Here is a 57,671-nt window from a genome sequence, read left to right as displayed (position 1 = left end):
TCTGAAATAGTTTGCATAATACTTTCAAAGCGGCTTTCATCCTTACTAGAAAGCATCGATTTAATATCTCCACCCGCAGAAAAACCACGTCCATTCCCGCATAATACAACAATATGAACGGAACTTTCCGCTACTTCTTTCAACTTTGCTAATAATTCTTTAAGCGTCGGCTCATCTAACGCATTTAATACTTCTGGGCGATTCACCATAATTGTTGCTACTCGTCCTTCATATTTCACAACTACAGACTCTGCTTTACTTTTTACTTCCATTGTATATCCCTCTCTTATCTAAAGATTATATTTATATAATTAAAGAAAAGAGGTGGAAAACCCTTCTTTTTTCTTAATTTTCTGTCTAATAATATCGAAAATGTGACTTTATCCCCTGTGAAACCATCTTTTATTTATCCTTATAAATATTTACATATCTCATTATAAAGTTCTCCAACACGCTCTTTATAGAATATGCCTTTATCCTCTATTTTCAGTTGCGCTATAGAGGTCCCACCCCATCGCCATTAACTTAAGAAATTGATTGTTTCCCAAAACGAAAAAAACGAGCTAAGAACTATTGTTAACTAAGTAAAACACCTTTTCAGTCTAAATCATTTTTTTAATAAGACATTAGTAATCTTTGTAGTATCTCGGCCGAACCCCATTCACTTCATCATGCTACTTTTAAAAGTTGTTCCTCTATCTTTCAAAAGGCCTTTATTCTTTACTAGTTTATAACTCTTATCTCTCCTAAATTAGCTGTTAAATTAAATTTATAAAGTTGTTCTCCTGATAATACAGCATCTATTGCACACTTTCTAACCCCGCGTTTGTTTATTTGGACATTAGCCTTTGGTGGAATCTTAATATAAGCGCCTGCTGCACCACATGAACAGTTCAAATCTCCACCTATCTCATTCATTTCCAAATTAATCTTCCCTGAAATAGACTTAACATTAGTATGCTGAATTTTTCTTAATAAACGTATATCTGCAGGACGACTCCCAATCTTTAAATCTAAAGAATCACATAAGACATCATTTACAACCAACTTTGCAGTCTTCGTGTTAACTTGTATTTTTTTACCTTGAAGGCCCTCAAGAGTCAGTTCACCAAGATCCTGATTAATAGCTAGGTCTTCCATCATCTCTTCTGGAATACCTATATCGAAATAAACTGATTTTGGAAATCCAATCATAAGAATTGGAGTAATGCGAACTTCTTGTTTTAAAATTAAACGATTCGCTAGTTGTTTTATTTCTATCCCCTTACAATGTCGTCCTAATGATCCATTAATAACTAATTTTGTTCCTTTTATTGCATGACAAAAAACAATTCCTCCTTTAATCTGAATTTCTATTTTAATTCTTTCATTTAGCTCAACTGTTTCCTGATAGTTACTCATTGATCTCCCTCCTAAATTAATCTATTTCCATCCGATTTACTCTCTGCATCAATTCAAGAGAAACTAAGATTCCACTAGCAGCAATTATTGCTAATATAATGACACCTAACATAGGATTATCATAACCAGATGCCACAGTATTCCCTAAAAGGGCAATTAAGCCGAAAGAAGAAATAATTGTAATAGGAATTGATTTTTTAATAAAACCTATTCTCATAGCAATAAGGGCTACCATACTAGTTATAAAAGCAGTAATTACAATCATTAACAATGTAGAAAAAATATCTTCCTGTGAAAGAGTATCTGGAACAATAGGAGAAATTTTTTCTGTTAAACTAAAAATAATGATAGGTATGGCACTGCAAATAATCATAGCCACCGTAGTAAAACCACTTACAATAAGTAATTTTACAAGTAAAACTTTCTTCCGATTGACAGGATAAGAAAATAACAATGTAATTTGTTTTCCTTTGTATTCTTCAATAATAAAGCGAGTATACATTACAGATGATATAGTTGAAAAAACAATCATCCCCATTAATATAGTAAATTTATGGATATTGGCATAATTCTGAAATTGAATCTCATTTGTTTGTTGTGCAACAAATGCAACAAAATAGATAAACGCAAGCAAACCAATACTCGAAATAGCACTTGCTAAGATAAACGTATTTATTTTATTTTTTCCAATTTCAAGTTGGATTAAATTAAGCATGTACTTTTCCTCCTGACATAATTTTGAAGAAATATGCTTCTAACCCCTTCGGAGATTTTTTCTTTACTTCTTCCAGAAGTGCTTCCTCTACCACTATCCCATTTACAATGACTCCAATTGAATCTACAATGTGTTCCAGTTCACTAAGGATATGACTTGAAATAAGAATGGTCATCCCATAATTTTCAGATAGATCTTTAAATAACATCCTCATTCCTTGAATCCCCAGTGGGTCTAATCCATTTACTGGTTCATCCAAAATTAAAAGTTTAGGTTTATGAATGAAGGCACGTGCTATGGCTAATCTTTGTCGCATTCCTAATGAAAATTTAGAAACTGGTTGATCACCTGTTTGAACAAGGCCTACCATTTTTAATACTTTAGAAATCTCAAATCCTTCAGCATCCATATAAGCCAAATGAAATTTCAAATTCTCAGTTGCTGATAAATGCTCATAAAATACCGGAACTTCAATTAAAGTTCCTATACTTTTTAGTATCAAATCGCGATCTTTCGTTACGTCCATTCCAAAAATTTCAACCTTCCCAGATGTAGGAAGCAATAAGCCTGATAAAATTTTAAATACTGTCGTTTTACCTGCACCATTGGCACCTAAAAATCCATAAACAGTATTAGCTGTTACTGTCATCGTACTTCCTTTAATGACCTCTGAACCATCAAATACTTTTACCAAGTTATGTGTTTTTACGGCAACATTATTCATTAATACCACCCAGTTCTATATTTGGATAATGACTCATAAGTTCTTTTATTAATTGATCACTTACAATATCAACCCCTAACTGTCTCATCATATGTTGCAAAAACTTTATCCGATTAATTGTTTCTGATTTTTTACGATTAAATAGGATTGGGTTCGTCCAAACATCCATCAAAAGCATAAAGACTTCTGCACATTCATTGGGATATTCCGTTGTAATGGAACCATCTGCTATCCCTTGTTTCATGATTTCCGTAAATATTAACGCTTCTTTATTTACACTTGCTTTTATTCCTTGCACAATAAACTGTGGATTTTTTATTTGGTAATTCAAAATATCATCCATAGAGTGAATGTTTTTATCTGATGCAATTCTTTCTAAAATTTTTGTTAACTTATCCCTACTATTTACTGAATCAATACTATGAACTAATTGCTCCAACATCTCGTAAGTATAATTAAACTGCCGTTCCATGACTGCTTCTAATATATCTTCTTTCGATTTAAAATGATGAAAAATAGCTCCTCTTGACATTCCAAGAGAATCAACAATATCTTGTATGCTCGTTTTATCAAATCCCTTCTCACTAAACAGCGTTGCTGACACCGTTAATATTTTTTCAATTGTTTGCTTTGAATCTTTACTTCTCATTTAAAAACCCTCTTTCATTACAGATACCGGACATCGGTATGTTTAGACTAACATTACAATATTTGTATGTCAACACGATATATTAACGAATAGTCTAAATTTTTCAACACAAAGTCTCGCCCCACCACCATCAAGTTAAGAAATTCATTATTTCCTAAGACAACAAATGAACCAGATTCCCATAGACAACTATGAAGAGATAAAATTTTCGTTTTGGGGAGACTTCAAAATCTTCGCTTGATGTGTATAGGGCGATAACCCTATACACAAGATTGCAAGTATTACCGCTGCATCAAGCTGATAAAATCCCCTTAAAGTAAAATAATATTCTTTTTGTAGAATCACCGGAAAGAATATTATTTTTGATGAATCACATGTTATAATGAACGGATAAAATCTTTTACTATATATTTGGAGGCATTATGCTAACTTTTGAAGAAAAACTATCGATTATCGAATCTTTCCCAGAGTTGGAAAGAAAGAACGTATCATTAAAACGTGTGAACTTTCACTTTGAAGAAAGCCGCCTAGACAAAAAGAACGTTGTGTATCATTTACACCCAAATGGGAATGGCTTTGTATATGCGAGCGGTATTAAAGGTTATAAAACAGACGATAAAGGCATGGTTAACATCCGTGAATTTTCAGCAGATGAACTACGCTCACTAATTCAAAAATCAATTGAACGATTATCTCAGGAGCCAGAAGAAATCGTAGCACAAGCTGAACCTGCTAAAGAAGAAGAATGGCATAATGAAGATGGACATATCCTTACTCTTATCCAAGAAGACGATATGTGGAATGTGTACGCTGGCGTAAATTTAGACGGTACATTTAATTCTTATCCAGAAGCTGCAGAATACCTTGATGAAGAAGGTTTCTCACGCAAATAATAGCAATGGTTATCGATATGCGATGGTGAGTGAAATTTTACTTTATCAGCGATTTTTCAAATATATCGACTGTTTCTCTCAATATATCGGCGATTCGACAAAGGATATCGACCAACCGACAAAGAACGACACAAAAACAAACTAGAGAAAGCATAGTCAGCCATGACTATGCTTTTTCTTTACACTTTCTTAGCACCTTTTAGAGTTTCTCTCAGCACAAACTTCTGCAATTTCCCGCTCGCATTACGAGGCAGTTCATCTGCAAATACGTAATGACGCGGACGTTTATAGTCAGCTAGTTCATCACTTTCTTTACAATAACTTTCTAAATCGGCGGCCGTAATATGCTCGTCCTTTTTCACCACTACCGCAACAACACGCTCACCCCATAATTCATCCGGTTCACCAAGTACCGCTACATCTAATACACTAGGATGACTATGGAGGAAATCTTCAATTTCACGTGGATAAATATTTACCCCACCGCTTATAACCATATCATCAACACGATCTGCAACGTACAAATACCCATCCTTATCTAAATACCCTAAATCACCTGAATGATACCATCCTTTATACAAAGACTTTGCTGTCGCTTCTTCTCGATTATGATATCCTGCCATCATACATGGTCCGCGTAAAATAATTTCTCCCACTTCATATGGTGGCAGTACATCATCTGGTTCTGCTGGTCCTTCTTCATTCGGTTTTACAATACGAATTTCATGGCTAAAACAAAGCGTTCCAGCTGAACCAGCTTTCGTAATTTGGTCTTCTTCGACTAAAAATGCAACAACTGGCCCCATTTCTGTCATTCCATAAATTTGGACAAGATCAATATGCAGACGCTCTTTACATTCTTTGACGAGCGCTGGTGCCATCGCAGCTCCGCCGTATATTCCTATTTTCATCGAGCGGAGTTCATATTGTGATAAATTCTCTTGTAACATCATATTCCACATCGTTGGTGCAGCGAAGAAAGTCGTGATTTTTTCAGTTTCAATTGTATGTAATACCGTCTTTGTATCAAAGTGATGTAATATAATATTTTTCCCGCCAACTTGAATGCGTGGTAAAATACCAGCATTTAATTCACCGCAATGATATAACGGCGCTACTGCAAGGCCAACGCTATCACGGTTATATTTTAAAAAGTAAGTACAAATCATACTATGCTCAGCAATCTCACGATGACGATGCAGCACCCCTTTTGGATGCCCTGTTGTACCACTTGTATAGAGCATGGAACAATAATCTGTTTCTTCAATAACAATGTCTAACGCTTCAGATGAAGCTGCATTTACTTTTTCATGATATGAATTCGCGTATAAAGGCGTATCATCTTCTATATACCAAAAAGAGCTGCTTGGGAAATCTCGTTCAATCGCAGCAACTGTCTGTTTAACAGCTTTTTCAAATACAACGACTTTGGAGGATGCGTCTTTAAGGATATACGCTACTTCTTTTGCTTTTAAGCGGAAATTAATTGGATTGAAAATCGCACCAATTTTCGCACAAGCGAGGTAAACGTTTACAAATTCATGACAGTTATATAAATAAACAGATACAGTATCTCCTTTTTTCACACCTTCTGCTAATAAAGCATGCGCCGTTTTATTGATCTGTTCATCCCACTCCTCATATGTCCAGCGAATGTTCTTTTCTGGTTCTACTAACGCTTCTTTGTGCGAATACTTCCCAACTGTTAAATCAAAAATCCTCCCAATCGTCATGTACATGTCAAAATATGCCCCCTTTTCACTTTCATAAATCTATCATTTCGCCTATAAGTAGACATTTCCTCTACATTTTTACCTTCTTTTTCTGATCATTCTCGACACTGTTTTACAACATACAAGTGGCGGCTATGAAACAAAAAGGAACTAAAAAAAGGCTGATACCTAAAGCTTCGCAACATGCGAACCTTTAGGCCAGCCTTTTAAGAGAATAACTCTTTTAAAATTTCAAGCTTATCTTCTGTATATTTAATATAACCATCATTATATGATTTCGGATCTTTCGGATTTGCGAAATGCGTAATTGCCCCTGTTTTTGGATGAACAAATTTACTTGATGCACCGCAGCCAAGTCCGATAATCGATTGTACTTCTTCCATAATTACGATATTATAAATACTTTCTTGCGACGGGATCGCGTAGCCAACATTTTCTAAGTTACCTAAAATGTTCTTTTGGCGATATAAATAATAAGGCACGTAGTTATGGTTTTTCGTCCATTCTTCTGCTTCATGCATCATCGCTGTAATTTCTTCTCGGCCTGCGACTTTATATTTACGTTTATTTTGCGTCATCTCTGAAGCACGTTTAAAAGATAATGTGTGAACGGTTAACGATTCTGGCATTAACTTTTCTGTTTCATCTAACGTATGTTTAAAGATATCTAACCCTTCACCAGGAAGACCAATGATTAAATCCATATTAATATTGTTCATTCCCATTTTACGTGCTAAATGATACTTCTCAATCGTTTCTTCTACCGTATGATGACGTCCGATTGCTTTTAGCGTTTCTTGGTGGTATGACTGCGGATTAATACTAATACGGTCAATGTTCCATTTATTTAACACTTCTAGTTTTTCCGGCGTAATCGTATCAGGACGACCTGCCTCAACAGTTACTTCACGTACTTCTTTCACATCCGGAAATGCTTGGTACATTTCTTCATACAACATATCCATCTCTTCTGCTGTAATACTTGTTGGTGTACCACCACCATAATAAATCGTGGTAACTTTAATTCCTTTTTCCTTTAAAAATTGACCGATTTCACGAACTTCATAATGTAAACCGCCTAAGAAAGAATCAACCGACCCTTGACGTCCATTAATCGCATAAGCCGGGAAGGTACAGTATGCACATTTTGTTGGACAAAATGGAATACCGATATAAATGCTCACTTCTTCTTTCAAACGATACAAATCTGGAACAACCGCTAATTGACAGTCAACAATACGCTGCAGTAGTTCAATTTTTTCTTCATGAATTAAATAACTTTCACGAAGTTCTTTATGTGCTTCTTCTTTTGTCATCCCATTTTGAAGCATTTTATGAAGAAGCTTCGTTGGACGTACTCCCGTTAAAATCCCCCAGCTCTGCTCAATTCCAGTTAGCTGCTGCAAAACAGAAAGATATACATAGGAAACAACGTGTTTCACTTGTTTCATCCGCTCTTTTTCTACTGTGAAGGAAGATAAATCTTTTTCAAACGTTTCTTCATATACATTTCCTGTTGCAACGTCTGTTAAACGCGCGAAAGCTGTCACATTTCCTTCTATCTTTATTTCAACAATAAGATTCGCATCTTCCTGCTCAAATCCTATCGTGCTCTCTTCAAAAAATAAGCCGCTAATATTTTGTAGCGGACGTAAAAAACGATCATCTTGTAATGTTTTTATTGAAATTAACAACGCTTATCACCTTTTCATTTGTAAACTCTCTTTAGTTTACTTGAAGGGCGTTTTTAGGTCAATACAGAAGCTTTTTCCTTATTTCTTCCACTAATGAAAAAGCACAAGAGATATTATAATCCCTTGTGCTTTTTATTAGTATTAACTTCTTTTTGTGATAACTCTAAGACGAATTCCTAACAGAATTAAGATGCTACCAAGAAGCGGAAGCCAATTCGTAGAATGACCTGTCGCTGGTAATTTTTGTTCACCATTAGAAATTTGTTCACCTGATGATTGATCTCCATTCACGTGACCCTCTGATGAAGTTCCACCTTCTGGTTTACCTGGATTTTCTGTTCCTTCTCCCGGCTTACCTGGATCTGTCGTTTCTTCTCCTGACTCACCTAGATCTGTCGTTTCTTCTCCTGACTTACCTGGATCTGTCGTTTCTTCTCCTGACTTACCTGGATCTGTCGTTTCTCCTCCTGACTCACCTGGATCTGTCGTTTCTTCTCCTGACTCACCTGGATCTGTCGTTTCTTCTCCTGACTCACCTGGATCTGTCGTTTCTTCTCCTGACTCACCTGGATCTGTCGTTTCTTCTCCCGACTCACCTGGATCTGTCGTTTCTTCTCCCGACTCACCTGGATCTGTCGTTTCTTCTCCCGACTCACCTGGATCTGTCGTTTCTTCTCCCGACTCACCTGGATCTGTCGTTTCTTCTCCTGACTCACCTGGGTCTGTCGTTTCTTTTTCATTCAATACTTCTTGTTTTACTACTTCGTTCGCCACGACATTCACTTCTACTGTCGCATTTACTACTTTGTAGCCTTTTGGTGCTTTCGTTTCTTCTAACGTATATTTGCCTGGTACTAAGTTGTCGAACTTGATTACGCCGTCTTTATCCGTTACTTGATCTGCTTCTACTACTTGACCGTGCTCATCTTTTAATTGGAATTCAGCACCCTCTAGAACTTTTCCGCTTTCCGCATCTTTTTTGATGACTTGTAAGCTTCCTAGTTCTTTTGCATTTTCTACTTTTACTTGAACGACTTTATCTGTCTCAACAACTACTTCAATTTCGTTTCCAAGTAATTTGTAGCCTTGCGGTGCTTTTGTTTCTTTTAATGTGTATGTGCCTGGTTCTAATTTTGTAGAGATGACTTTACCTGTGTTATCAGTTTTTAGCGCCTCTACTTTCTTAGTTCCTTTGTACACGTCAAATTCTGCATCTGCAAGTAATTTCGTTTCATCGTTTGCATCTACTTTGATGATTTCAAATTGACCTACTTCTTTTTCGTTCAGCACTTCTTGTTTCGCTACTTCGTTCGCTACAACAGTTACTTCTACTGTCGCATCCACTACTTTGTAGCCTTTTGGCGCTTTCGTTTCTTCTAACGTATATTTTCCTGGTACTAAGTTGTCGAACTTGATCACGCCGTCTTTATCCGTTACTTGATCTGCTTCTACTACTTGACCGTGCTCATCTTTTAATTGGAATTCAGCACCCTCTAGAACTTTTCCGCTTTCCGCATCTTTTTTGATGATTTGTAAGCCTCCAAGCTCTTTTGCATTTTCTACTTTCACTTGGACTACTTTGTTCGCTTCAACGTTGACTTCAATTTCATTACCAAGTAATTTGTAGCCTTTTGGTGCTTTTGTTTCTTTTAATGTGTATGTGCCTGGCTCTAATTTTGTAGAGATGACTTTACCTGTGTTGTCAGTTTTTAGCGTCTCTACTTTCTTAGTTCCTTTGTACACGTCAAATTCTGCATCTGCAAGTAACTTCGTTTCATCGTTTGCATCTACTTTGACGATTTCAAATTGACCTACTTCTTTTTCGTTCAGCACTTCTTGTTTCGCTACTTCGTTTGCCACGACATTCACTTCTACTGTCGCATTTACTACTTTGTAGCCTTTTGGCGCTTTCGTTTCTTCCAATGTATATTTACCTGGTACTAAGTTGTCGAACTTGATCACGCCGTCTTTATCCGTTACTTGATCTGCTTCTACTACTTGACCGTGCTCATCTTTTAATTGGAATTCAGCACCCTCTAAAACTTTTCCGCTTTCCGCATCTTTCTTGATGACTTGTAAGCTTCCTAGTTCTTTTGCATTTTCTACTTTCACTTGGACAACTTTGTTCGCTTCAACGTTGACTTCGATTTCATTGCCAAGTAATTTGTAGCCTTTTGGCGCTTTTGTTTCTTTTAATGTGTAAGTGCCTGGTTCTAAAGTTGTAGAGATGACTTTACCTGTGTTGTCAGTTTTTAGCGTCTCTACTTTCTTATCACCTTTGTACACATCAAATTCTGCATCTGCTAGTAATTTTGTTTCATCACTTGCATCTACTTTGATGATTTCAAATTGACCTGTCACTTTTTTATTGAATGCTTCTACTGTAACAATCTGATTTAGTACGACATCAACACGAACAGAATTAGATGATAGTTCATAACCTTTCGGTGCTTCCGTTTCTTTTAATGTATATGTGCCGATTGGAAGTTGTTTTGATACAGCTTCACCTTTTTCATTTGTAGTGATTGTATCAACTACATTTCCATCTTTGTCGTGCACATTAAACTTCGCACCCGCTAGAAGTTGACCTGATTCACTATCTTTTTTTAGTAATTTAAATTGGCCATTTTCTACTTTTTTCGTATTTTCCATAACCATTTCAACCACTTTTGTGCTATCAATCGTTACTTTTACAGGTGTATCACTCGTCACATACCCTTCTGGTGCTTTCGTCTCTTTTACAACGTAATCACCAAGCGGTAAGTCTGGCACTTCTGCTAGACCATTTTCATCTGTCGTAACAGTAGCTACAACTTTATTGTTCTTATCGACAACATTAAATGTTGCACCTTTTAGAACAATATTTTTATCGCTTGCATCAACTTTTTTAATTTTCAACTGCCCTTTTGGAGCGGCTGGATTTGGCCATTTTGCCCAGTTGAATTTAAAGTTATGGACTTCAAATCCACCTCTTTGGTGTAAACCTCCAACGAATGCTTGTCCGTTAATAGATCCACCTTGCGTCTCAACTACCGCATTCGGAGCAAATACACTTCCGATTATACCGTAGCCCTTTGTTGAAATTTTTGTAGCATTTGGGAAAACCCAAATGATTTTACTCGTTAATTCCGTAAACGTTGAATTTGGATCATATGCTTGAGACGTATTAATTAATTCGGTAGCTGCCCCATCATTATTCTTATCGTAAAGAATCGCACCGTTACCGAAAGTCACTTCCGTCGCATCTGAATAAATCACGATAAAGTCTTTATCATCAGCATTCGGAAGAAGAACATCTTTCACATCTAACCTTGGTTGCCCTGTTAACCCAGAAGAAACAAAGATATTAGGGTTATTCACATCTTCACCAAGTCCAAAACTCATATTCGGTTTTGGTGCATTTGTCTGCAGCTTTCCTGCATCTCCAATTACACCATCTGTAGCTGCTCGAAACTCTTTAAATTTAGCATCAATTTCAGCCTTTTCTTTATAAGCGATGCGATCATAAGATGATGTAAGTGATCCATTTGGATCTCCATCTTTCGTCATAACGACAGTGCCATCTTGGATAATAACTTCACCTTTTCCGGCTTTTGTAAATTGACCACCTAACATTAAAGATGGGTACCCTTCATCAGTCCATGTTGCACCAGCTAAGTTCGATGCACCAGTTGCTGCTGCTGCAACTGTATAACTTGACGCATTCATATTTCCTTGAACTGCCATGGCCCCTTCAATATCCGCACTCGTCGCGCTATGATCTCCAAAAATGACTGCATTGTAATGAGCAACGTCTCCTAGACCTTTTAACTCTTGTGTAGCTGCTTCTGCTTTATTTGGTAAATGGATTAAAAAATTCGTACATACAAGTAAAAAGACTATAAAACTAAGCATTATTTTTCGTATTGTTTGTTGTAATGATTTTACCAATAAAATTCATTCCTCCTTCGCAAAATTGTAATAAACATAAAAAAACCTTATGAACAGATTTAACTTCTTCATAAGCACTATATTTCCACATTTTTGATATAATTGTAAGACAATCCATTTAAACAACTAGAAGCATTTAGCCTAACGTTCATCTATAAAACTATTACAATTCATTTTCAGAAAAAAGATATAGAAATGGCAATTCCCCTATTTATAGCAGTCTGACAAAGGCACTATAAATGCTCTTGAACTGATGTTAAAATAATTGCAGCATCATCCACTTTACACCACCAAACTTAAACATTCAAGCGAATTGTATGCATTTAACAAAACATTGTTAATTATCAAAAAATCCATTTATTAAGATTTTAATATATTAATCTTCACGAAGCGTACTTTTACGAACAGCAAACAACACTCTTTTTGTTGTTATTTGCAGAATCGATTCACCAATGAATTTCAAAAATTTCTAATATGAATTTTACTTACGATTTCAAGGTTACGCTTTTCCATAACTGTAAAAAACGTAGCTTAAAAGCTACGTTTCCTAAGTAATTCGTCATCGTTTATGAACCTGAGAATGATTTTTTAGAAATGGAAGTGGAAATTGCTTTCGAAAATGTTCCTTAATCATATACTCCACTCCGTTTTCACTATTAGAACGCGTAATCCAATCCGCTGCTTGTTTGAGTGGAATAGGTGCATCTCCCATTGCAACTCCTAACCCAACACCCGCAATGACATCTACATCTTCCAAACTATCTCCAATCGCCACCATTTCATTCAATTCTATACAAAGATGTTCCCCTAGTAATTGCAATCCTCTTAATTTCGATACGTGCAGCGGAAGAATTTCTACTTTCCCTCCATCCGATTCTATATATTCAACGTCTCCAAATGCTTTTTTCAACGTTTTAAGCGCCCGTTCTTTTTCTCCTCTACTTGTAAAAACTATATCAATTTTCGGAGCTGCAACAGGTTGATCCCGCAGTGCGTCACCTAATGAATCGACAAATTGAACGGGATAAAATAATGGATCAGTACTGGATAAGACCGTGCGTGCAATTAAGTTCGGTGTATTTCGCTCACGATTACCAATAGAAAAACGTTCATGTGAAATCCGGATATTACATTCAAAATGTTCTAGCACTTGCACGATGTTAAACGTCTTTTCTTCTGATAATCGTTTTTGAACGAGCGGTTTATCTAATGAAGCAGAAATAAATGCACCGCTATGCGTAACTAATATAGAATCTAGTTTTAATGACTTCGCTATTTTATGAGCTGATTGAAAATGCCGACTTGTAAACAACGTAACATATACACCTTTCCGCTTTACAAACTCAATGGCCTCTCGTGTTCCCTTTGCTATCTTCCCATTTTTTTGCAGAAGTGTTCCATCTATATTAAGAGCCAATAAGCGATAAATCATGACGCATTCCTCCTCTTAGCTGCTTTTCCTCTATCCATAATTTATGAAAGAAATTTATTAATTAGAACGAGTTAGAATTCCGCACACAAATTTGGTTTAATATATACATATATCATCAGAAAAGGAGCTACCAAAATGAAAACACCTCCTTCTTTTTATGAGGGCGACACATTAGAAGTCGCTCACAATTTACTCGGTCATAAACTTGTACATATAGTAGATGGAATAAAACGTAGCGGAATCATTGTAGAAACAGAGGCGTATAAAGGACCGGATGATAAAGCAGCGCATAGTTATAGAGGAAAACGGACGAAGCGAACTGAAGTTATGTTTGGTGCACCAGGACATGCCTATGTATACCTTATTTATGGTATGTATCATTGTTTTAATATCATCACCGCTCCAGTTGGCATGCCTCAAGGCATTCTCATTCGTGCAGTAGAACCGATTGATGGAATACAAGAAATGAAAATAACACGCTATGGTAAGACAGACCTTACGAAGGCACAATATAAAAACTTAACGAACGGACCCGGAAAACTATGCCGTGCACTTCAGATTACTTTAGAACAAACCGGGTTATCCTTACAAAGTGATGAATTATATATTGAATTGGTGCCAGAAATAGAACATCTATCTTCCCAATATGAAATTACAGCAGGCCCACGAATTAACATCGATTATGCTGAAGAAGCTGTTCATTACCCGTGGCGTTTTTATTTTGAACGCCATCCATTCGTGTCTAAATAAAAAAGAAGCCAATTTGGCTTCTTTTTTACTCTGCGCCTTCCGCAGTCGCAATATCATTTTCAAGGTTTTCCCTCGATAAATCCGCCGCCATAAAATCAGCTGTTTCTGGAAGAGCTAAATGCAAATGTGCTTTTTGACAGATTTGGATTGTACAATTTTCCACAGTGAAGTCAAAAACATGTCCGCCTCCACTTCGATCATCATCAATATAATGTAAATGAAAACCTGCTACTCCAATACCTTGTGCATAATCTGGCGTCCAGAATCCTGCCAATGTGCCCTTCGTATGAGAGAAAGAAAAAATCGGCTGTGATTTTGTCACTTCTACAAGCGGTGTATACGGTTTTTCTTGACGTGGAACGGTTCTTGTTCTTACTTCACGGAACGTTCCATCCATGCGAATTGCGTAAAATAAATTTTTACTTGGCATTAATTCGTGCAATAAAGCTTCTACTTCTTCACGATTCATCGGGTGATTCATTGTATAACTCATCTCTTTTTCAAAAAATGTTACAGTGGAAAATGGCGTTGTTTCTTCTGGCTCTACCATCTCTGCTGAACCATCTGAGCGTAAATGATAAAAATCTCCATCAAAAGCAATCATTTCACCATCTAATTGATCAAACGTACCAATGCCAAAATCACCGTGCTCTTTTAATTTCTCAAAGTTAATAATTCCATCATATATGCCATCTAATAAAGCTAACATCGTTGATGTTTGATAGACTTCATTATTCATTTTCATCTTTTTTGCATCAATGTCTAGTAATTGCGCGATACTCATATCTATTCCACTCCTTTACCATTAGTTCAATTGGTTCGGTAGTAATTTTTCACTTAACTTAATGTTATCGCGGTAATCAATTGGAATATCTACAACTACAGGACCTTCCGCTTCCATTGCTTCTTGTAATACACTTTCTAACTCTTCTGGTGTATTCACACGAAGACCAATAGCACCGAAGCTTTCTGCATATTTTACAATATCAACATCACCAAATTCTGTCGCTGATGTTCTGCCGTATTTCATCATTTGTTGGAACGCCACCATATCATATGTACCATCTCTCCAAACAAGATGAACAATTGGAGCATTGAGACGTACTGCTGTTTCTAGTTCCATTGCAGAAAATAAGAAACCGCCGTCTCCAGAAACAGAAACCACTTTTTTACCTGGTTCCACTAATGTTGCTGCAATTGCCCAAGGAAGTGCAACACCTAATGTTTGCATACCGTTACTAAATAATAATCGGCGTGGTTCATAAGAACGGAAACATCTTGCCATCCAAATATAATGTGAACCGATGTCACATGCCACCGTTGTTTCATCATCAATTAAGGAACGAAGTGTACGGATTACTTGCAGTGGATGTGTAAGCCCTTGTGAATCGCGAACTGGCACTTCGGCTTGCTCTGATAATTTCGCACGCAATTGATTTAAAATAGCTTCTGATTGTGTTGATAAAATAAGTTTTGATAATTGCTTCGCGATACTATTTACAGTTAATGCAATATCACCAATTAATTCACAACTTGGTTGATAGTCATGATCGATGTCTGCTTGATGATCATCAAGGTGAATAATCGTTCTGTCACCTAACTTATTCCAAAACTTTGGATCATACTCAATCGGATCATAGCCAATAGATAACACAAGATCGGCTTCTTCAAGTAGAATATCACCTGGTTGATTTCGGAATAATCCAACACGTCCAAAGAAATGATCTTCTAATTCACGTGAAATTGCTCCAGCCGCTTGATACGTTTCAACAACTGGTAACTGTGTATTAGCGATTAACTCACGAACTGCTTTTGTTACTTCATTTGTGCTTGCTCTCATCCCCAGTAAGATAACTGGTAGTTTTGCAGATTTAATTTGTTCTACAACTGCTTCAATTTTATATATGGGAGCGATACCAAGCTGCGGCTTAGAAAGCGCGCCAATAGATGATACTGTCGTTTCAGCAGTCATAACATCTTGCGGAAGACTAACAAGCGTTGCTCCTGGATGAGTAGAAGTTGCACTACGAAATGCATTTGTAAGTGCTTCTGGCACATTATCAGGATGCTCTACTTCTACGCTATATTTTGTGATTGGTTCGAATAGTGCAGCATTATCCATAGATTGATGCGTACGTTTCAAACGATCTGTACGTGGCACTGCACCTGCCAAAGCAACAACGGGATCACTCTCTGCCGTAGCAGTAACAAGACCTGTCGCTAAATTCGATGTTCCTGGCCCTGATGTAACAAGACATACACCTGGTTTTCCTGTCAACCTTCCAACAGCTGCTGCCATAAACGCTGCGTTTTGTTCATGACGACAAACAATTAACTCTGGTCCACGCTCCTTTAGCACATCAAACACAGAATCAATTTTTGCACCAGGAATACCGAAAACATGCGTAACCCCTTGCTGGATTAAACAATCGACAACAAGATCGGCTCCTTTTGTTGTTGTTTTCACGTTGTTTGCTTTTACTTCTGTACTCAAACTAATCATCCCTTTATATCAAAATCGTGTACAATAAAGCTTTTGATGTAAAACACAAGGTATTACACCTAGTTAATTAATGTAGTGTAATACTTACTGTTAATTATTATATTATAAATGGATTACTTTTCCAACAATATGAATTTGACATTATTTTGACAATACAGAATGAAAACCCTTACGAATTTAATTGTTTTAAAATAATATAAACTATATTCTCATTCCTATCACATATTTTTAACATACTTCGAAAAAGCATTTCTTTCTCTAGCTCCACTTCTTCCTCATAAAGTGAAGTTTTAATTTTCTACAATAGATTAATGAATACAAAAAGACGCTTCCTATTGTTTCAGGAAACGCCTTTCTCATTAAGCTTGATATGCACTATATAATTCTTCAAGTGGCTTCATAATAATTTTGTTAATATCGCCAATCACAACATTTAAGCGTTGCTCTGCTTCCATTAACTTTACGATTTTTGGATCTTTTTGAATAAGTGCTACAACTTCTTGTGCTTTTTGATTATCTTCTTCAGTAATCTCTTGCCCTTGCATCATTTTTTGTTGTAAGCCCAGTTGCATTGTACGGAATTGATCAAATAGTTCTTTTGATGCTGCATCTCCTTGTACTTCTGCATAACTTGCTTTTAAAGCTTGAAAATCTGTATTTTCTGCGATTGCATTTTGTAATTCGTATGCAACATCATGAATGTTTTTTGTCATTGTATTCTTCCTCCTCTAGTGGGCTCGATCTATTGTCCTTACCCATCATTAAGTACCTTTTGATATATACTCTTTTACAATATCAAACTATGCACGAGATGTGAAGAAATTTCACCTTATTTATCAATATGTAGTTTTTCAACATATTTAACCACATATATATAAATCCAAATTAAAAAACTAACATCAAACCATTCTTTTCAGATGGATGAGAGCATCCGGCCGTGGATAGAAGCGGTCAGTCCTTTTTTAGCCCCATTCCATGTGAAAACAGAAGGAGAAAATGAGTGAAGGTCTCTGTCTGTTCTTCATAACCATCATGTATCTGTTAGAAAATCAAATTGGATTTATATATAAATCCAATTTGAAAAAATGAAATAAAACCATTCTTTTTAGGTGGGAGAGAGCATCCGTCCATGCATAGAAGTGGTCAGTCCCTCGTCCTGCCCCATGCCAAGTGAAAACAAAGAGAGAAAATGAGTGTAGTTCACTTTTTGTTCTTCATAGCAGTGGGTTATGTGCCCTAAAATCAACATGGATTTATATATTCATTACAATATCATCCTTCCATTTCTCCAAATATATAAATATTTTACTATAACCTATTACAAAAATAATATGGAAGTAATCGTCAGTAGAACTTCATCAAATTCCGTCCAAAACTTTAGATACCCCAAAAATAGAATATCATCATACAGACAACAGTATAATGGTATGGAAGTATGTTTGCAATGTATATAATAAACCGCTCTGCATCCCTTTTTACAAATGATAACTTTCTACATAATAGATAACGAACGCCTGTGTAATTCAGTCATCTCTTGAAAAAACTAGCTTTTATTCAGTATGGTGCTTCACCGAGCAACGAACGTTCCTAATGCTCATTTACATTGTAACAAAAAGGAGTGACTATCGCATTGAAAGATCATATTTATACCTTACAAATTTCTATGGATCATCCCACCGCTTTAACATTACCTTATATATTTTCTAATACTTCTTCTTTACAGTTCCTTTCCTTTGGGTTAAAGCATGTAACATGTGAAAATATTGATATTCATTATACGTATGCTCACGAAATTATAATTGGAAAACAGATCGCAGAGCAGCTGTCTCTTCCCTTTTCAACTACCATGCACGCTTTTATTCAAAATGAAACACTTATACTTGGACCGTTAATCGGTATTTTCACAACAGGTTTTATAGAAACAACTGCTCATCCTATAGGCAACCGCTCTACCAGTTTCCAGGAATTACTAACCCCACCAGACTCTTTACACCCTGTGGTTTTCTTATTTGGTGCACAACATATACATTGGGATGACGAAACGATTGATGGATACTTTTTCACAGAAGGAAACTGGGTACAATGTAACATTCCTTTCCCAAACGTCATTTATGATCGCTTGCCTAATCGGCAAGCAGAAGTTTATAAACCGATCGTTCGCGCCAAAAAACAATTACAATCAAAATACGCTATTCCATGGTTTAACCCAGGATTTTTTAACAAATGGAAAATACATCAGCTCCTAATCAATGAAAAAACAGTCGCTCCCCTTTTACCGCGAACAGAAACCTTTCAGCACTTCGAACAAATAGAGCATTTCTTGTCATCATACAAACATATTTATATGAAGCCCGCACACGGTAGTTTTGGACGAAATATTTATCAAATTTTTTATTCTACTTTAGAAAATGGTTATTATTGTCGCTTCCGCGAAGAAGAACAAAATAAATTACGAAAATACCGCTCTTTAGAAACACTAATGAATCACATTATGCAAGGTCATGATTTTAAAAAATTTATTGTTCAACAAGGAATTGAATTATTACGTGTAGATGGGCAACCAGTAGACTTTCGCATTCATACAAATAAAAATCGCTTTGGTAACTGGAGAATCAGTGCCATCGTTGCCAAAGTGGCCGGGAAAGGCAGCATCACAACCCATGTAAATAGCGGCGGAGAAATCAAATTACTCCAAGATATTTTTTCTGATGCAACAGAGCGTGTTCGAATTACCACTAAATTAACAAATGCCGCCTTACAACTTAGCTCTATTTTAGATGGACACATGGAAAAAACGATCGGAGAAATCGGTTTCGACTTAGGTATAGATAACAATGAAAAGGTTTGGCTATTTGAAGCCAATTCCAAGCCTGGAAGAACGATATTTCAATCCGAAAACTTACAAGAATACAGCGAATTGACGAGACAACTATTTTACGAATATGCCATCCATTTAACAGAAAACCCTTCTTCTCATTCAAAAAAAGTGTTACTAGAAGAAAAAACTTCCACCCTGTAATAGGTGGAAGTTTTTTCTTACACAAGTTTCACCCTTTTCTCGGTTTGAATGCCACACGCCCCGCAATAGAAAACATGGACACAATATTGCTCTGCATTTTCCCCCGTTAAACCATCTACTGCTCTTAATAAATCTTGATCCATATATGCACTATAATCATCGATATAGTCTACAACTTTCCCATAATCTTGGAGTACATTCATACAAGTTTGACAAGAATATATATGAGCATCTAGCGCATTACAAAGCGGACACATTCCCATTTACAACTCCTCCTATAGAGGTTTCATATTTATCCCGATTCGTGAGGACTGATAAGCAGTGGGAGATAAAGACCTTACTGCTTAAAGTTTCACTTTATGATTAGTGTGACCTTCTTTTAAAAAAATACAAATGAAAAACGTGAAATCAACGCTGCTTTTTAAACAAGTGAGAGCATCACGTCATATTCACCTTTCGTGATCTATAAACGCGACTTATATTTTTACAAAATTTACAAATTATTATTTCGCATATCTTTCTACGTAACATCCATACTATGAATACACTCACCACAAACGATGGATTGGCGCCAAACGGGGCGATAATCTGGTTCAATTCCAGCTAATCCAACCAAAAAAATTTTTATACTCTAAGGAGGATATATTCCTATGGCAAACCAAAATAATCCATTAGTAGTACCAGGTGCAACAGCTGCAATCGATCAAATGAAATACGAAATCGCTCAAGAATTTGGTGTACAATTAGGAGCAGATTCTACAGCTCGTGCAAACGGTTCTGTTGGTGGCGAAATTACAAAGCGTTTAGTAGCAATGGCTGAGCAAAGCCTTGGCGGATTCCACAAATAAATATATATGGCAAAAAAGGTCTCAGGGCATTCGCCTTGAGACCTTTCTTTCTACTGTAACATTTGAAGGAATTTCTTCGTCCGTTCTTCTTTCGGACTTGTAAATACTTCTTCCGGTGTACCTTGTTCCACAACAAGACCGCCATCCATAAAAATAACGCGGTTTGCAATTTGATGAGCAAAACGCATTTCATGCGTTACAATGACCATCGTCATTCCTTCATTGGCAAGTTCCTTCATTACTTTTAGGACCTCTTGTACAAGTTCTGGATCTAATGCTGACGTCGGTTCATCAAATAATAAAACCTCTGGTTCTATTGCAAGCGCTCTAGCAATTCCTACGCGCTGCTGTTGTCCACCTGATAGTTGGAATGGATATAGATTCATCTTGTCACCAAGTCCAACTTTTTCAAGGAAATACGTCGCTTTTTTCTTCGCGTCTTCTTTCCTCATCTTTTTCACTGTAACAAGCCCTTCCATGACATTTTGGATTGCTGTTAAGTGAGGAAATAAATTATGGTGCTGGAACACCATACCTGTTTGTGTACGAAGATTTACAATATCATTCTTCGTGATTTTTTTTGCGAAATCCAGTTCTTTGTCACCAATACGAACAATACCTGCATTTGGTGTTTCTAATACATTCAGGCAACGTAAAAATGTCGTCTTACCAGATCCGGATGGCCCAATAATAACAACAACTTCACCTTTCTCCACTGATAAATCAATCTGCTTTAGTACAGTGTTCTCACCGTAACTTTTTTGTAAATGTTGAATTGAAATCATAAAAACAAAAACTCCTTTTATAAAAGGATTATTTTAAAGTATAACGTTCTGAACGTTTTTCTAACATTTGTTGCACGATAGATAATAAGAAACAAATCACCCAGTAAATGAGACCCGCTTCAAAATAAACAATTAAAAACTCATAGTTCGCCGCTGCAATTTCCTGTGCTTTTCGGAACATTTCTGTTACTAAAATTAGTGATGCTAATGAAGTATCCTTCACTAAACTAATAAACGTATTAGAAAGCGGCGGAATCGATACGCGTGTCGCTTGTGGTAAAATAATGCGTTTTAGCGCTTGTGGATATGTCATCCCAATTGTATACGCTGCCTCCCATTGTCCTTTCGGAATAGACAAAATAGAAGCACGAATAATTTCAGATGCATACGCACCCACATTTAATGAAAATCCAATAACGGCCGCTGTAAATGGCTCAATCTCAATTTGCAGCGTTGGAAGCCCATAGAAAATAATAAACAATTGTACAAGAAGTGGTGTTCCGCGAATAATAGATACATAGATACGAGCAATCCATTGCAGCAAACGACTATTTGAAATACGAGCTAACGCTGTTAAAGTTGCTAATATAAGACCAATTACAAATGTAATAAGCGTTAATGGAATCGTCGTAAAAATAGCTTCCTTCAGCATAGGCGTGAAGGAAGTTTGCATAATATCGATCCATGTAGACAATCTGTCTGAAGTCACTACACTACTTAGAAACATTTTCACCGAACCATTTTTTCGCTATTTTGTCATACGCACCATCTTTTTTCATATCTTCTAACGCTTTATCTACTTCTTGTACTAATTTATCGCTACCTTTACGGAATAAGAATCCACTTTGAGATGCTTCTTTTTCTGTATCTACAATTTTAATGTTTGCATCTTTTTTCGTTTCTAAATAATTTAACACTGATAATTTATCATTAATTGTGAAATCAACGCGGCCAGAATTTAATAATTCTGCTGCTTGGCTAAATCCTTCTACTCCTTGAATCTTCGCACCATTTTTCTTCGCAAGATCCGCATAGTTACTTGTTAAAGATTGCGCTGCTGTTAAACCTTTTACATCCGTAAACGTAGCTGGTTTATCTTTATCTTTTGCAATTACAAGTGCTGCTGAAGAAGAAATATACGGTTTAGAGAAATCATATTTCTTTTGACGGTCTTCACGAATACCAACTTCATTTGCAACCATATCAAAACGTTTTGCATCTAATCCAGCAAGTAAACTATCCCATTGCGTTTCTTTAAATACTGGTTTCACTCCTAAACGTTTTGCAACTTCTTCTGCTAGTTCAACGTCAAATCCAGTTAGTTTCCCGCTTCCATCATGGAATGTAAACGGTGCATATGTACCTTCTGTACCAACGACAATTTCACCGCTTTGTTTTATTTTTTGTAAAGCATCTTGCTTAGCTGTATCTTTTTTCTCTTCTTTGCCACAGCCTGCTACAATACCAACTGCTAGTGTAGTTACTGCGAGCACTGAAAATAATTTTTTCATGACGTTAATCCTCCAAGTATTCAGATAGGAATTTAAAAACTATATTGATTGTATTCAATCTTGAACAATTTTTCAATGAAAATGTTCAAGATTAGTGTATCCTTTTTCTTCATAATCAAACAGAATGATAAAAAACCAACACATACAAAAGATAAGTAACATTATTAAATATAGCACTCATAGAAAAAAAGGTAAAATATAAAACCTTCCTTTTTGGGTGGGAGAGAGCGTCTGACCATGTATAGATGCGGTCAGGAGTTTTCTTTTGTCCTTCATATTCGGAATTGAGTTGCTAGAAAATCAGTAAATGAAATTTTATCAGCGATTTTTCAATTATATCGACCAACCGACAAATACCGACGAAGTCACCCTATTAAAAAGAGCTTGCTACATAAGCAAGCCCTCTTCCGCACAATAATAAAAGTCACGCACTCTGATTTCCTTCCATTTGTGTTTTATACATTTCATAATAACGACCTTTTTTCTGTATTAATTCATCGTGAGATCCTTTTTCTAGAATCGTCCCTCGGTCGAGTACAATGATTTGATCTGCGCTCTTAATTGTAGAAAGCCGATGCGCAATAATAAATGTTGTTCTCCCTTTCTTTACAACTTCTAGCGCGGACTGAATCATCGCTTCTGTTTCTGTATCAACACTTGAAGTTGCTTCATCTAGTACTAAAATAGCAGGATCAAACGCGAGCGCACGCGCAAAGGATATAAGCTGACGCTCCCCGGACGAAAGCGCACTTCCTTTTTCTGTAATTTCTTCTTCTATATTGTTAGCAAACCGCTCTGCTCCTACATCGTGCAATGCTTTTACAATTCGATCCTTTGAGATATTCGGATGTTGTAAGCTTACATTTGACGCCACTGTACCACTAAATAAAAATGGATCTTGCAGTACAATCCCCATATGCTCACGAAGGGCTTGCTTTGGGATGTCTTTCACGTCATGTCCGTCGATTGTCAGTTTTCCTTTTTGAAACTCATAAAATTGAAACAGTACATTCATAATGGAACTTTTTCCAGATCCCGTATGACCAACTAAAGCAACCGTCTCTCCTTTTTTGGCCTCAAAAGAAATATGTTTTAACACTTCATCTTTTCCATTATACGAAAATGAAACATCATCAAATCGAACATTTCCATTCAGACGCGGTATTCGCTCTTCTTGAAGCACTTCTCCTTTTTCATCAAGCAATTCAAATACACGTTCCGATGCAACGCGTGCTTGCTCTAAATTCGCAAGCTGATTCACCATATTTGTAATGGGCGAAAAAAGCCTTGTTAAATAATCAACAAATGCATAAAGCACACCTAAAGAGACAATTCCAGCAGCACTCAAAGAAGCGCCTCCGAAATACCAAATAACCCCTGTAAAAGCAATGTTGCGCAAGACACCTACTAAATTGTGTGATGTCGCTGCATTTAAATGTAAAATTTTATTTTGATACTTAAAGTAATCTTCATTTAACTCTTCAAATTCTTTCTTTGTTGCGTTCTCTTGACGAAATGCTTGGATAATAGGCATTCCTTGAATCGATTCATTTACTGTACCATTAATATCTGATAATCGAGAACGCATTTTATGATTGTATACTGAAGCATATTTTCGGTATAAACTAGCCCAAATGATTAAAATTGGTACAATGAGTAAACATAATAACGCTAACTTACTATCCAGTAAAAATAGGGCGATAAAAATGCCGATAATATAAATAAAACTAGAAACAAACGTCGCTAAAACTGTTACATATAACTCCCGGATTGCCTCTGTATCATTCGTTACACGCGATACAATCTTCCCCGCTGGTAAATGGTCGAAATAACGAATCGGTAAAGTTTGAATATGTGAAAAAACATCTTCACGCATAATTTGAATGATTTTATTCGATGCCTTTTGTAGATAAAACTGTTTACCATATGCAAATAAAGATACAACTAACAATAATGCAAAATACCCTCCGCCAAGTAAAAGCAATCGTTTCATCTCTGGTTCATAAAATGAATATACTTCTTTCGCTGTTAACATTTTCGCTTTATACACTTGCGTCGCTTTCCCGTTTTGAACTGTAATCATATCGCCTTTTACAGAGCGCGTTCCCTCTGCTGCAATTTTGTTAGGTACAAAATAATACGTGAAACCAACTTGTATAACATGAACTTCTTTTCCTTTTTGTTCTCCTTGTTCAAAACGGTCGCTTCGCTTATACCAAGCCCCGTTATACAGTACAGCATCCTCACCTTGCTCCGTTTCATACCAAGGCTTCTCAATTCCAACAATATGATCATCAATCATTACCTTTGCCACAAATGGGCCTGCAAGTTCTGCAATCACGAAAATAAATAACATTGCCAGCGCCGCAAAAATAGTTCCCTTTACTTTCATCGCGTATTCAAATAACCGCCTTGAAACACTCATATTTTCACCTCACCCTCTATATCTTCACCTTGCTGCCTTTCAAACTGCTCTTTATACCAACCATCATTCGAAACGAGTCTATCATGCGTTCCTTCTTCTATAATTTCACCATTATCCATAACGAGAATCCAATCTGCATGCTGCACAGCTGATAGGCGATGCGTTGTTATAATCGTTGTTTTCCCGCTTCTTTCGCTTCTTATATTTTCAATAATCGCTGCCTCCGTCCTAGCATCTACAGCTGATAAGGAATCATCTAAAATTAAAATGTCTGGATTTTGAATCACTGCTCTTGCAATCGAAATTCGCTGCTTTTGCCCGCCAGATAAAGAAACGCCTTTCTCTCCAACAAGCGTCTCTAACCCTTCCGAAAGAAACTCCAAATCTTTTTTAAATGCTGCAATTTCAATCGCCTTTTCAAGTTCCTCCTGACTTGCTTCCCTATTTCCAAATACAATATTTTCGCGTGCTGTTTTTGAAAAGAGAATGTGCTCTTGCGGGACATACCCAATCCAATCCCTTACGTTTTCAGTCGAAATTTCGTCAAGTTTTACATCCGACACTGTAATATTCCCTTCTCCAAGTGGATACTGGCGAAGGAGTTGGCGAACGAGGGTCGTTTTACCACTTCCTGTTTTACCAACAATGCCTAGCGTTTCTCCTTGTTTTAATGAAAAAGAAATATTTTTCAAATGCATATCAGATGAATGTGGATACGAAAAGGAAACTTGATCAAAGTCGATATACGCTGGTTCGTGTACACGCGCTGGCTTTTCTACGTTCTTCACATCCGGCTCGTAAGCTAACGTTTCATTCACACGATCTAGCGAAGCATTTCCGCGCTGCATAACATTAATTAATTCACCAATCGCAAACATCGGCCAAATCATCATCCCAAGGTAAACGTTAAAAGAAACAAGCTCACCAAGCGTAACCTTTGATTGAAAAACTAAAAACGCTCCGTATACAAGACCAATTAAATAACTAAGACCAACTAGCATCTTCACCGTTGGCTGAAACAGCGCATCAATCCTTGCAACTTTCATATTTTTTTCATATACATCTGTTCCGAGCCCATGGAATCGTTCTTCATCCGCTTTTTCCTGTACATACGCACGAATAACCCGCACACCCGCGATCGATTCGAGTACTTTATCATTCATATCACCAAACGCATCTTGCGCAACCGTAAAACGTTCATGTAACTTCTTCCCATATATATTCATCGCATATGCCATAATTGGCAAAGGAAGAAGTGCTGCAATGGTAAGTGGCCAACTAATCGAAAACCCCATCATAAAAACAATCGTTAACATATACAAACTAGAATCTACGAGTGTCAAAATTCCGAAACCAGCGGTCATAGAAAGCGCCTTTAAATCATTTGTCGCCCTTGCCATTAAATCACCAGTACGATTTTTGTGATAAAAGGTCGGTGTCATTTTCAGTAAGTGCCCCATAAATTTGGAACGCATCGTTCTTTCCAGTACGAATGCCCCGCCAAATAATTGATGCTGCCATACATAAGTGAGTATATATCCAGCTATTGTCGTCACGATTAACACCCAAATATATTTCATAATGACTTCACTCGTTAAGGATCCTATTTTGATATGATCAATCGTTAAACCAATTACCTTTGGAGGAATAATCTCAACTATATTTACAATTAAAAGTGCTCCAATCGCGATACTATACCTCTTCCAGTGTTCTTTAAAAAACCATGCTAACTTTTGTAATACCGAAAACAATGAAATCTCTCCCTTCTCAATTTTGTTTCACTTAAGTTTTTTTATCCACTATCAAACCCCCCACTTTACACCGCGCCAACTATACTGTCTCATCATAACTTCTCACCTTTCGTAATGTTCTACCTGAACCATACGACGTATGGAAACAACCAAAAATAAGGACAAAAAAAGCATACCGCCGCTCGACGATATGCGTAAAAGCGCATAAAAGCGTACGTCACGATATACGCAACGTACGCTTTTAAAAAACAAAAAGCACTATCTTTCCGTACGGTTTGCGTAATGATATGAATATTTTCCACCTTGTAATGCAGCTACACCAGTCATATTTACCATTACAATCATTACGCACACCTCCTTCATTTATTTTCCATTTTTTATTTTATAACTTAAAAGAGTTTTCTGTCAATTATTTTTTCACCTTAGAATAAAATAATCAATAATCACAAAAAATGAAAGAAGTGCAATACAATTTTTCAGCATAATATAAATCCTTTTTCATTTCATGAACAATTAAGGAAAAATACTGTAAGAAAAGGCATACAAAATAAAAATTACATAAGAAATCGTTTCCATAAACATTTTATTTGAAAAATATTATCAAACACCCTACAATCACCATATACTCACTCTTACAAGTTGCTATTTTTAGGAGGATTAATCATGACAACTAGCAATACGTACAAATTTTATTTAAATGGAGAATGGAGAGAAAGCTCTTCTGGAGAAACAATCGATATTCCATCTCCATATTTACACGAAGTAATTGGAAAAGTACAAGCGATTACTCGCGCGGAAGTTGACGAAGCAATCGCTTCAGCACAACAAGCTCAAAAAGAATGGGCTGAGGCTTCGCTTCAAGATCGTGCAAAATATTTATATAAATGGGCTGATGAGCTCGTAAATATGCAAGATGAAATTGCCGATATCATCATGAAAGAAGTCGGTAAAGGTTATAAAGATGCAAAAAAAGAAGTTGTTCGTACAGCAGATCTTATTCGTTACACTGTAGATGAAGCTCTTCATATGCACGGAGAAAGCATGATGGGTGATAGCTTCCCTGGTGGATCTAAATCTAAACTTGCAATTATTCAACGTGCACCACGTGGCGTAGTTTTAGCAATCGCACCATTTAATTACCCTGTAAATTTATCTGCTGCAAAACTTGCACCAGCTCTTATTATGGGGAACGCTGTTATCTTTAAACCAGCAACACAAGGCGCAATTAGCGGTATTAAAATGGTAGAAGCACTTCATAAAGCAGGTCTTCCAAAAGGACTTGTAAACGTAGCAACTGGACGCGGTTCTGTTATCGGTGACTACTTAGTAGAACATGCTGGTGTAAATATGGTATCGTTCACAGGTGGTACAAATACAGGTGCTCATTTAGCGAAAAAAGCAGCGATGATTCCGCTTGTATTAGAACTTGGCGGAAAAGATCCTGGTATTGTACGCGAAGATGCTGACCTAGAAGAAGCTGCAAAACATATCGTAAGCGGTGCGTTCTCATATTCTGGTCAACGTTGTACTGCAATCAAGCGCGTACTTGTACATGAGAATGTAGCAGACAAGCTCGTTAGCTTACTAAAAGATCAAGTAGCTGCATTATCTGTTGGTTCTCCAGAAGAAGACAGCACAATCGTCCCATTAATCGACGATAAATCTGCTGATTTCGTTCAAGGGTTAGTTGATGATGCAGTAGAAAAAGGTGCAACAATCGTAATTGGTAACAAACGCGAGCGCAACTTAATCTATCCAACATTAATTGACAATGTAACGGAAGAAATGAAAGTTGCTTGGGAAGAGCCATTCGGTCCAATTCTCCCAATCATCCGTGTTTCTTCTGATGAAGAAGCAATTGAAATTGCAAACAAATCAGATTTCGGTTTACAAGCAAGTGTCTTCACAAAAGACATTAACAAAGCATTTGCAATTGCAAACAAAATCGATACTGGTTCTGTTCAAATTAATGGACGCACAGAGCGTGGCCCTGACCACTTCCCATTCATCGGTGTGAAAGGTTCTGGTATGGGAGCACAAGGTATTCGTAAGAGCCTTGAATCTATGACACGTGAAAAAGTAACTGTATTAAACTTAATGTAATATGTTAGAAGCTGATCTCAGATTGTAGATCAGCTTCTTTTTATATAAACCATTCTTTTTAGGTGGGAAGAGAGCGTCCGGCCGTGGATAGGAGCGGTCAGTGCCTTTTTTGACCCCATGCCAAGTAAAAACAAAAGAAGAAAGCGAGTGGAGATTTCCTTTTATTTTCATTGCCACGACGTAAATGCTTGAAAATAAAATAGGTACATGTATGTGTTAAAAAATCAAGTTGAATATATATTCTTTCCTTCACTTACCTCATATGTTTTAGGGCTACTATTTATTACCCAATCCGTTACATGCCCCAATAAAGGTACATCATAACGACGTTGTTTCTCATCATTCAAGTTAGACAAAATCTCAAAAATACTTTCTACATTTTCTTTAATACTAACCGCATCTATAAAATGAACAACCTCAGGCGCAACAACATTCATATGTTGAAAATACTGTTTTTGCGGTTCTATAAGACTTAGATGTTTTTCAAAGTTACTTCGTCTTCGGGTAGTATCATTTTCTTTCCTTTTTCTTAATTCGGTTGCGCTTGTAGAAAGATGAATGTACCTATCCGGAAATCCTATATGTTTTTGTTTCATTTGATTTACATAAAACTCTTTCAAAAACGGTAAAGTTTGTGGAAACTCCCCCTCATAAATCCAGTTATACCAAATGGGCTGAAAAATATCTCCATCAAATAGAACGATATCATACAATTTTCGTTTTTCTTGTGCGATTTGCCACCTTTCAACTTGCCTTTCGAGATACCAATTTTCCGGTTCAGGATTAGGGCGCTGAAATAAGAAATTTACTTCTGGAATCACATAAGCATTGTATAATTCTGCAATCTTTAGGCACGTTGTCGTTTTACCAATGCCACTTGCGCCTTCCAAACAAATGAAAGTCATATTGTACCTCCGTTCCTTCATACTGTTTCATTATTCTACCTCATTAATTTCACAAAGTATTCCCTATAATCTGATTATTACTATATCCATTGACGTATAAAAATTCATTTGTTACCCTTGATGATGTGAATTGAATATATAAATCCTCATTCGTATCTCGGTGAGGTAGAGGTTGCAGTCATTAAGAGTATCATTTCAGGAGATGTAGTGGCATCGATGAATGAATGAGAAAGGAATGGTTGCCGAAGTGAGAAGTGTCCCACTGTGCATTCTTGCTGGGTCTGCTATTTAATAAGTGCAGAACTGTCACAAACAACTTGTTTGTGGAGAGCTATCGAGAGGTATGTCGTGGGTTTCCTATAAGATAGAAAGCACGTTACGACAATGACACGTGCTTTTTTTGTTTTGTATGAGACTTACCTTTCTTCCCTTTCCGGAAGACATACATATCTCCTCGCTTGACTTGGTTATACTAACTTTGGAGGTATTTTTTATGCAACAAAAAAAATGGGGCTTTTGGGTACTAACAGCTTTTGTTGTCGGTAACATGGTTGGCGCTGGTATTTTTATGGTGCCAAGTACGTTAGCACAAACAGCAAGCCCGCTCGGTGTTACATTAGCTTGGTTAACAACAGGGTTTGGTGTTTTAATGCTAGCTCTTGTTTTCGGTAATTTAGCAATTCGTCGTCCTGATTTAACGACAGGACCACAAAGTCATGCATATGCTTTATTTTCATCACCAAAAACGAAAAAAATGGCCGGATTTAGCATGGTATGGGGCTACTGGGTTGCAAACTGGGCAAGTAACGTTGCCATTATTACATCGTTTGCAGGTTATTTATCACTCTTTTTCCCAATTATGAAAGATACACGTGTCCTATTTGCAATCGGCTCTTTCGATGTAGAAGTTGGAAAACTGATTACATTCTCGATTTGTTCTTTCTTACTATGGGGAACACATATCATCTTAACAAACGGTGTAAACGGAGCTGGGAAATTAAACTTCTTAGCAACAACAACGAAAGTAACTGGATTCCTTCTATTTATTATTGTTACTTTATTCGCATTTCAAGCTTCAAAACTTGGCCAATGGTACACGCCAATCATTGATAAAGAAGGCGCTTCACACGGACTACTGTCACAAGTGAATCTAGCTGCCCTTACAACATTATGGGCCTTTATCGGGATTGAGTCAGCTGTCCTTTTATCAAACCGTGCTAAATCTCCAAAAACGGTAAAACACGCAACTGTAGCTGGATTATTGGTAACTATTTCTATTTATTTAGGAATTACAATTTTAACAATGGGTGTTCTTCACATTGATACATTGCAAGCTTCTGAACGTCCATTAGCGGATGCACTAAATGCTGCAATGGGTCACGGCGGCGGGAAATTAATGGCCTTACTTGCGCTTACTTCCCTTTTTGGTTCTATTTTAGGCTGGATTTTATTAAGCTCAGAAGTACCGTATCAAGCAGCAAAAGAAGGATTCTTTCCTTCCTTCTTTGCAAAAACAAACAAAAAAGGAAGTCCGATTTATTCACTAAGACTGACGAATATTATGTCGCAAGTCTTCTTGTTCTCAACACTATCAGGGACAATTGCTGAAGCCTATACATTCGTTATTACAGTCTCAACTTTAGCTTACTTAATCCCTTATCTCGTCTCACCAATCTTCCAGTTAAAACTAGTCGCAACTGGTGAAACATATAAAAACGAAATGGGTTCACGAATTATAGATGGTATTATCGCAGTCATAGCGCTTTGTTATGCACTATGGGTGATTAAAACTGGGGCTTCAGATATTAAAACATTCCTGCTTGGAATTGGTTTATTCGCAATCGGTTTTGCGTTCTACCCATTAATGAACCTTGATAAAAAACGAAATAAAAACGAGCAAGTTGCATAAGCAATTTGCTCGTTTTTATTTTTAAACCTGTATAATAGAAGCGAGAGGTGAAAAATATGTCAATTGAAACATTATGGAGCACTCGTTTTCAAAAACATTTTCAAAACGTCATCATGTATTTTACGCGTATGATTAGCGGTTTACTATACAGCTTCATCTTTATCTCATGTGTAGGCGCATATTATTATGCGGAGTTGCTTAAAACATCTCCTTCTAAAGAAATCTCGTTATTACTCATTATAACTGTGCTTACAATCATAATAACGAGATGCCCAATCCGTACGTTTATCCAAAAGCCTGACGCCGTCTATTTACTGGCGCTTGAAGAAAAATTAACATCTTATTTCAAACAATCTCTTCTATATAATTATGTCATGCAGCTATTTCCATTGCTATTTACTTTTCTAATCATTGTTCCATTAGCAATGCAATCATTACAAATAACGATACCTTTTTTATGTACTATATTTTTTATTTTAATGCTTATTAAAGCCTGGAATATATACATACACTGGATATGGCGCGATCAATATAATGGACAAATTTGGTTTATCATTCGCATCACTTGCAATGCATGTATTTTGTACATGCTCTTTCAATCTGTATCAGTTATATTACTAGGTGCCGGTTTCTTACTTCCAGTCTTTCTACTTATTTATACAATGAAACAACCAACAAAACGAATCGGCTGGGAATATATCATTGAACAAGAAGAAAAAATGGACATGCGCTTTTACCAATTTGCAAACTTTTTCACCGATGTCCCACAGCTCAAAAAACAAGTAAAACAAAGAAGATGGTTAACAAGTTGGTTAGAACAGATATTACATAAAAAACAATCTACTTTTTTATATTTGAACACTTTATCATTTTTACGTGCAAATGATTATTTTGGCATATATATGAGATTGACCATCATCGGTTCTTTCATTTTATATTTCGTACCAAACATATATGCAAAAGGCGCTATCACTTGTTGTCTCTTATATATGACCTCTATGCAACTTCGTACGTTATGGAAATATTTTTCGGGAAATACTATTGTAGCATTATATCCTATCTCGCACGCTACACGGATGAATCAATTTCTTACTCTTATATTTTCACTAACAATCGTTCAGTTAACCATATTTGTAGTCATCTTACTTATGAGTGTACAGTCGCTTTTTCATGCTGTTTTTATCGCCTTAATCAGTATGCTTTTTATTAAATTTATCATTGTACCAAAAACAAAAAAACGAATTTCTTCTTTTTAAAATGAAATTCCCTATTACATGTACAAAACAGGAGCTAGAGGGCTCCTGTTTTTTGTTAGCTAGTCGATATATTTGAAAGATCATTGATAAAATTTTATTCACCACTTTATCCAATACACTCCCGCTAATTTCTAATCACTTTTTTAGGCATTTCTCATATAGTGAAAATGACTAAAATTTTCTTGATCGTATGAATCATCCATCAGTTACAAAATGTTTGACCACATATATAAAAGATGGGAGCCTGACTATGAACAACACTCAAACTTCAACGCCCCCAAACCACTCTGAGGAAAATAAAAGAGAAATTAGCTTACAAACGTTACGGGTCATTGGACTCATTGTATTAATTAGCGGTTATATCCTTGTCGCTCTGTCTGAAGTAGGTGAGCTGAAAGATCTTTTAACAAATCCAAGTGCTGGAAATAACCTATTTCAAAAAGACGTTTTGTAAAAAAAGAGGACCTATCCACCTTCTTTAAAAAACGTAACCATTTATTCCTTTGGCTGGACAGACTTTTTGAAGTTATGGACTCAACTAAAGAACTATGAAAACTGACGTAAAAGGTCAACCTTATTTTCTGTACATACTAAGGTTGGCCTTTTAAGAGTTATTTATTTTCAAAATTTAAGAAAGCTTCACTACTTCTTTTACATGCATATCAAGTTCTGCTAAGAACGTATCAATCTTAGGATTTTTAACGACGTCATAGCATGCAAAACTTTTCAAAGGACTCATGCCAATAAATTTCTGTACTCGGTGCAAATGACTGATTGTATCTTCTAAGCTCTCACCTTCAAAAAATTGTGCGTGATTCTGAAATGCTTCTTTTGGTGCATTCCACGTTGTAGAAAACATATATTGTTTCTCCGTCAATAATCCTCCTGCCCCGTATTGCTCTCCTCCTTTAAAAAAGAGACCGTATTCATACACTTCATCCATATACGTTTTAAATAACCCCGGAATACTAAACCAATAGATTGGTGTTTGATAAATAATAACATCTGCCCATAAAAACTTTTGTTGTTCTTCCTTAACATTGTATCCGTCTTGAATAATTGTAGTTTTCACATGATTCTTTTCACTAAGTAAATTGACCATGCGATCAACTAACGTTGCATTTAATTTCCCTCCTTCTGCACTATATTTTTGATGACCATTTATGATTAGTATGTTTTTCATCTTATTCGGCCCCTTTATTTTTATTGAATACAATCATTTAATTTTCAGCTACTACTCCAAGCTGCTGCATAAGAGTAAGGTTGTCTTCTAAATGCCAGTCTTCCGTAATTTTCCCATCCTTAATACGCAAAATATCAATTGCGAAAAAGTTAATTGGTTTCCCATTATGCGTTCCTGTAAAGGATAGACGAGCTGTAACCTTATCACCAACTACTAGTAGATCTTCAATCTTACAGCGAATATCTGGAACAGCTTTACGAACGTTTTTTGCCGCAAACGCTAAACCTTCAGGACCTTGTGGGCGCCCTTTCGGTAACGTATTATCAACGAATCTCTCCGTAACTGTTTGTGGAATAAGCTTCTCATTACCAGTATCCCAAAATGTATAGAAACGCTGAGCAGCATGCACCATTGATGTAGCTTCCTTTTGACTTAAGGATGGAGCGATTGTCATTGTTTTCGGTTCTAAAGACCCTTTCAATAATTGAATCTCACTTTTTGAAGCAGACGTTTTTTGATTACTACATGCAGTAATTACAATACCGATTGCCACGAGACAAATGATAAGAAAACAAAACGAACGCCAAGACTTGCTAGATTGACTTGTTCTTTTCAAAATAGTCACCTCCTTCATAAAAAAGTTTTGTAATCCTTGATGCTATTGTATATGCAGTAAATTCCCTTTTGGAAGTAGTGATATTTTTTTCATATAGTTACCTTTTAGATATCTTTGTGATAATATAAAGCAAATTAATAAAAAAATTTTTATGGAGGCTATTTTCATGGATACGATTGATCCAATTATATTGACGAAAGGTTCACCCGGTATACCTTGTCCGATTGCTAAGACACTCGACGTAATTGGAACAAAATGGACATTTTTAATTATTCGTGATCTTCTTATTGAAGGAACATTACGATTTAGCGACTTACTAAAATCAATGGATGGAATTAGTCCAAAGACACTCTCCCTACGCCTTAAAGAATTAGAAAGTCAAGGTATTGTAACAAGAAAAGTATACCCTGAAGTTCCTCCCCGGGTAGAATACACATTAACGGATAAAGGCAAACAATTAGAAGGTATTTTCATTGAATTAAAGCGTTTCGGCTTAACTTTATAGAGTACCAATGTAGCGTAATCGCAAATAGTGAGATAAAAAACAAACAGGAAATCTAACAAAAAGCCCCACCTTAAGTACAAAACTATAGGTGAGGCTTTTCAAAATACGACTAACATTTTAAATACATAATATTATATTTTTAAGATTCAAAAGAGAAATACCTTCCAGATAACATACTAATGGTCCTTACCCTCTTTATTTTATCGGTACGCAAATTTCACAATAATCACGATCAACCTTTTCCTTAACATACCTTTCAAACATCGGTCTACTATCAATTTGATAGCCACAGTTTAGTAGTTCAGAAAAAATATCAGTCCATGCTTTTTGAATGTCTTCTGCTACATGTTTAACCATGTAAATAGCGTATTTCCCCCCGGATAATTCACCTTCACTAACTACCTCATCAATTTGATAATCTGTTGAAATTACAATGCCAGCATCATAACGACAGTTCTCAGGATTAGTTGTTTCTGGGTTGTCATGTGAAATTCCAAGTATGATTGACGTTTCTACAAACAGGTCATTCTCCTTAGCCCAGTTTTTTAATTTTTTCATCGTCAAGACATTATTTGGACCATATGGCCCCACCTGCCTAACATAAGCAACTCGATACTTTGGTAACTGTTCAACCTTGATATTCATATACTCATTCTCCTTTATATCAATATTTACTACATATCCAAAGTTATCATGATTTAAAATGATATTCATCTGAATTTTTAAAAAATATAAAAATGTACACTTAGCAGCCCTACACTACAAAAACTTTCAAAAATGTAACTTTATGAAATAAATATCACTACTTCCCATACTAAATTTTTGGGATTACAATGATGGCAATCAAAATAAATGATACAAATAGGGGGCATATAACATGCTAGAAGGAAAAAAAGTAGCGATTATTGGCGGAAGTTCTGGTATTGGTTTCGAAACAGCACGATTAGCATTAATGCAGGGGGCACATGTTATAATCGCTAGTCGATCAGAAGAAAAATTACAAGAAGCAAAAAAGGTACTAGTGGGAAATGTAACAACTTACTCACTTGATATAACAAACGAACAACAAGTTCAATCATTCTTTGAAGAAATAAATATAATTGACCATTTAGTTATTACAGCAGCTGAAACTTCCGGAGGGGATTTCCTTCATACAGAAGTAAGTAAAGCACGTCAATTATTTGAAAATAAATTTTGGGGACAATTCTATGCTGCTAAATATGGCGCGCCTAAAATTACGAAAGACGGATCCATCACCTTATTTTCAGGCGTAGTTGCCTATAAAACAATGACTGGTTCAGCTACACTCGGCGCAGTAAACGCAGCTGTCTCTAACCTTGGAGAAACATTAGCATTAGAACTTGCTCCTATTCGAGTAAATATTGTCTCCCCGGGCATTATTGATACACCGTCACGCAGCAAAATGCCCTGCGAAGCACGGGACAAATTTTATAAAGAAATAGCAAATAAACTCCCTGTCAAACGAGTTGGTCAAGCAAAAGATGTTGCAGACGGCGTGTTATATTTAATTCAAAATAAATTTGTCACTGGAACAACGCTTCACATTGAAGGTGGGCATATATTAATTTAATGAAAGAGGAGATTTTCCTCCTCCTTTTATTTTCACTTGGCATGGAGCTACGCTTCTACGCACGGATTGACCCTCTCTCCCACCTAAAAAAATATTTTTTATTACTCTTCCGAATCCCGTATCGGTAACACGGTAGAATACTTAATTTCACGGAGCGCTAAACTCGTTTGAATCCGCGTAATCCCTAGCTTATTTAACTTTCTAATAAAATGCTCCAGTTCCTTTCGATCACGGTTCGCAACTTTTAATAAATAATCGTACTCACCTGTTAAACAATGACACTCTAACACTTCAGGCATAGATTCAAGTTCTCGTTCCAATACTTCAAGTTTTTCAGATTGATGAATATTCGTACTCATGAAAATAAAACACAATAAATCAAATCCAAGTTTTTCTTGATTTAAAATTGCGACTTGTTTATCAATAAACCCTTCACTTTCTAATCTTTTTACCCTAGCATGCGTAGCAGGTGGTGATAAATTGACCATGCGCGCAAGTTCCGCATTGCTTACTTGCGACTTCTTTTGTAAAATATCTAAAATTTGTACGTCCAAATCATCTAACACTTTAATAACAGATGACTCCATAAAAATCCCCCTTTTCTTTACCGACGATTCTTCGAAAAAATGCATCATAACCGTAGTGAAATTAAATAAAATTCCGCAATTACAATCTTAAACAAAACATTCTATTGAATTTTCATCATTATACAAAAGAATATATTAGATAACAAAGAAAAATGCTAAAATTATTTACAATTCATTCTTACTTTTACAAAGGAGTTTAAACTATGCCTTATTTCTATGTCTTTTTACTACTACTAACAAGCTTACTATGGGGCGGAAACTTTGTCGTCGGAAAATCACTTGTGGATCATGCTTCCCCGATGACCCTTACAAGTTTAAGATGGCTGATTGCGATTGTTTGTCTCTTACCGATTGTTTGGTTCAAAGAAAAGAAACTTCTCCCGCCGCGCGCCGCAATTCTACCCTTACTACTCATGGGAATCACCGGCGTTGCTCTCTTTAACATTTTTCAATTTTTAGCATTAGAACAAACTTCAGCAACAAATGTTGGACTTATCTCTACATTAAATGCGATCTCTATTGCATTATTTTCATCTGTATTCTTAAAAGAAAAAATAAACATACTGCAAATTCTTTCGATGGTTCTTTCTTTTTTCGGTGTTATTCTCGTTCTTTCAAAAGGAAATATCGCACTTTTATTTTCGTTACATTTTAATAGCGGAGATTTATGGATGATTGCAGCCGTTTGTATTTGGGGGATTTATTCGGTTTGTAGTAAATGGGCGACAAAAACGACAACACCAATGATAGCAACTTTGTATTCAGGAGTTTTTGGCGTTCTCCTATTGCTTCCATTTAACATACCAACCTTTACTGTTTCACATATAGATGCTTCATTTATCACTTCACTACTATATACAGGCTTAATTTCAACTGTAGTCTGTATGGTATTTTGGAATATTGGCGTTCAAAAATTAGGAGCAACGACGTCGGGAATCTTTCTAAATTTCAATCCTATTTTCACTGCCATTTTAGCATTCCTGTTCCTCGGTGAAGAATTAACATGGATTCAAATTGTTGGTACTGTAATTGTTGTAACTGGCTGTTATTTATTCTCTCACTTTAAAACAGCTATCCATCAGCCAAATGCGACCTTTGCACGTAGCCATTCTTAATGAAACAAAATTAGTGGGGGAACCTTATCCCCCACTAATTGACATCAAATATTAGGATTGTTTAAGTCCTTATTTTCAGGTAAAGAAGTATTTTTCTCCTCTTGAACTTCTTCGATGCACTGCTCCATCTTATGAAGATAAGTAGCTGCAAATTCTTTCCCGCCAAGACCGAAGGCTAATCCAAAAGCTAAAGCCAGTCCACCTAAAATTAAAATGAAAGCAGCGTTTACAATTGAAGCAGCAACGCCAAGCTGATCTAAAGCCATAAAAAACGCTAACGCGATAATTGTATATTTTGTAATGGACGCGATAGGATTGTATCCTTGTTTTGGTAAGGTATTTGCTAACATTTTTTGAACAAAATTACCTAAATAAAAACCAACACTTAAAATAGCGAAGGCGACAACCAATTGCGGTAAGAACGAAATGACCCCTGCTACAAGCGTCACTAAGAAGTTGAGTTTCACAAGTTGCAGTGCCTCAGCCGCAAACAGCAGTACAACAAAGATTTGAAAAATATAACCGATAATTCGAGAATACGTCACATTCCCTAGTTGTCTCATTCCAAGTTGATTCATGAATGAATCAACTCCTAGACGCTGACAAAGATTTGTAATGAACGTATTCAGTCGTTTACTAATAAAAATTCCCACTAGTAATAACAAAATTGCGATTACAATATTCGGAAGCATCGCTAATATGTTATTCAGCATAACAATAGCCGGTTGTGAGATTCCGCTAATATTCAGTTGATCAAGCGCTGATACAACCGTTGGAATCAAAATGAATATAAATGCGATTGTTCCAATAATAGAGGAGACACTCGTTCCTTTAAATACATCAGTTAGTCCTAGTTTTTGTATACATGTATCCGTACCAATACTTTGAAGGAAGTTTGAAATAATATTTCTAACAATTTTTGCAATCATCCAGCCGACGAATACAATTAGCGCTGCGGCAATGATTCTAGGAACAAACGCAAGTAAACTTTGCGTCATTGTTTCAAACGGCTGAGAAATTCCCGTTAATCTTAAAGCGGATAAAACGGCTGGAAGAAACAGTAATAACACTAAATAAAAAACAATTTTTGCTATCTGATCTACTACTTTTTCTGGATCTTTCTCCTGTTGAATCACATTCCATTTATGAAGTAATGCACCAACATTACCTCTCTTTCCAACTTTTTTAATGAAAAGACTGATCGTTGATGCAAGTAACCACGCAAGTAATAAAATTAACGCTGCTTTCAATATGTTTGGAATCGATAAAGAAATAGCAGCTACCATGCTAACGAGTGGTGTAGCAATAAAGTTTAAGCTTAAAATATTGAAGAAAATAATGAACACAATTACCATCAAAATATAATACACAATCTTACTTATTATGCGCTCTGGCGAATATTTTGTTTGCTGACTTGCTTGAGCGAATAATTTATTATCGAGATTTGTCCTTTTTAAAGCAGCAGCTACTACATTGGCAATGATTTTGGCAATAATCCAGCCGATAAGCAATACGAGAAGCGCTAATAATAAATCGGGAAGTTTCGTGAATGAATCTCGGACCACTTGATCATAAAACATATGTATCATCTCCTAGAAAAAATTTCATTTTATATCATGTCCAAGAATAGAAAAGTGATGTATCCACGCACTATCTTTCACATCGTTATGCGCCGCTTTGAACTTATGCCATACTATTGTGCAATCCTCTTCCCTACTGCTACTCCCCTCTTATATTTCAACAAGCTGTAAACAGGAGCTAGGTGCTCCTGTTTTTTGTTGGTTAGTCGATATCCTTCGTCGAATCGCTGATATATTGTGAGAAACGGGTGATATATTTGAAAAATCGCTGATAAAGTGAAACTTTAATCAGTGGGGGGCTTCATTCACCACTTTATACAAACAAATTTTTGCAAATCACCATGTTTCTTTTTATAATTTTGTAGCATTTCTCTTTCTCCACAATACAAAAAAACATCGCCATTACGGTAACGATGTTTTCCCTTTCATTTCTTTCAAAAACTGTTGTTCTTCTACTGGTGTGAGACGCCTAACTGCTTTACCCGTATCACCACCTTGAATTTTCCACAAAAAGTTATGCTCCTCAACTGTTTGCGAAAAATCGCTTCTTTCCCAGCGTTCTAGAATAGCCAGCAATTTGGATTTATAATTAAAATTTTTGCTACTCTCTACAGCTTTTTTTGTAGTCTGAATTTCTGTTTGTGTCATTTCAACAAATCCCCATTTCTCAGAGGATTTCACTTTTTGATGTACCATTTTGTGCATCGTAGATATAATTTCATCTTCACTCACTTGCGGCGTATTTTCCGCTACTTTCTCTTCCTTTTGCGTGATTACTTTCTGCTCCTTTAGACGTTTATCCTCTTCTTCTACGTATGCAAGAAATTGATAAGCGCCATACAAAATACCCATTATCATTGCAATAGTCGTAATCGTCCCTATGACCCATTTTTTCATATTATGTATTTTCATATCTCCTCTTACTTATTATAAAAACAAATGGAATCGTCTACAAATCGCCGATTCCATTTATTTATCATTTTAAGATTTCATTGCTTCTCGAACAATATGACTATCGACGTATTGCTTGAACTTTACAATCTTACCCTTCTCAAGTTGCCATACATGAACAAATTCTGCTTCAAACGCTTTACCCGTTTCTTTATAAACGCCTGAATACACACCTTCAGCAATAATAACGTCTTTTCCGTTTACTTCATGGTACGTATTTACACTCGCCTTATAATCATCCCATTCCGATTCTAAGCGACTAAATACATTCTCCATCACAGCTTCCATACCAATATATGTTCCAGCATACGGGAAACCAGCTGCCTCTGTCCACTCTACTTTTTCAGAAAGAGCTTCTGCTAAATGTTTTGCATTAGAAGAAGCGGATCCTTCATATGTGCTACGAATGATTTCTAAATTTGTTTTTTGTGTCATTATTTTTTCACCCCAAACGCGTTTGCTGCTAAAACTAGCCCAATTTCAAGTGCTTTTACATTTGGAAAGCGTTTCTTCATTACAGATTGAATTTCCTCACTTGAAAGATTCTCTGCAAGAACTTCATCAAATGCTACTAAATAGTTACGAGTATGTTCAATTGCATCTATTGTATTTGGCACATCATAATCACGATGACCTGCAACAACAACTTCTGGATGTAAATTTCCGATCTCTTCTAGTGTTGCTAACCATTTCTCACGAGCTACTTTATCTGTTTCTAACGTCCATACAAATGTATTGTTATAAACAATATCCCCTGTAATCACAGCCTTTAATGATGGAATCCATACGTAACTATTATTTGGTGTATCACCTTGTAAGCCACCTTTAATAAACAATTCGTTTCCTTCTAAGACAAGCTTATCTTCTTTTAACTCTTCTGGAATAATGGGCTCATGGGGCACATTATGTCCAATAGACGGTTTCCATTGTTCCACTTTCTTTTGAAATGTATTACGAATATCTTCTACAGTATTTGCAAGAGCTACAATTTTTGCATTAGGAAATGCACCATGCAATATATTCAAGCCGAAATAATGATCTGGGTGAAAATGTGTCACATAAATATGCGTTAAATTCTTTCCTGTTTCAATAATTTGAGCTGTCAGACGGTGTGCATCACTTAATAAAAATTGTGCATCTATAAGAATCGCATCGTTTTCTCCATAAATAATGGTTGATGTAACTTGAAATGCTTGCTCAGATCCTGTAAAGACTTCTAAATTTAAATTTGACATTTTAACCCCTCCAATTTAGCAATAACCTATATAATTACTCATTATTCTTTAAATAATACTCATTCACTTTTATTAGTCGCCACAAGTTGTAACTACATAAGTTACAACTTACACAAAAAAATATTCATTACAAAAATAAAAAATATATAAAATCATTATTTTTATCATGTATCTTCGAGATGTAATCATTATAGTTACAACAAGGGTGATAAGTCAACATTTTTTCATAAGAAACTTACATCTTATTTTACAACCATAAAAAAACACTGCCTTTTTAGTAAATCAACTTACTAACAGGCAATGTTTTTATAACAAAATAGAATCTATTTTAGTTGTTTTTCATTACTTTTTCTTTAATAAAACGATCTACATATCCTTCTGCTTTTGCAACAAATAAATATGCTCCCATTGCTAATAATGCAAGGTCTAGCTCATACCCAGGGTTCTTTCCATCTCCTAATAAACCAGCAGCACCATTTACTTTCACAATTGCGCCAACTAAAATAAGAGCGAATAATAATCCTACATATCTAACACCTAAACCGATGATTAATAAGATTCCACCAACTACTTCAAACGTTGCAACTCCATATGCAAGAGCGCCTGGCAAACCAATGCTTGTAAACCATCCTGCTATATTATCAATTCCTGATTGAAACTTTGCCAATCCATGTGCAAAGAATGTAACCCCTAATACGATGCGAATAATTAAATTACCAATATATTGATTCATTCTGAACTCTCCCTTTTTGTTTTGTTATATAAAACTTTGTTTCACAAGACAAAACAATACAAGATTTCTTTTTATTCGTCAAATACTTTTTTAGCAAAAAATAAAAAAACATTCTCCATTTTACGGATAATGTTTCTTAAAAACAGCTAGAAACCTCATGTCCTACAAGGATTCCAAAAAGAAAATATTGATAAAAATCAGCAGTATGTTTCCTATTTTTTCAAAATATATTTTTTAATCTTTAGAGTGAAGTTCAAACTTCTTTACATTAGGAACGATCCATTATAGACTCGGCAGCCTTTTTTTCATCTCTTGCGAATCATAAAGATAAAACATATCTTCACCAGGAGGATGAAAAACATTTATAGTTCGAGCCCCTTTTTGATAGACCGTCATTTCTCCTTCCGACCACTTCTCCTCCCATCCATTTATCCAAATTGCTATAGACGGCAAAAAAGAAGTATATCTATATCCTTTCGAATCATCTCCTGCAATATAAGAAGAGAAGACCGAAACAGGAAAACCTTTAACTTTTGATTCTTTTCCTACTGTAAATGGTGCACATATGAAAAGAAATATAATTACACATATGACTTTTTCCTACGTAATCCTCATTCATTTTTCTCCTTCTAGTACGAACATACACATAAATTTTAACACAATCACTATTTCTTCACTCTGTACTGATACTCTTTTTATATCCATAAAAAAGAGCTTACTTCATAAGATAAACTCTTTCCCTTTACACAAACCACTTTTGTAACAAGCTCAAAATAAAATAATACAATATCTTCCCTGCTAAAACATGCGTATACTACCGAAAGTAGTGTTTCCTTTCAACCGTAATTTTATTTGACAAAATATTCTGAATTATATTAAAATGACTACAGCACTGCTAAACTTTTAGCTAAAACTACACAACTATATCTCTATTTATGAACTACTTTTCAACAGGCCCGCATTGTATTCATAATTGTGCAGATTGAGAAATGAGAGGAGAGTCCTATTGAAATCATTATTACGAAAGAAACCGCTTACTACCGAATCACCAAAGCAATTAGAAAGAACATTAACCGCATTAGACTTAACATTCTTAGGCATTGGCGCTGTAATTGGGACAGGCATTTTCGTGTTAACTGGAATTGTTGCAGCTAAACATTCTGGCCCTGGTATTATGTTATCTTTTCTTATTGCTGCCTTTACATGTGCGTGCGTAGCCTTCTGTTACGCAGAATTCGCTTCTTCTATCCCGATGTCGGGAAGCGTTTATACATATGCATATATGACAGTGGGAGAAATTGTTGCTTTCATTGTTGGTTGGTGTTTAATGCTTGAGTACTTACTAGCTGTTGCAGCCGTAGCCGTAGGATGGTCAGGCTATTTACAATCGTTACTTTCTGGATTTAATATTCATCTACCCGCCATTATCGCCTCAGCCCCCGGAATGGGCAAAGGCGGGATCATCGATTTACCAGCAGTATGTATTTTACTTTTAATTACTCTGCTTCTTAGCTTGGGTGTACGAGAAAGCGCTCGTATTAATAACATTATGGTATTAGTAAAGCTAGCAGTGATTATCGCTTTTATCGTAGCAGGTGCAAAGTACGTCAAACCGGAAAATTGGACACCATTTTTACCATTTGGATATGACGGAATTATTACAGGTGCAGCAACTGTATTCTTTGCTTTTTTAGGATTTGATGCCATCGCAACTGCTGCTGAAGAAACGAAAAACCCACAGCGATCTTTACCGATTGGCATTATCGGTTCTCTGCTCATTTGTACAGCACTATATATGATTGTCTCTTTTGTTTTAACTGGAATGGTACCTTATACACAATTAAATGTTTCAGACCCAGTTGCTTTTGCTCTTCATTTTGTTGGCGAAGATACAATTGCTGGATTATTAGCTGTCGGTGCGATGACAGGAATGACAACGGTTCTTCTTGTCGTTATGTATGGACAAGTTCGCGTTTCCTATGCAATGAGCCGTGATGGATTACTTCCAAAAGCATTATCTCGCATCCATTCAAAAGTGAAAATCCCTTTATTAAATACATGGATTACTGGCATCGCAGCTGCTTTATTAGCAGGATTACTAGATTTAAATCTACTTGCAAACTTAGTAAACATCGGTACACTAACCGCCTTTACATTCGTTTGCTGTGCTGTACTCATTTTGCGGAAAACACATCCGAATTTAAAGCGAGGATTCCGCGCACCATTCGTACCTGTATTACCTATCATCGCGATCTGTTGTTGTCTCTATTTAATGCTAAACCTCTCTGCAACAACGTGGAAAAGTTTTGCCATTTGGCTTATCATTGGATTATTTGTATATTTCTTTTATTCTAGACGTAATAGCCACTTACTAACTGAAAAAACAAATACTGAGAAAAAAGAAGCATAATAAAAAACTTGCCAATTCGGCAAGTTTTTTTCATGGCGTAGAGAAAGAGAAATACTAAAAAGAAACATGTTAATCTGACGAGGTTGATTCGTATAAATTAGTAAATGAAATTTTATCATTGATTTTTCAAATATATCTATCACTTCTCACAATATATCAGCGATTCGACAAAGGATATCGACTAACCAACAAAAAACGACAAAAAACAGGAGTCCTCTAGCTCCTGTTTCCCAACACTCTGAAAAAAGCTTACCAAGCCTTATTTTGTTTCTTTCTTTTTCTTTTTCCACACATTGAGGCTATCAAAGAAAAAGTTAATAAACAGCGTTCCAAGGCCCGCTAATAAAAACGTCATTAAAAAGAGAACCCATATGCTTTTCTCTTTCAAAAAATAATATCCAACAAGGAGCACAATGGCAATCCATACATATTCAAGAATTCTTTTTAGTTTTTTCTGTTCCAAATCAACCGCTCCCTTATCCTGTCTTTCTCCCTTTATTGTAACATGAAATAATATATCGGCGGAATCACCCTATATATCGGCTATCAGGCACAACTTATCTTCCATCTTAAAGGGGACGTATGGTGCAACAAGCCCTCATTGAAGCCAACTAATAAAAGCTACATCAGAAGCATATCAAAAATATACAAATATATACATAAAATCCGTTTCTTCTCAGCTAAACTGATATAATATAAAAAAGGAGGGGAAAATATGAAAAAAATCCTATATTTGTCTTCTGTTGCTATACTTTCTTTAAGTTTAATTGGATGTTCAAACACAACAGAAAAAACGAATTCTTCGACACCCTCAACATCAGAACAAACAGAAAATTATTTATCGTTAGACTTAAAAGAAATACAAACAATAAATTTAACTAGAACAGAAGGTAATAAAACTTCCAAAGCTGTAACAAACAACGAAGAGTTAATAAAAGAATTTAATAAAGCAATCCAAAATAGTACATCTAGTAAAATAGATGTAAAAAAGCAAAAAGAAAATACTTCAGTATATTCTAATATGACAGTTATATTCAAAGATGATTCTCAAAAAGAATTTTTAGTTTGGAATGAAAATAACAATCAAATTTTAATAACAAAAAATACAAATGAGAAATCTACACAAGGACTAAAACTTAGCCAGAAAACTTCTAAAATAGTAACCAACTTTTTAAACGACCTTAAATAACGAAGGAGCAGAGACAGTTCATTAAAAATGGACTGTCTCTGCTTTTAAAAATTCTCATCTGCTTTATTAACATAACCCGTATGTTGAATCTGTATAGAACATCCATTCTTCTTTACACTTTCCCCAGCAGCTTTAATAGTATAAGTATTGTGCACTACATAATAACCATCGTCCCAATATTTTTAATGACGGAATGTTTTCTAATTAATCCCATTACTTAATGATTGTGGATGTACATAATTTGGTATGCATATAAAACAAACAAAATATCACACATGTAAACAACAAGAACGGAATTTCATGGAATGCCCCCCCTTAGCTTGATGGGCATGGGTCTATACTTCCTATACACGTTTTCACACCGACTCCACTTTATTTTTCTTTTTCACAGACTTGAAAATGAACATTCCTATTACAATAACGCAAACAACCGCTAGTATCGGTAGCGTATATTGTTCGGCGATTGCCCCTGCCTTTTTCCAATGTGGTCCTAGCGTCAATCCGATATATACGTATATCGCCGTGAGCGGCAACATCGCTACAAAGGTGTAGATGCTAAATTTCCAAATATTCATTTTGGCAATTCCGCACGGAACGGAAATAAGCGTACGAACTCCTGGAATAAAACGCCCAAGAAACGCCACGGCTGGTCCATATTTTTCAAAGAAACGATCTGATTTTTCAATTTGCTCTTCCTTTATGAAAAAGTACTTTCCATACTTTATCAATAACGGACGCCCTCCATAATAACCAAGTGCATATAAGGTTAACGGCCCCGTCGTTCCTCCGAGCGTCCCAGCTAATACCGCAAGCCAAAAGTTCATATCCCCTTCGTATACCCAATATCCAACAAGAGGTAAAACAATTTCTGCTGGGATAAATTCAAATGTTAATGCAAGAATGACACCAAAATACGAAAACTGTTTTAAATAATCAATCACATCTAAAATAAATTGTTCCATGTATACACTCCTATCCTTTATTGACGTTATATTTTTCTTGTAAGTGCGGCGGTGCCATTTTTACAATTCGCTGCAAAATGAATAGCACAACCGTAATATCATCTAACACACCAAAAAACGGTAAAAAATCAGGAATAAGATCCAATGGAAACATGACATATCCGATTAATATCGCAATAGATACGACTTTCTTCTGCACAGCGACTTCTTTCGACAGAAAAAATTCATATAGAAATGGACCAAACCGGCGGAAGTGAAGCATAAATCGAAATCGGTTTATAAACTTTTTCATTTTTTACCTCTCCTTTTTCTGCATACAAAAAGGACCTTTACCAAATATAGTAAAGGTCCTAAAAAAGACAATAAGGGGCCTTTACCACTGCCGGTAAAGGTCTCACTAACAACAAAAATGTTGCCAATAAAGCCGAGGGTTTCTCCCTGTAATGACGACTTTATTGTGACAAGTTACTCCCCTTTGTATACGCAAGTTTATAACATCACCTTAAAATATTTGATAGAACTTGTCAATCTTTTTCTATTGCTGAAGCGGTTGATACATACTTGCTATCGCTTGTATTTCAGAGCTTGGTGCTGGCGATAGTTGATAATATCCTTTCTGCACCATATACTGCCAAATATCATAAGCATGGTGGCTACTAGTTAAGAAAGTATTTTCTAAAAGCGTTCTTAAATCTGGATTCGCACACTCTAATAAAGAACCTGCACAATTAAACGCAGACGACTTTTGATTCAGTAAATATCCAAGTGCAATTGATCGATCGTTAGGAGGCTGCGCATCCATGCTTGGTGTAACGGGGGCATACGCTTGTGAAGGAGCCTCTATATAAGAAGCTAATACTGGTTTTAATTTAGGCGGCTGGAACTTTGATATATTTGGGGTTGAATCACTTTGTACAAATTCCACCTTCAAATTATAATCTTGCACATGAAGAGGCAGATGCTTCTGTAACATTTGTTTCAACTCAGGATCCTGCGCTTGTTGTATATATGTAGACATCATATTAATTGTGTTATAGTCTCCAGCTATCAGTTCACTTAAATCACGTAATTCATGCGTTGCCAATTGCATTTCTATTTCCCCTTTCTATCATTCCTTTCTAGCATCTCCTAAAAAAACAAAAATACTATATAAAAATCCACATCACTGTGAATTTTTATATAGTACGAATTAAAGCGGATTACACTTTGGCATCTCTAATCCAGAAGCTTGTGCTAATTTTAATAAATAATAACATTCTTCCCTTGCCATATGATCTGCCATCCTTCCAGAAATCATGCTTAATACTTGATTCGATAATTCTAACTCCCCCTCATCTACTCTATCGGCTCAATTTGAATTCGATGCTGATCAGGGTCATACACAACAATTCCACTTCTCTCTGCATTACAACTCTCTAATTCTTCAAATGAAACACAATAGAACTCTAATTTTTTTCGCACTTTTTCTATATCACAAAATAACAAATTTAAATTTATATAAGAGGGTGCCTCCTTATCTTTGTCCCGATTTAAAACGCAGCAAATTCTTGCTCCACCAACATCATACCAAACGCCCGGCACATGTAATTGCGGACGATGTATACTTGGCTGAAGCCCTAAAATCCCTTCATAAAAATATAATGTTTCCTTTAAATTTCGCACTTTTAATTCAATACAATTTGTAATCGTCTCCACTTCCCTTTCCCCCTTACCCTCTACTAGTTTTCTATATGAGTCATAAATAACAAATATGTCTGAATACAATACGTAGTGATGATTGTTTTACCTGTAAAGGAGGTTTCTGTAATGGACAAATTTATGAAATCCTACACACCTTACCATGGTCCGAACGATCCTTGCTCGCCAATTGGAAAGAAATATTATTCAGTTCCTCCCCATTTATACATGGGATTCCAACCAACAAACTTGCCGCAATTCCCGCCTAACGAAGCATTAAAAAGGGGAACTTTATGGCCTGCTTTTTATGATTATTATGAAAATCCGTATAAAAAAGGACGGTGACTAAAACCGTGGCTCAAACATTGCCCGCTGAATTTTATAAATGGCTAGAAGAACTGCAAGAACTCGATTTTGTCTTAGTCGAACTCACTCTTTATTTAGATACGCATCCAGATGATGTTTCCGCTATCAATCAATTTAATGATTTTTCCTATAAAAGAAGGGTGCAAAAGCAAAAAATTGAGGAAAAGTATGGACCACTTCAGCAGTTTGGTAATAGCTACTCTAACGCTCCGTGGGAATGGAGTAAAGGTCCTTGGCCATGGCAAATATAAAGGAGAGAAAATATGTGGATTTATGAAAAAAAACTGCAATATCCTGTAAAAGTAAGCACTTGTAATCCCGCACTTGCGAAATTATTAGTTGAGCAATATGGCGGGGCAGATGGCGAACTCGCAGCTGCTCTTCGTTATTTAAATCAGCGCTATACGATTCCTGATCAAGTAATAGGTTTATTAACAGATATCGGTACAGAAGAATTTGCTCATCTTGAAATGATTGCAACAATGATCTATAAATTAACAAAAGATGCAACTCCTGAACAGATGAAAGCAGCTGGACTCGATGCGCAGTATGCCAATCATGATAGCGCACTCTTTTATCACAATGCAGGCGGCGTTCCGTTCACAGCGACATACATACAAGCGAAAGGGGATCCGATTGCCGACTTATATGAAGACATTGCGGCGGAAGAAAAGGCAAGAGCAACGTATCAATGGCTCATCGACTTATCAGATGATCCCGATATAAATGATAGCCTCCGCTTTTTACGCGAGCGTGAAATTGTTCACTCTCAGCGTTTCCGTGAAGCTGTGGAAATTTTAAAAGAAGAACGCGATCGAAAAATATATTTTTAATTACACCGTGCACATCCCAAAACGGTATGTGCACCTTCCCTACTCATATTTTTGAATAAAAAGGCTTCCTCCTTTACTCCACTCTGCATAACATACTTCTTTCAAATCTGTTTTCTGCTTCTTTAGTTCTTTTTGTAACCATACTTCATGTAATCCAAACTTTTTTAAATTATAAGTAATCAACTTCCCATCGCTAATAAGAAGAATGGGCAATACATTTTTCTTCCCCTGTATTTTTAAATCTTTTCTTGTTGGCGTATCTACATCATATTTTTTCATCACACTAATCGCCCCATCATTTTCTAAAATCGCAAACTCTACATCTTGCATAGAAAATACATCCTTTGCCCGAAGCAAATGCTGAAGTTGATCAACATCTAAACGGTTTTTCTTCATTTCATTCCAATCTAGCTTTCCATTGGCGATTAAAATAGACGGTTTCCCTTCAAGGAATAAACGTGCTTTTCTCCATTTTTGCGTGATAATTTCCGTAATTAATATAAATGCTCCCCACACAAGAACTCCAAAAATAATCTTTCCTACATGAGCCTCTTTACTATAAATAGCATCTCCTAAAAAATTTCCTAAAACGAGCGCGGAAATAAAATCAAATGGTGTAATCTGATTCAATTGTGTTTTCCCCAAAATTTTAACAACAAAAAACAATACAGCATACCCAAATAACAGTTCAATAAAAATCTCTACATAATCCATACTATGTCACCTTTCTTCAATTCACACATTTTTATCCCTTTATTTATATGTAGCAAGCACTTCATTTCATAATGTAAGAAAAGAATCCTTACACGTAGTATGCCACCACAGATTAGAAAAATATAAACGTATAGTTAGTAAACTTAACAAATAATTTTTAAAATTATTTAAAATTCCCTGTTGCTTTCTGGTCATCAGACGATTAAAATTAAAACAGTTATTCGACGAATTATTTGAATTTTCGACAAAAAATATTTAGGAGGACTTTCTATACATGCGTACAACTTTAAAGCCAGCGCAAATTCTCTCCATTAGCTTATTGCTATTTGCAGTTTTTTTCGGCGCTGGTAATATGATTTTCCCGCCCCTGCTTGGGCTTTCTTCTGGAGAAAACATGTGGATTTCTATTTCAGGATTTGTCATTACAGATGTAGGGTTATCTCTATTAGCAATCGTCGCTGTTGCTCTTGCAGGTGGTAGCTTTAAAAACTTAGCGAGCCGTGTTCATCCAAAATTCGCAGCAGTACTAGCAATTATTATTTATCTTTCAATCGGCCCACTATTTGTTATTCCACGAACTGGATCTGTTTCTTATGAAATTGGAATTGCACCGCTTTTTCAGGACCAATGGTATTCCATGTTACTGTTTAGCTTTATTTTCTTTACGGTTGTTTACTTCTTATCATTAAACCCATCCAAATTAGTCGATCATATTGGAAAAATATTAACTCCCATCTTACTTGGAATTATTGCAATTATGGCAACAAAGGCAATCCTTTCACCCGCGGGTTCATTTGTTCCACCTACTGGTGACTATAAAGAAATTCCATTTTTCAAAGGGTTTTTAGAAGGCTTTCTAACATTAGATGCGATCGGTGCTCTCGTTTTGTCAACGATTGTCGTAAATGCAATTCGTCAAAACGGTGTCCAAGAAAAGAAATCCATCGCAAAATACACAATTATTTGCGGTAGTATTGCCGCTTTCTTTTTAACAATCGTATATTTCTTACTTGGCTATATCGGGGCATCAAACGGAAGTTTAGGACAATTTGAAAATGGTGGTCAATTATTAGCAACTATTATGTACCAATTATTTGGGACAAGCGGTAATATTCTATTAAGTATTGCCATTATATTTGCTTGCTTAACGACAGCAATTGGAGTCGTAAGTGCATTTGCCAACTATTTCACAAATGTATTAACAAATATTTCTTATAAAAAACTTGTCTTATATGTTTGTATTTTTAGCTTTATCATTTCAAACTTAGGGCTAAGCTTACTAATCAAAATTACATTACCTGTACTCATCATTCTATATCCTATTACAATCATTTTAATTTTCGTATCCTTTCTTGATAAATATACGAAACGGAAACCATCTGTATACATCGGGGCTATGATTGCTGCATTTATCATCAGCTGCATTCACGCGCTTGATAATATGGGAATGATGCCATATGCTATTACATCAATTGCAAGTACAATTCCTTTTTATAAATTAGGAATTGGCTGGATTGTCCCCGCAATTATTGGGGGTATTGTCGGATACTTTATTCCGCAATCAGAAACGGAAAGTGAAGTTTCTACAAAATAAACAAAGAAGCAAGCATTCATCAAGAGATGCTTGCTTCTTTGTTTACATCGTATGTTTAAATGTAAACAACTCTTCTTTAGGAAGTGAACTCAGCTTCCCCCCTTCTACATCCTCTTTCTGCTTTCTTTCTCCTACTCTTACTTTCGCTATCGCATCCTCTATACTTCTTACAATCATATTCCCAGAAAAGATAGTAAGCCCAAAGAACGTAATTGGTACAAGCGGAATCCACGGATGCACTGTTAGAGAACGAAAATATATACCTATTAAGCCTGACCATTCATGTGTATAAGAATCTATGTCGCTAATACTTCCACCAAATCGCACTGTTCCTCCAAAAAATACTTCAAGCAATCCTAAATGAAGAAATAAAATAAGCGTTTGAATAAACTGCTGCATCAATACAAGTACAAACGTCATATATAAGTGCGGAAACACATGTTTCACGACAATATGCCGTTTACTTCCTCCTAGTATACGAGCAGCATCTACAAACTCTTCCTTTTGTAACTTCCGCACTTCATTCGCAACATAAAGAGAAATGGTAGGAAGTGCGAGTACAATAAACAATATGACTTGAAATGATGCTCTCTCAAAAAAACTAGATGTTTCTTGTCCATTCGCAAAATTATTCGCAAACCGAAGTAAAAAATACGCAATCATGACTGTTGGAATTACTGTAAAACTATCAAAAAGAGCTTCAATTTTTGAAAAGCCCCTTTTTACATACGTTCCTACTATTACGCCCAAAAATACACCTATCATCATACGCATGACAGCAATAAAAACAGATATGCCAATCGTCCATTTTGCTCCTTCAATAACTAAATTCAGAAGATCATAACCTTTTCGATCTGTTCCTAGTAAAAACTGCGATGAGGGTGAAAATGGTGGCACTTCTGGTTTTCCTTGTGCATCATACTGCAAAGAGACTTGCCGAATCTGTCCATCATTCCATATCGTATTTCCAATGCTTACAAGAACCAACACGATGAGGAATAAACTACTGATCCAAAATCGCTTATCACGCTTTATATATTTCCACATCCTTTACGCCCTCTCTTTCATCGCATCTGGAACGAAATAATGAAACAACTTAAATAAAATAATGATTGGAATATAAATCAGTAAAACACTCACCGTAAATATCTCAATCGTTTGGTAGTCTTTCATGAATATAAAAATTCCATGTGTATTAAAAAGCCATTCGATAATATATAAATTCGATAACATAAACCAAATGTTCGTTTTTGCAAAAAATAGTGTACTAAGTAGTACATTTCGTAAAACATGACGATTTAAAATATAGAAATGCTCTAACCCTTTTGCCTTCGCAAATAACACATAATCTTTTTCTAGTTCCGTTTCAAAACGAAGAAGTAATAACTTTACAAACATAATAGTAGTCGGGATACTTAAACAAATGATCGGTAAACCTCGAATTGATTCGCCTTTTAATGCCGCTATTTTAACCGGTAAAAACCCTGTCTGTTTGAAAAACCATACAACCAAAATTTGTGATCCAATAATAAAAAGAATATCTGGGATAGATTCAAGAAAAAGAAGAAATGATTTAATACGACGTTGTATATGTGGACGACTTCTCATAATCAAATAAATAATACAAAAAGCTATACATAGTGAAATAAAAAATGAAGCTAAAAAAATAAGTATCGTTTCTTTATAGTGGATAAAGATTTGTGGAAATAAAGGTCTATTCATACCATATGTTAAATTTGAAACATCTATCAGTTTCAAAGCCAACATCTTTACAGCTTGTACATACTGCGAAACGTTCATATGTAATCCTTCAAATAGTTTTGGTAGTGCTCCTAAACAAATAATTCCTATAACGGAAAGTAACAATTGTATAGTAATATCTATCCCATTCGAAACTACCTTTCTTACCATTTTCCCCCTTCTCTCTATATAAAATTCCATCCTACTTAATACTCCGTTTCATTTTATAAATAATTTTCAGAATTGTAAATATTTTCAACAAAAAAAGAATCACTAGCTTACAATTCTAGTGATTCTTTTTGCATATCTTTTTCACTTCTAGCAAATGGCATGTACAAAATTAAACATCCAATAAACGCAGCAATTTCTAGTGAAATAATATAGTATGGGTGTGGACCTAATAGATCCAGTAAGGAAGGTGTGTCTAGTTTATGAGCTAGAAACATATAGTTTCCACCTGTTTTATAATTCACAAATGAAACCATTGGAATCAATATATTTAAGAAAATCATAGTACGCTTAATGGATCGAAGCGTTGGTCTATATCCTTCTACCCAAGTCATAAAGAGTGGTGCCAAAATAAGTAAAACATGCGCGATGAAATATTCGATGAAGCGAAAATGCGGAAAAGCATATTGTAAGTTTGGCGTTAAGATTGCTTGTGATGCGCCAATAATCCCTGTAAAAAAGACGATTTCATATATTTTATAACTTTTTGTTACAAGCATAATGGTAGCCAACAATAAGCTGATGGTACATAACTCAAATGGTAACGATGTACTTAGCTGAAAAATCCCAGCCTTCATTTGCCACACATCAAGGCCAATTTCACTGCCTATAAATAAAAAAGCCATTATATACCGAACCATCATATTCCACTGCTGTTCCCTAAGTATATCTTGACAATGATAAAGAAAATAAGCTCCTATACCGATAATAAGAAGTATAATGACATGTTGCTTCGAGTACGGAACGAATGTTTCTGACGGCAATGCTCCAAAATACGCCTCCATATTCCTCTCTCCTTTCCTCTATACAATATTATTGTAAGAAAGAAAAAACGGTCAAACAATTTGCTTCTTTCCAAAATGAACAGGCCATTGTCTATACAGTCCTCAATCTCATTCTCTCCAGTCTCTAGAAATCTTACAAAAGTGTAATGTTATTGTAAGCTAAAACGATGTCATCATCTTCCTTTTATTTCTATACTAAAATGAGAGACAAAAACGAACGAAAAGGTGATTAATACATGAAAAAGAAAAATAAAGTGATCATTACTAGTTTAGTAACAATTGGAATTGCAGCAGGTTCATATTTTGCTTTCGCTGGTGGTGGTTCAGACGTCGCTCAAGCTTACAGCAGTTATAAAGTTATCGAAAAACAAATTGAAAACGCTCAAAAATTTGGTGGCGAAGTCATTCCAAATGGAACGGAAACAATCGCATTTGACCCATCAAAAGGTACGTATGAACTCGCTGTAAAAAAAGGCGATGAAGTAAAAAAAGGGCAACTACTATTTAAATACAATGACCCTACTATGAAGTTAGGTGTGACAGAAGCAGAAATGCAGAAGAAACTTGCTAATAAAGAAGTTGAATTATTAAATAAACAACTAAATGCAGCAAAACAAAAATTACCAAAAGATAAAAATGCCGGTTCACCTGGGGAGTTGTTAAAAACAACAGAAACTGAAATTGCTCAGCTCGAATCTCAGCTTGAAATGAAAAAATTCGAAGTTGAAAAAGCGGATCAAATGATACAAACAAGTAAAGAAAAATTAAATACACTTTCTGTAACAAGCCCAGCAGATGGCGTAATTGAAGAGATTGCAAAAAATACAGATGAAAAAACAGGTATGAGCGGGATTACCCTTCGCACTGCTGGTCCTCTAAAAGTAAAAGGCCAATTATCAGAATATGAACTAGCTCATGTAAAGGTTGGGCAAGAAGTAACTGTTACTTCAAAAACTGTACCAGGAAAAAAATGGACTGGGAAAGTTTCAGAAATCGGTACAACTCCAGTAAAGAGCATGGATGACAACAAGACAGTATCGAATTACCAATTTATTGTTACATTAGATAATAATGAAGAACTGCAAACTGGATTCCACGTATATGTAACAAGTACATCTGGTGAAGCAACTGGTACAGTCGTTCCGAAAAGTAGCATTGTGAAAAAAGACGATAAAAATGTTGTCTTCATTATTCAAGATGGCAAAGCAAAAGAACAAACAGTCAATGTTGAATTTGAAACAGATAGCGAAGCAAAAGTTTCAGGAGTAAAAAAAGGTGACCAAATTATCTCTAAACCAGAAAAAGACTTAAAAGATGGTATGGAGGTTAACGCCCAATGATCGATTTAAAAGGCATCACGAAATCCTTTCAAAACGGTGAAGAAACAGTTCAAGTTTTGCACGGCATTAATGTAACACTGAATCAAGGCGAATTCACTTCTATCATGGGACCATCTGGATCTGGTAAATCAACATTAATGAATATTATCGGTTGCTTAGATAAACCGACAAGCGGAACGTATTCGTTAGCAGGACAAAACATTTCGGGTATGTCTGAAACGGAACTCGCTCATATTCGTAATAAAGAAATTGGATTTGTATTCCAAAACTTTATGCTGCTCCCTCGTCTCAATGCACTGCAAAATGTAGAATTACCTCTTATTTACGCAGGCGTAGATAAAAAAGAGCGACGTGAGCGTGCGTTAACTGCACTAACAAAAGTAGGCCTAGCAGACCGGGCAACGCACTTGCCAAATGAACTATCTGGTGGACAAAAGCAGCGTGTTGCCGTTGCGCGTGCCATTGTAAATAATCCAAAGTTCATTTTAGCAGATGAACCGACTGGGGCACTTGATACAAAAACAAGTAAACAAATTATGGACCTTTTTTACGAATTAAACAAACAAGGCTCAACAATCATTATGATTACCCACGATCGTGAAATTGGGGAAGCGGCTGCACGCCAAATTGTAATTCGTGACGGAAATATCGTCCAAGATTGGAGAGGTTAATTTTGAATACAAGTGAAAATATACGCATGGCCCTTTCCTCTATCTTTGCTCATAAAATGCGTTCCATTTTAACGATGCTTGGGATTATCATTGGAGTTAGCGCCATTATTACAATCATCTCGATTGGAGA

58 protein-coding genes, 1 pseudogene and 1 riboswitch (2 of these 60 running past the window's edge) are annotated in these 57,671 nt (G+C 35.9%); of the genes and pseudogenes, 20 read left to right on the top strand and 39 right to left on the bottom strand.

The genetic code is table 11. The features are described from left to right. The 5 genes from ACX5JI_RS07215 to ACX5JI_RS07195 form a co-directional block, all read right to left on the bottom strand. Positions 1 to 272, bottom strand: the start of a protein-coding gene (locus ACX5JI_RS07215; protein WP_459500432.1) for an enoyl-CoA hydratase. Its footprint begins 517 nt before the window's first position; only the first 272 of its 789 coding nucleotides appear in the window; it begins with the start codon at positions 270 to 272; its stop codon lies beyond the left edge, outside the window. A 451-nt stretch (positions 273 to 723) separates the two neighbouring features. Then, positions 724 to 1,401, bottom strand: a complete 678-nt coding sequence (locus ACX5JI_RS07210) for a DUF4097 family beta strand repeat-containing protein (RefSeq protein ID WP_459500431.1) — start codon at positions 1,399 to 1,401, stop codon at positions 724 to 726. Positions 1,402 to 1,417: 16 nt separating this feature from the next. Further along, a complete protein-coding gene (locus tag ACX5JI_RS07205; RefSeq protein WP_459500430.1) occupies positions 1,418 to 2,116 on the bottom strand; it encodes an ABC transporter permease in 699 nt (232 codons plus the stop codon). Continuing rightward, entirely contained in the window at positions 2,109 to 2,840 is a 732-nt protein-coding gene (locus tag ACX5JI_RS07200) for an ABC transporter ATP-binding protein (protein WP_459500429.1), read from the bottom strand. The genes ACX5JI_RS07205 and ACX5JI_RS07200 overlap by 8 nt, the downstream gene beginning before the upstream one ends. Further along, positions 2,833 to 3,489: a TetR/AcrR family transcriptional regulator gene (locus tag ACX5JI_RS07195; RefSeq protein WP_459500428.1), complete on the bottom strand. Its 657-nt coding sequence runs from the start codon at positions 3,487 to 3,489 to the stop codon at positions 2,833 to 2,835. The genes ACX5JI_RS07200 and ACX5JI_RS07195 overlap by 8 nt, the downstream gene beginning before the upstream one ends. A 422-nt stretch (positions 3,490 to 3,911) precedes the next feature. Between ACX5JI_RS07195 and ACX5JI_RS07190 the strand changes: the two genes are divergently transcribed. Then, entirely contained in the window at positions 3,912 to 4,382 is a 471-nt protein-coding gene (locus tag ACX5JI_RS07190; RefSeq protein WP_459500427.1) for a hypothetical protein, read from the top strand. A 179-nt stretch (positions 4,383 to 4,561) separates the two neighbouring features. On the opposite strand, the gene ACX5JI_RS07185 is transcribed toward ACX5JI_RS07190, so the two are convergent. From ACX5JI_RS07185 to ACX5JI_RS07170, 4 genes are all read right to left on the bottom strand, one after another. Then, a complete protein-coding gene (locus ACX5JI_RS07185) occupies positions 4,562 to 6,121 on the bottom strand; it encodes a fatty acid--CoA ligase (protein ID WP_459500426.1) in 1,560 nt (519 codons plus the stop codon). Positions 6,122 to 6,321: 200 nt separating this feature from the next. Beyond that, positions 6,322 to 7,809 (bottom strand): coproporphyrinogen III oxidase, encoded by a 1,488-nt coding sequence (locus ACX5JI_RS07180; RefSeq protein WP_459500425.1) that lies wholly within the window; start codon positions 7,807 to 7,809, stop codon positions 6,322 to 6,324. Positions 7,810 to 7,950: 141 nt separating this feature from the next. After that, positions 7,951 to 11,739, bottom strand: a complete 3,789-nt coding sequence (locus tag ACX5JI_RS07175) for an MSCRAMM family protein (RefSeq protein WP_459500424.1) — start codon at positions 11,737 to 11,739, stop codon at positions 7,951 to 7,953. A gap of 559 nt (positions 11,740 to 12,298) precedes the next feature. Next, positions 12,299 to 13,171, bottom strand: a complete 873-nt coding sequence (locus ACX5JI_RS07170; protein WP_459500423.1) for a Cof-type HAD-IIB family hydrolase — start codon at positions 13,169 to 13,171, stop codon at positions 12,299 to 12,301. Between the two features lie 135 nt (positions 13,172 to 13,306). Here ACX5JI_RS07170 and ACX5JI_RS07165 point away from each other — a divergent pair, with 135 nt between their 5' ends. Further along, positions 13,307 to 13,921 (top strand): DNA-3-methyladenine glycosylase, encoded by a 615-nt coding sequence (locus ACX5JI_RS07165; RefSeq protein ID WP_459500422.1) that lies wholly within the window; start codon positions 13,307 to 13,309, stop codon positions 13,919 to 13,921. Positions 13,922 to 13,946: 25 nt separating this feature from the next. Here ACX5JI_RS07165 and budA read toward each other — a convergent pair whose 3' ends face one another. The 3 genes from budA to ACX5JI_RS07150 form a co-directional block, all read right to left on the bottom strand. After that, on the bottom strand, positions 13,947 to 14,705 hold the full coding sequence (gene budA, locus ACX5JI_RS07160; protein ID WP_459500421.1) for an acetolactate decarboxylase: 759 nt from the start codon (positions 14,703 to 14,705) through the stop codon (positions 13,947 to 13,949). 21 nt (positions 14,706 to 14,726) lie between these two features. Then, positions 14,727 to 16,415 (bottom strand): acetolactate synthase AlsS, encoded by a 1,689-nt coding sequence (gene alsS / locus ACX5JI_RS07155; protein ID WP_459500420.1) that lies wholly within the window; start codon positions 16,413 to 16,415, stop codon positions 14,727 to 14,729. Positions 16,416 to 16,783: 368 nt separating this feature from the next. After that, on the bottom strand, positions 16,784 to 17,137 hold the full coding sequence (locus ACX5JI_RS07150) for a YlbF/YmcA family competence regulator (protein ID WP_459500419.1): 354 nt from the start codon (positions 17,135 to 17,137) through the stop codon (positions 16,784 to 16,786). A gap of 917 nt (positions 17,138 to 18,054) precedes the next feature. On the opposite strand from ACX5JI_RS07150, the gene ACX5JI_RS07145 reads away from it, so the two are divergent. After that, on the top strand, positions 18,055 to 19,443 hold the full coding sequence (locus ACX5JI_RS07145; protein WP_459500418.1) for a YheC/YheD family endospore coat-associated protein: 1,389 nt from the start codon (positions 18,055 to 18,057) through the stop codon (positions 19,441 to 19,443). A gap of 17 nt (positions 19,444 to 19,460) precedes the next feature. Here the strand turns inward: ACX5JI_RS07145 and ACX5JI_RS07140 are convergent, their stop codons facing one another. After that, positions 19,461 to 19,706, bottom strand: coding sequence for a hypothetical protein (locus tag ACX5JI_RS07140; RefSeq protein ID WP_459500417.1), 246 nt, complete (start codon positions 19,704 to 19,706; stop codon positions 19,461 to 19,463). 387 nt (positions 19,707 to 20,093) lie between these two features. Between ACX5JI_RS07140 and sasP the strand changes: the two genes are divergently transcribed. After that, positions 20,094 to 20,291 carry a small acid-soluble spore protein, SasP family gene (sasP, locus tag ACX5JI_RS07135; protein WP_459500416.1) on the top strand — a complete coding sequence of 66 codons (198 nt, stop codon included), beginning with the start codon at positions 20,094 to 20,096 and terminating at the stop codon, positions 20,289 to 20,291. Positions 20,292 to 20,341: 50 nt separating this feature from the next. On the opposite strand, the gene ACX5JI_RS07130 is transcribed toward sasP, so the two are convergent. The 5 genes from ACX5JI_RS07130 to ACX5JI_RS07110 all read right to left on the bottom strand — a co-directional run bounded on the left by ACX5JI_RS07130 (position 20,342) and on the right by ACX5JI_RS07110 (position 26,763). Further along, entirely contained in the window at positions 20,342 to 21,076 is a 735-nt protein-coding gene (locus tag ACX5JI_RS07130; protein WP_459500415.1) for an amino acid ABC transporter ATP-binding protein, read from the bottom strand. A 28-nt stretch (positions 21,077 to 21,104) separates the two neighbouring features. Next, entirely contained in the window at positions 21,105 to 21,803 is a 699-nt protein-coding gene (locus ACX5JI_RS07125; protein ID WP_459500414.1) for an amino acid ABC transporter permease, read from the bottom strand. Continuing rightward, positions 21,790 to 22,587, bottom strand: a complete 798-nt coding sequence (locus tag ACX5JI_RS07120; RefSeq protein WP_459500413.1) for an amino acid ABC transporter substrate-binding protein — start codon at positions 22,585 to 22,587, stop codon at positions 21,790 to 21,792. Before ACX5JI_RS07120 ends, ACX5JI_RS07125 begins: the two co-directional genes overlap by 14 nt. 424 nt (positions 22,588 to 23,011) lie before the next feature. Then, entirely contained in the window at positions 23,012 to 25,012 is a 2,001-nt protein-coding gene (locus ACX5JI_RS07115) for an ABC transporter ATP-binding protein (RefSeq protein ID WP_459500412.1), read from the bottom strand. Next, positions 25,009 to 26,763 (bottom strand): ABC transporter ATP-binding protein, encoded by a 1,755-nt coding sequence (locus tag ACX5JI_RS07110; RefSeq protein ID WP_459500411.1) that lies wholly within the window; start codon positions 26,761 to 26,763, stop codon positions 25,009 to 25,011. The genes ACX5JI_RS07115 and ACX5JI_RS07110 overlap by 4 nt, the downstream gene beginning before the upstream one ends. A 663-nt stretch (positions 26,764 to 27,426) precedes the next feature. Between ACX5JI_RS07110 and ACX5JI_RS07105 the strand changes: the two genes are divergently transcribed. After that, the gene (locus tag ACX5JI_RS07105; RefSeq protein ID WP_459500410.1) at positions 27,427 to 28,866 is read left to right on the top strand and encodes an NADP-dependent glyceraldehyde-3-phosphate dehydrogenase; all 1,440 of its coding nucleotides are present in this window, start codon (positions 27,427 to 27,429) and stop codon (positions 28,864 to 28,866) included. A gap of 224 nt (positions 28,867 to 29,090) precedes the next feature. On the opposite strand, the gene ACX5JI_RS07100 is transcribed toward ACX5JI_RS07105, so the two are convergent. After that, positions 29,091 to 29,771 carry an AAA family ATPase gene (locus ACX5JI_RS07100; RefSeq protein ID WP_459500409.1) on the bottom strand — a complete coding sequence of 227 codons (681 nt, stop codon included), beginning with the start codon at positions 29,769 to 29,771 and terminating at the stop codon, positions 29,091 to 29,093. A gap of 158 nt (positions 29,772 to 29,929) precedes the next feature. After that, a riboswitch (Lysine riboswitch) is annotated at positions 29,930 to 30,113 on the top strand. Between the two features lie 151 nt (positions 30,114 to 30,264). Here ACX5JI_RS07100 and ACX5JI_RS07095 point away from each other — a divergent pair. The 3 genes from ACX5JI_RS07095 (at position 30,265) to ACX5JI_RS07085 (ending at position 33,390) form a co-directional block, all read left to right on the top strand. Beyond that, positions 30,265 to 31,680 (top strand): amino acid permease, encoded by a 1,416-nt coding sequence (locus tag ACX5JI_RS07095; protein WP_459500408.1) that lies wholly within the window; start codon positions 30,265 to 30,267, stop codon positions 31,678 to 31,680. Between the two features lie 56 nt (positions 31,681 to 31,736). Further along, complete coding sequence (locus ACX5JI_RS07090) at positions 31,737 to 32,936, top strand: ABC transporter permease (protein WP_459500407.1); 1,200 nt, start codon at positions 31,737 to 31,739, stop codon at positions 32,934 to 32,936. Between the two features lie 250 nt (positions 32,937 to 33,186). After that, positions 33,187 to 33,390: a hypothetical protein gene (locus tag ACX5JI_RS07085; protein WP_459500406.1), complete on the top strand. Its 204-nt coding sequence runs from the start codon at positions 33,187 to 33,189 to the stop codon at positions 33,388 to 33,390. 174 nt (positions 33,391 to 33,564) lie between these two features. Here ACX5JI_RS07085 and ACX5JI_RS07080 read toward each other — a convergent pair whose 3' ends face one another. Together ACX5JI_RS07080 and ACX5JI_RS07075 are read right to left on the bottom strand one after the other, a co-directional pair. Further along, positions 33,565 to 34,119, bottom strand: a complete 555-nt coding sequence (locus ACX5JI_RS07080) for an NAD(P)H-dependent oxidoreductase (protein WP_459500405.1) — start codon at positions 34,117 to 34,119, stop codon at positions 33,565 to 33,567. A 37-nt stretch (positions 34,120 to 34,156) separates the two neighbouring features. Next, positions 34,157 to 34,684 (bottom strand): ester cyclase, encoded by a 528-nt coding sequence (locus ACX5JI_RS07075; RefSeq protein ID WP_459501047.1) that lies wholly within the window; start codon positions 34,682 to 34,684, stop codon positions 34,157 to 34,159. Between the two features lie 217 nt (positions 34,685 to 34,901). Between ACX5JI_RS07075 and ACX5JI_RS07070 the strand changes: the two genes are divergently transcribed. Continuing rightward, positions 34,902 to 35,240 (top strand): winged helix-turn-helix transcriptional regulator, encoded by a 339-nt coding sequence (locus tag ACX5JI_RS07070; RefSeq protein ID WP_459500404.1) that lies wholly within the window; start codon positions 34,902 to 34,904, stop codon positions 35,238 to 35,240. Positions 35,241 to 35,435: 195 nt separating this feature from the next. Here ACX5JI_RS07070 and ACX5JI_RS07065 read toward each other — a convergent pair whose 3' ends face one another. Then, the gene (locus ACX5JI_RS07065) at positions 35,436 to 35,885 is read right to left on the bottom strand and encodes an AraC family transcriptional regulator (RefSeq protein ID WP_459500403.1); all 450 of its coding nucleotides are present in this window, start codon (positions 35,883 to 35,885) and stop codon (positions 35,436 to 35,438) included. Positions 35,886 to 36,117: 232 nt separating this feature from the next. On the opposite strand from ACX5JI_RS07065, the gene ACX5JI_RS07060 reads away from it, so the two are divergent. Then, positions 36,118 to 36,831: an SDR family oxidoreductase gene (locus ACX5JI_RS07060; protein WP_459500402.1), complete on the top strand. Its 714-nt coding sequence runs from the start codon at positions 36,118 to 36,120 to the stop codon at positions 36,829 to 36,831. 101 nt (positions 36,832 to 36,932) lie between these two features. On the opposite strand, the gene ACX5JI_RS07055 is transcribed toward ACX5JI_RS07060, so the two are convergent. Beyond that, positions 36,933 to 37,418 carry an Lrp/AsnC family transcriptional regulator gene (locus ACX5JI_RS07055; protein ID WP_459500401.1) on the bottom strand — a complete coding sequence of 162 codons (486 nt, stop codon included), beginning with the start codon at positions 37,416 to 37,418 and terminating at the stop codon, positions 36,933 to 36,935. A 203-nt stretch (positions 37,419 to 37,621) separates the two neighbouring features. Here ACX5JI_RS07055 and ACX5JI_RS07050 point away from each other — a divergent pair, with 203 nt between their 5' ends. Next, positions 37,622 to 38,533 (top strand): DMT family transporter, encoded by a 912-nt coding sequence (locus ACX5JI_RS07050; RefSeq protein ID WP_459500400.1) that lies wholly within the window; start codon positions 37,622 to 37,624, stop codon positions 38,531 to 38,533. 44 nt (positions 38,534 to 38,577) lie between these two features. On the opposite strand, the gene ACX5JI_RS07045 is transcribed toward ACX5JI_RS07050, so the two are convergent. The 6 genes from ACX5JI_RS07045 to ACX5JI_RS07020 form a co-directional block, all read right to left on the bottom strand. Next, positions 38,578 to 40,113, bottom strand: a complete 1,536-nt coding sequence (locus ACX5JI_RS07045) for a mechanosensitive ion channel (protein ID WP_459500399.1) — start codon at positions 40,111 to 40,113, stop codon at positions 38,578 to 38,580. A 402-nt stretch (positions 40,114 to 40,515) separates the two neighbouring features. Further along, the gene (locus ACX5JI_RS07040) at positions 40,516 to 41,010 is read right to left on the bottom strand and encodes a PRK06770 family protein (protein WP_459501046.1); all 495 of its coding nucleotides are present in this window, start codon (positions 41,008 to 41,010) and stop codon (positions 40,516 to 40,518) included. A gap of 84 nt (positions 41,011 to 41,094) precedes the next feature. Beyond that, positions 41,095 to 41,499, bottom strand: coding sequence for a nuclear transport factor 2 family protein (locus ACX5JI_RS07035; RefSeq protein WP_459500398.1), 405 nt, complete (start codon positions 41,497 to 41,499; stop codon positions 41,095 to 41,097). Then, positions 41,499 to 42,299, bottom strand: coding sequence for an MBL fold metallo-hydrolase (locus ACX5JI_RS07030; RefSeq protein ID WP_459500397.1), 801 nt, complete (start codon positions 42,297 to 42,299; stop codon positions 41,499 to 41,501). The genes ACX5JI_RS07035 and ACX5JI_RS07030 overlap by 1 nt, the downstream gene beginning before the upstream one ends. A 328-nt stretch (positions 42,300 to 42,627) precedes the next feature. Next, positions 42,628 to 43,032, bottom strand: a complete 405-nt coding sequence (locus ACX5JI_RS07025) for a DoxX family protein (protein ID WP_459500396.1) — start codon at positions 43,030 to 43,032, stop codon at positions 42,628 to 42,630. A gap of 282 nt (positions 43,033 to 43,314) precedes the next feature. After that, positions 43,315 to 43,623 carry an outer surface protein gene (locus ACX5JI_RS07020; RefSeq protein WP_459501045.1) on the bottom strand — a complete coding sequence of 103 codons (309 nt, stop codon included), beginning with the start codon at positions 43,621 to 43,623 and terminating at the stop codon, positions 43,315 to 43,317. Positions 43,624 to 44,038: 415 nt separating this feature from the next. Here ACX5JI_RS07020 and bcaP point away from each other — a divergent pair, with 415 nt between their 5' ends. After that, complete coding sequence (gene bcaP / locus ACX5JI_RS07015; protein ID WP_459500395.1) at positions 44,039 to 45,442, top strand: branched-chain amino acid transporter BcaP; 1,404 nt, start codon at positions 44,039 to 44,041, stop codon at positions 45,440 to 45,442. A 259-nt stretch (positions 45,443 to 45,701) separates the two neighbouring features. On the opposite strand, the gene ACX5JI_RS07010 is transcribed toward bcaP, so the two are convergent. After that, the gene (locus ACX5JI_RS07010) at positions 45,702 to 45,905 is read right to left on the bottom strand and encodes a hypothetical protein (protein WP_459500394.1); all 204 of its coding nucleotides are present in this window, start codon (positions 45,903 to 45,905) and stop codon (positions 45,702 to 45,704) included. Between the two features lie 252 nt (positions 45,906 to 46,157). On the opposite strand from ACX5JI_RS07010, the gene ACX5JI_RS07005 reads away from it, so the two are divergent. Continuing rightward, on the top strand, positions 46,158 to 46,631 hold the full coding sequence (locus ACX5JI_RS07005) for a hypothetical protein (RefSeq protein WP_459500393.1): 474 nt from the start codon (positions 46,158 to 46,160) through the stop codon (positions 46,629 to 46,631). A 356-nt stretch (positions 46,632 to 46,987) separates the two neighbouring features. Here ACX5JI_RS07005 and ACX5JI_RS07000 read toward each other — a convergent pair whose 3' ends face one another. From ACX5JI_RS07000 to ACX5JI_RS06980, 5 genes and pseudogenes are all read right to left on the bottom strand, one after another. Further along, positions 46,988 to 47,593, bottom strand: coding sequence for a DedA family protein (locus ACX5JI_RS07000; RefSeq protein WP_459500392.1), 606 nt, complete (start codon positions 47,591 to 47,593; stop codon positions 46,988 to 46,990). 10 nt (positions 47,594 to 47,603) lie between these two features. Continuing rightward, positions 47,604 to 47,885: a YkvA family protein gene (locus ACX5JI_RS06995; RefSeq protein ID WP_459500391.1), complete on the bottom strand. Its 282-nt coding sequence runs from the start codon at positions 47,883 to 47,885 to the stop codon at positions 47,604 to 47,606. A 243-nt stretch (positions 47,886 to 48,128) separates the two neighbouring features. Further along, entirely contained in the window at positions 48,129 to 48,683 is a 555-nt protein-coding gene (locus ACX5JI_RS06990; RefSeq protein WP_459500390.1) for a spore coat protein, read from the bottom strand. Between the two features lie 99 nt (positions 48,684 to 48,782). Next, positions 48,783 to 48,920: pseudogene (locus tag ACX5JI_RS06985) on the bottom strand (DUF2935 domain-containing protein); the annotation flags it as partial. Positions 48,921 to 48,928: 8 nt separating this feature from the next. Further along, a complete protein-coding gene (locus tag ACX5JI_RS06980; protein WP_459500389.1) occupies positions 48,929 to 49,288 on the bottom strand; it encodes a VOC family protein in 360 nt (119 codons plus the stop codon). A 111-nt stretch (positions 49,289 to 49,399) separates the two neighbouring features. On the opposite strand from ACX5JI_RS06980, the gene ACX5JI_RS06975 reads away from it, so the two are divergent. From ACX5JI_RS06975 to cotJC, 3 genes are read left to right on the top strand one after another with little or no spacing between them, the layout of a single operon-like run. Further along, complete coding sequence (locus tag ACX5JI_RS06975) at positions 49,400 to 49,615, top strand: spore coat associated protein CotJA (protein ID WP_459500388.1); 216 nt, start codon at positions 49,400 to 49,402, stop codon at positions 49,613 to 49,615. Positions 49,616 to 49,623: 8 nt separating this feature from the next. Then, the gene (locus ACX5JI_RS06970; protein ID WP_459500387.1) at positions 49,624 to 49,887 is read left to right on the top strand and encodes a spore coat protein CotJB; all 264 of its coding nucleotides are present in this window, start codon (positions 49,624 to 49,626) and stop codon (positions 49,885 to 49,887) included. A gap of 12 nt (positions 49,888 to 49,899) precedes the next feature. Further along, positions 49,900 to 50,469 (top strand): spore coat protein CotJC, encoded by a 570-nt coding sequence (gene cotJC / locus ACX5JI_RS06965; protein WP_003195416.1) that lies wholly within the window; start codon positions 49,900 to 49,902, stop codon positions 50,467 to 50,469. 39 nt (positions 50,470 to 50,508) lie between these two features. Here the strand turns inward: cotJC and ACX5JI_RS06960 are convergent, their stop codons facing one another. Then, positions 50,509 to 51,183 (bottom strand): DUF421 domain-containing protein, encoded by a 675-nt coding sequence (locus ACX5JI_RS06960; protein WP_459500386.1) that lies wholly within the window; start codon positions 51,181 to 51,183, stop codon positions 50,509 to 50,511. Positions 51,184 to 51,457: 274 nt separating this feature from the next. On the opposite strand from ACX5JI_RS06960, the gene brnQ2 reads away from it, so the two are divergent. Continuing rightward, entirely contained in the window at positions 51,458 to 52,777 is a 1,320-nt protein-coding gene (brnQ2, locus tag ACX5JI_RS06955; RefSeq protein WP_459500385.1) for a branched-chain amino acid transport system II carrier protein BrnQ2, read from the top strand. Between the two features lie 42 nt (positions 52,778 to 52,819). On the opposite strand, the gene ACX5JI_RS06950 is transcribed toward brnQ2, so the two are convergent. The 3 genes from ACX5JI_RS06950 to ACX5JI_RS06940 all read right to left on the bottom strand — a co-directional run bounded on the left by ACX5JI_RS06950 (position 52,820) and on the right by ACX5JI_RS06940 (position 55,530). After that, on the bottom strand, positions 52,820 to 53,824 hold the full coding sequence (locus ACX5JI_RS06950; RefSeq protein WP_459500384.1) for an ABC transporter permease: 1,005 nt from the start codon (positions 53,822 to 53,824) through the stop codon (positions 52,820 to 52,822). A 3-nt stretch (positions 53,825 to 53,827) separates the two neighbouring features. Beyond that, positions 53,828 to 54,688 carry an ABC transporter permease subunit gene (locus tag ACX5JI_RS06945; RefSeq protein WP_459500383.1) on the bottom strand — a complete coding sequence of 287 codons (861 nt, stop codon included), beginning with the start codon at positions 54,686 to 54,688 and terminating at the stop codon, positions 53,828 to 53,830. 107 nt (positions 54,689 to 54,795) lie between these two features. Next, a complete protein-coding gene (locus tag ACX5JI_RS06940) occupies positions 54,796 to 55,530 on the bottom strand; it encodes a YwaF family protein (protein WP_459500382.1) in 735 nt (244 codons plus the stop codon). A 236-nt stretch (positions 55,531 to 55,766) separates the two neighbouring features. Between ACX5JI_RS06940 and ACX5JI_RS06935 the strand changes: the two genes are divergently transcribed. The 3 genes in view from ACX5JI_RS06935 to ACX5JI_RS06925 are tightly spaced (at most 26 nt apart) and all read left to right on the top strand, a layout consistent with a single transcriptional unit that may run on beyond the window. Further along, positions 55,767 to 56,870 (top strand): efflux RND transporter periplasmic adaptor subunit, encoded by a 1,104-nt coding sequence (locus ACX5JI_RS06935; protein WP_459500381.1) that lies wholly within the window; start codon positions 55,767 to 55,769, stop codon positions 56,868 to 56,870. Next, complete coding sequence (locus ACX5JI_RS06930; RefSeq protein ID WP_459500380.1) at positions 56,867 to 57,541, top strand: ABC transporter ATP-binding protein; 675 nt, start codon at positions 56,867 to 56,869, stop codon at positions 57,539 to 57,541. Before ACX5JI_RS06935 ends, ACX5JI_RS06930 begins: the two co-directional genes overlap by 4 nt. Positions 57,542 to 57,567: 26 nt before the next feature. Then, positions 57,568 to 57,671, top strand: the start of a protein-coding gene (locus ACX5JI_RS06925; protein ID WP_459501044.1) for an ABC transporter permease. It continues 1,054 nt past the right edge of the window; 104 of the gene's 1,158 nt are visible here — the first part of the coding sequence; the start codon lies at positions 57,568 to 57,570; its stop codon lies beyond the right edge, outside the window.

Source organism: Bacillus sp. C1, assembly GCF_054570475.1.
This window is presented reverse-complemented; position numbering and strand designations above follow the sequence as displayed.

Coding starts and splice junctions, on each gene's coding strand:
- ACX5JI_RS07050 (WP_459500400.1), top strand. CDS start 37,622: ATGCCTTATTTCTATGTCTTTTTACTACTACTAACAAGCTTACTATGG.
- ACX5JI_RS06975 (WP_459500388.1), top strand. CDS start 49,400: ATGGACAAATTTATGAAATCCTACACACCTTACCATGGTCCGAACGAT.
- ACX5JI_RS06930 (WP_459500380.1), top strand. CDS start 56,867: ATGATCGATTTAAAAGGCATCACGAAATCCTTTCAAAACGGTGAAGAA.
- brnQ2 (WP_459500385.1), top strand. CDS start 51,458: ATGCGTACAACTTTAAAGCCAGCGCAAATTCTCTCCATTAGCTTATTG.
- ACX5JI_RS07200 (WP_459500429.1), bottom strand. CDS start 2,840: ATGAATAATGTTGCCGTAAAAACACATAACTTGGTAAAAGTATTTGAT.
- ACX5JI_RS07040 (WP_459501046.1), bottom strand. CDS start 41,010: ATGAAAAAATGGGTCATAGGGACGATTACGACTATTGCAATGATAATG.
- ACX5JI_RS07190 (WP_459500427.1), top strand. CDS start 3,912: ATGCTAACTTTTGAAGAAAAACTATCGATTATCGAATCTTTCCCAGAG.
- ACX5JI_RS07005 (WP_459500393.1), top strand. CDS start 46,158: ATGAAAAAAATCCTATATTTGTCTTCTGTTGCTATACTTTCTTTAAGT.
- ACX5JI_RS07165 (WP_459500422.1), top strand. CDS start 13,307: ATGAAAACACCTCCTTCTTTTTATGAGGGCGACACATTAGAAGTCGCT.
- ACX5JI_RS07045 (WP_459500399.1), bottom strand. CDS start 40,113: ATGTTTTATGATCAAGTGGTCCGAGATTCATTCACGAAACTTCCCGAT.
- ACX5JI_RS07170 (WP_459500423.1), bottom strand. CDS start 13,171: ATGATTTATCGCTTATTGGCTCTTAATATAGATGGAACACTTCTGCAA.
- ACX5JI_RS07025 (WP_459500396.1), bottom strand. CDS start 43,032: ATGAATCAATATATTGGTAATTTAATTATTCGCATCGTATTAGGGGTT.
- ACX5JI_RS06940 (WP_459500382.1), bottom strand. CDS start 55,530: ATGGAGGCGTATTTTGGAGCATTGCCGTCAGAAACATTCGTTCCGTAC.
- ACX5JI_RS07185 (WP_459500426.1), bottom strand. CDS start 6,121: ATGTACATGACGATTGGGAGGATTTTTGATTTAACAGTTGGGAAGTAT.
- ACX5JI_RS07000 (WP_459500392.1), bottom strand. CDS start 47,593: ATGGAACAATTTATTTTAGATGTGATTGATTATTTAAAACAGTTTTCG.
- ACX5JI_RS06945 (WP_459500383.1), bottom strand. CDS start 54,688: ATGGTAAGAAAGGTAGTTTCGAATGGGATAGATATTACTATACAATTG.
- ACX5JI_RS07085 (WP_459500406.1), top strand. CDS start 33,187: ATGAACAACACTCAAACTTCAACGCCCCCAAACCACTCTGAGGAAAAT.
- ACX5JI_RS06960 (WP_459500386.1), bottom strand. CDS start 51,183: ATGGATTATGTAGAGATTTTTATTGAACTGTTATTTGGGTATGCTGTA.
- ACX5JI_RS06995 (WP_459500391.1), bottom strand. CDS start 47,885: ATGAAAAAGTTTATAAACCGATTTCGATTTATGCTTCACTTCCGCCGG.
- ACX5JI_RS07060 (WP_459500402.1), top strand. CDS start 36,118: ATGCTAGAAGGAAAAAAAGTAGCGATTATTGGCGGAAGTTCTGGTATT.
- ACX5JI_RS07130 (WP_459500415.1), bottom strand. CDS start 21,076: ATGATTTCAATTCAACATTTACAAAAAAGTTACGGTGAGAACACTGTA.
- ACX5JI_RS07035 (WP_459500398.1), bottom strand. CDS start 41,499: ATGACACAAAAAACAAATTTAGAAATCATTCGTAGCACATATGAAGGA.
- ACX5JI_RS07125 (WP_459500414.1), bottom strand. CDS start 21,803: ATGTTTCTAAGTAGTGTAGTGACTTCAGACAGATTGTCTACATGGATC.
- ACX5JI_RS07100 (WP_459500409.1), bottom strand. CDS start 29,771: ATGACTTTCATTTGTTTGGAAGGCGCAAGTGGCATTGGTAAAACGACA.
- ACX5JI_RS07120 (WP_459500413.1), bottom strand. CDS start 22,587: ATGAAAAAATTATTTTCAGTGCTCGCAGTAACTACACTAGCAGTTGGT.
- ACX5JI_RS07090 (WP_459500407.1), top strand. CDS start 31,737: ATGTCAATTGAAACATTATGGAGCACTCGTTTTCAAAAACATTTTCAA.
- ACX5JI_RS07095 (WP_459500408.1), top strand. CDS start 30,265: ATGCAACAAAAAAAATGGGGCTTTTGGGTACTAACAGCTTTTGTTGTC.
- ACX5JI_RS07070 (WP_459500404.1), top strand. CDS start 34,902: ATGGATACGATTGATCCAATTATATTGACGAAAGGTTCACCCGGTATA.
- ACX5JI_RS07205 (WP_459500430.1), bottom strand. CDS start 2,116: ATGCTTAATTTAATCCAACTTGAAATTGGAAAAAATAAAATAAATACG.
- ACX5JI_RS06950 (WP_459500384.1), bottom strand. CDS start 53,824: ATGTGGAAATATATAAAGCGTGATAAGCGATTTTGGATCAGTAGTTTA.
- ACX5JI_RS06990 (WP_459500390.1), bottom strand. CDS start 48,683: ATGCAATTGGCAACGCATGAATTACGTGATTTAAGTGAACTGATAGCT.
- cotJC (WP_003195416.1), top strand. CDS start 49,900: ATGTGGATTTATGAAAAAAAACTGCAATATCCTGTAAAAGTAAGCACT.
- ACX5JI_RS07030 (WP_459500397.1), bottom strand. CDS start 42,299: ATGTCAAATTTAAATTTAGAAGTCTTTACAGGATCTGAGCAAGCATTT.
- ACX5JI_RS07105 (WP_459500410.1), top strand. CDS start 27,427: ATGACAACTAGCAATACGTACAAATTTTATTTAAATGGAGAATGGAGA.
- ACX5JI_RS07140 (WP_459500417.1), bottom strand. CDS start 19,706: ATGGGAATGTGTCCGCTTTGTAATGCGCTAGATGCTCATATATATTCT.
- ACX5JI_RS07080 (WP_459500405.1), bottom strand. CDS start 34,119: ATGAAAAACATACTAATCATAAATGGTCATCAAAAATATAGTGCAGAA.
- ACX5JI_RS06935 (WP_459500381.1), top strand. CDS start 55,767: ATGAAAAAGAAAAATAAAGTGATCATTACTAGTTTAGTAACAATTGGA.
- ACX5JI_RS07115 (WP_459500412.1), bottom strand. CDS start 25,012: ATGAGTGTTTCAAGGCGGTTATTTGAATACGCGATGAAAGTAAAGGGA.
- budA (WP_459500421.1), bottom strand. CDS start 14,705: ATGAGTATCGCGCAATTACTAGACATTGATGCAAAAAAGATGAAAATG.
- ACX5JI_RS07065 (WP_459500403.1), bottom strand. CDS start 35,885: ATGAATATCAAGGTTGAACAGTTACCAAAGTATCGAGTTGCTTATGTT.
- ACX5JI_RS07195 (WP_459500428.1), bottom strand. CDS start 3,489: ATGAGAAGTAAAGATTCAAAGCAAACAATTGAAAAAATATTAACGGTG.
- sasP (WP_459500416.1), top strand. CDS start 20,094: ATGGCAAACCAAAATAATCCATTAGTAGTACCAGGTGCAACAGCTGCA.
- ACX5JI_RS07055 (WP_459500401.1), bottom strand. CDS start 37,418: ATGGAGTCATCTGTTATTAAAGTGTTAGATGATTTGGACGTACAAATT.
- ACX5JI_RS07210 (WP_459500431.1), bottom strand. CDS start 1,401: ATGAGTAACTATCAGGAAACAGTTGAGCTAAATGAAAGAATTAAAATA.
- ACX5JI_RS07150 (WP_459500419.1), bottom strand. CDS start 17,137: ATGACAAAAAACATTCATGATGTTGCATACGAATTACAAAATGCAATC.